The organism is Clostridioides sp. LIBA-7602, assembly GCF_056688945.1.
This window is the reverse complement of sequence record NZ_CP196991.1, coordinates 288,357-346,027: the sequence shown is the minus strand read 5'-3', so window position 1 is coordinate 346,027 and position 57,671 is coordinate 288,357. Positions and strand designations below refer to the sequence as shown.

The 57,671-nt window shown below is 29.1% G+C and carries 64 protein-coding genes and 1 riboswitch (2 of these 65 cut by a window edge); all 64 genes read right to left on the bottom strand.

Annotation, left to right across the window (positions count from 1 at the left end; all coding sequences use genetic code 11):
* Positions 1-735, bottom strand: the beginning of a protein-coding gene (htpG, locus tag ACTG45_RS01990; RefSeq protein ID WP_479919696.1) for a molecular chaperone HtpG. 1,206 nt of this gene lie to the left of the window's left edge; only the first 735 of its 1,941 coding nucleotides appear in the window; the start codon lies at positions 733-735; its stop codon lies off the left edge, out of view.
* A 114-nt stretch (positions 736-849) separates the two neighbouring features.
* Positions 850-2,253, bottom strand: coding sequence for a tetratricopeptide repeat protein (locus ACTG45_RS01985; RefSeq protein WP_479919695.1), 1,404 nt, complete (start codon positions 2,251-2,253; stop codon positions 850-852).
* A 31-nt stretch (positions 2,254-2,284) separates the two neighbouring features.
* Positions 2,285-2,659 carry a FliM/FliN family flagellar motor switch protein gene (locus ACTG45_RS01980; RefSeq protein WP_021382745.1) on the bottom strand — a complete coding sequence of 125 codons (375 nt, stop codon included), beginning with the start codon at positions 2,657-2,659 and terminating at the stop codon, positions 2,285-2,287.
* Positions 2,660-2,661: 2 nt separating this feature from the next.
* Complete coding sequence (locus ACTG45_RS01975) at positions 2,662-3,543, bottom strand: FliM/FliN family flagellar motor switch protein (RefSeq protein ID WP_479919694.1); 882 nt, start codon at positions 3,541-3,543, stop codon at positions 2,662-2,664.
* Positions 3,544-3,565: 22 nt separating this feature from the next.
* Entirely contained in the window at positions 3,566-4,327 is a 762-nt protein-coding gene (locus ACTG45_RS01970) for a flagellar hook-basal body complex protein (protein ID WP_021382724.1), read from the bottom strand.
* Positions 4,328-4,347: 20 nt separating this feature from the next.
* Positions 4,348-5,121, bottom strand: a complete 774-nt coding sequence (locus tag ACTG45_RS01965) for a flagellar hook-basal body complex protein (protein ID WP_021382672.1) — start codon at positions 5,119-5,121, stop codon at positions 4,348-4,350.
* A gap of 40 nt (positions 5,122-5,161) precedes the next feature.
* The gene (locus ACTG45_RS01960; protein WP_234781078.1) at positions 5,162-5,323 is read right to left on the bottom strand and encodes a flagellar protein; all 162 of its coding nucleotides are present in this window, start codon (positions 5,321-5,323) and stop codon (positions 5,162-5,164) included.
* A gap of 8 nt (positions 5,324-5,331) precedes the next feature.
* Complete coding sequence (locus tag ACTG45_RS01955; RefSeq protein ID WP_479917963.1) at positions 5,332-5,754, bottom strand: flagellar protein; 423 nt, start codon at positions 5,752-5,754, stop codon at positions 5,332-5,334.
* Between the two features lie 15 nt (positions 5,755-5,769).
* Positions 5,770-6,471: a sigma-70 family RNA polymerase sigma factor gene (locus ACTG45_RS01950; RefSeq protein WP_479917962.1), complete on the bottom strand. Its 702-nt coding sequence runs from the start codon at positions 6,469-6,471 to the stop codon at positions 5,770-5,772.
* Positions 6,472-6,485: 14 nt separating this feature from the next.
* Entirely contained in the window at positions 6,486-7,376 is an 891-nt protein-coding gene (locus ACTG45_RS01945) for a MinD/ParA family protein (RefSeq protein WP_479919693.1), read from the bottom strand.
* A complete protein-coding gene (gene flhF, locus ACTG45_RS01940; protein WP_479919692.1) occupies positions 7,373-8,389 on the bottom strand; it encodes a flagellar biosynthesis GTPase FlhF in 1,017 nt (338 codons plus the stop codon). Before flhF ends, ACTG45_RS01945 begins: the two co-directional genes overlap by 4 nt.
* The gene (gene flhA / locus ACTG45_RS01935; RefSeq protein ID WP_479919691.1) at positions 8,364-10,439 is read right to left on the bottom strand and encodes a flagellar biosynthesis protein FlhA; all 2,076 of its coding nucleotides are present in this window, start codon (positions 10,437-10,439) and stop codon (positions 8,364-8,366) included. The genes flhF and flhA overlap by 26 nt, the downstream gene beginning before the upstream one ends.
* Positions 10,440-10,447: 8 nt before the next feature.
* Positions 10,448-12,262, bottom strand: coding sequence for a fused FliR family export protein/FlhB family type III secretion system protein (locus tag ACTG45_RS01930; RefSeq protein ID WP_479919690.1), 1,815 nt, complete (start codon positions 12,260-12,262; stop codon positions 10,448-10,450).
* Between the two features lie 11 nt (positions 12,263-12,273).
* Positions 12,274-12,543 carry a flagellar biosynthesis protein FliQ gene (fliQ, locus tag ACTG45_RS01925; protein ID WP_003435976.1) on the bottom strand — a complete coding sequence of 90 codons (270 nt, stop codon included), beginning with the start codon at positions 12,541-12,543 and terminating at the stop codon, positions 12,274-12,276.
* A 12-nt stretch (positions 12,544-12,555) separates the two neighbouring features.
* Positions 12,556-13,221: a flagellar type III secretion system pore protein FliP gene (gene fliP / locus ACTG45_RS01920; protein ID WP_021382683.1), complete on the bottom strand. Its 666-nt coding sequence runs from the start codon at positions 13,219-13,221 to the stop codon at positions 12,556-12,558.
* Positions 13,222-13,596 carry a flagellar biosynthetic protein FliO gene (locus ACTG45_RS01915; protein WP_479919689.1) on the bottom strand — a complete coding sequence of 125 codons (375 nt, stop codon included), beginning with the start codon at positions 13,594-13,596 and terminating at the stop codon, positions 13,222-13,224. It abuts the gene before it with no gap.
* A gap of 13 nt (positions 13,597-13,609) precedes the next feature.
* Positions 13,610-14,053 carry a flagellar basal body-associated FliL family protein gene (locus ACTG45_RS01910; RefSeq protein WP_479919688.1) on the bottom strand — a complete coding sequence of 148 codons (444 nt, stop codon included), beginning with the start codon at positions 14,051-14,053 and terminating at the stop codon, positions 13,610-13,612.
* An 11-nt stretch (positions 14,054-14,064) separates the two neighbouring features.
* Entirely contained in the window at positions 14,065-14,760 is a 696-nt protein-coding gene (locus ACTG45_RS01905; RefSeq protein WP_169467411.1) for an OmpA family protein, read from the bottom strand.
* The gene (locus ACTG45_RS01900) at positions 14,750-15,568 is read right to left on the bottom strand and encodes a motility protein A (RefSeq protein ID WP_479919687.1); all 819 of its coding nucleotides are present in this window, start codon (positions 15,566-15,568) and stop codon (positions 14,750-14,752) included. Before ACTG45_RS01900 ends, ACTG45_RS01905 begins: the two co-directional genes overlap by 11 nt.
* Positions 15,568-15,771, bottom strand: coding sequence for a flagellar FlbD family protein (locus ACTG45_RS01895; protein ID WP_021382674.1), 204 nt, complete (start codon positions 15,769-15,771; stop codon positions 15,568-15,570). Before ACTG45_RS01895 ends, ACTG45_RS01900 begins: the two co-directional genes overlap by 1 nt.
* A gap of 12 nt (positions 15,772-15,783) precedes the next feature.
* Entirely contained in the window at positions 15,784-16,767 is a 984-nt protein-coding gene (locus ACTG45_RS01890) for a flagellar hook-basal body protein (RefSeq protein ID WP_479919686.1), read from the bottom strand.
* Positions 16,768-16,793: 26 nt separating this feature from the next.
* On the bottom strand, positions 16,794-17,414 hold the full coding sequence (locus ACTG45_RS01885) for a flagellar hook assembly protein FlgD (protein WP_479919685.1): 621 nt from the start codon (positions 17,412-17,414) through the stop codon (positions 16,794-16,796).
* A gap of 17 nt (positions 17,415-17,431) precedes the next feature.
* On the bottom strand, positions 17,432-18,637 hold the full coding sequence (locus ACTG45_RS01880; protein WP_479919684.1) for a flagellar hook-length control protein FliK: 1,206 nt from the start codon (positions 18,635-18,637) through the stop codon (positions 17,432-17,434).
* A 28-nt stretch (positions 18,638-18,665) separates the two neighbouring features.
* A complete protein-coding gene (gene fliJ / locus ACTG45_RS01875; protein WP_021382736.1) occupies positions 18,666-19,112 on the bottom strand; it encodes a flagellar export protein FliJ in 447 nt (148 codons plus the stop codon).
* Between the two features lie 31 nt (positions 19,113-19,143).
* Positions 19,144-20,463 carry a flagellar protein export ATPase FliI gene (gene fliI / locus ACTG45_RS01870; protein ID WP_021382704.1) on the bottom strand — a complete coding sequence of 440 codons (1,320 nt, stop codon included), beginning with the start codon at positions 20,461-20,463 and terminating at the stop codon, positions 19,144-19,146.
* A gap of 3 nt (positions 20,464-20,466) precedes the next feature.
* On the bottom strand, positions 20,467-21,207 hold the full coding sequence (locus ACTG45_RS01865) for a FliH/SctL family protein (protein ID WP_202594848.1): 741 nt from the start codon (positions 21,205-21,207) through the stop codon (positions 20,467-20,469).
* Positions 21,191-22,267 (bottom strand): flagellar motor switch protein FliG, encoded by a 1,077-nt coding sequence (fliG, locus tag ACTG45_RS01860; RefSeq protein WP_479919683.1) that lies wholly within the window; start codon positions 22,265-22,267, stop codon positions 21,191-21,193. The genes ACTG45_RS01865 and fliG overlap by 17 nt, the downstream gene beginning before the upstream one ends.
* Positions 22,268-22,279: 12 nt before the next feature.
* The gene (gene fliF / locus ACTG45_RS01855; RefSeq protein ID WP_479919682.1) at positions 22,280-23,830 is read right to left on the bottom strand and encodes a flagellar basal-body MS-ring/collar protein FliF; all 1,551 of its coding nucleotides are present in this window, start codon (positions 23,828-23,830) and stop codon (positions 22,280-22,282) included.
* 24 nt (positions 23,831-23,854) lie between these two features.
* On the bottom strand, positions 23,855-24,172 hold the full coding sequence (fliE, locus tag ACTG45_RS01850) for a flagellar hook-basal body complex protein FliE (protein ID WP_021382697.1): 318 nt from the start codon (positions 24,170-24,172) through the stop codon (positions 23,855-23,857).
* A gap of 9 nt (positions 24,173-24,181) precedes the next feature.
* Positions 24,182-24,586, bottom strand: coding sequence for a flagellar basal body rod protein FlgC (flgC, locus tag ACTG45_RS01845; RefSeq protein WP_479919681.1), 405 nt, complete (start codon positions 24,584-24,586; stop codon positions 24,182-24,184).
* Positions 24,587-24,593: 7 nt separating this feature from the next.
* Entirely contained in the window at positions 24,594-24,911 is a 318-nt protein-coding gene (gene flgB / locus ACTG45_RS01840) for a flagellar basal body rod protein FlgB (protein ID WP_479919680.1), read from the bottom strand.
* Between the two features lie 406 nt (positions 24,912-25,317).
* Positions 25,318-25,408: riboswitch (cyclic di-GMP riboswitch) on the bottom strand.
* Positions 25,409-25,541: 133 nt separating this feature from the next.
* On the bottom strand, positions 25,542-26,039 hold the full coding sequence (locus ACTG45_RS01835; RefSeq protein ID WP_479917948.1) for a GNAT family N-acetyltransferase: 498 nt from the start codon (positions 26,037-26,039) through the stop codon (positions 25,542-25,544).
* Between the two features lie 36 nt (positions 26,040-26,075).
* Positions 26,076-27,167, bottom strand: coding sequence for a DegT/DnrJ/EryC1/StrS family aminotransferase (locus tag ACTG45_RS01830; protein ID WP_479917947.1), 1,092 nt, complete (start codon positions 27,165-27,167; stop codon positions 26,076-26,078).
* On the bottom strand, positions 27,167-27,577 hold the full coding sequence (locus ACTG45_RS01825) for a sugar 3,4-ketoisomerase (protein WP_479917946.1): 411 nt from the start codon (positions 27,575-27,577) through the stop codon (positions 27,167-27,169). The genes ACTG45_RS01830 and ACTG45_RS01825 overlap by 1 nt, the downstream gene beginning before the upstream one ends.
* 79 nt (positions 27,578-27,656) lie before the next feature.
* Entirely contained in the window at positions 27,657-29,261 is a 1,605-nt protein-coding gene (locus ACTG45_RS01820; protein ID WP_479919679.1) for a glycosyltransferase, read from the bottom strand.
* A 34-nt stretch (positions 29,262-29,295) separates the two neighbouring features.
* Entirely contained in the window at positions 29,296-30,435 is a 1,140-nt protein-coding gene (locus ACTG45_RS01815) for a DegT/DnrJ/EryC1/StrS family aminotransferase (protein WP_479917944.1), read from the bottom strand.
* 6 nt (positions 30,436-30,441) lie between these two features.
* The gene (locus tag ACTG45_RS01810) at positions 30,442-30,975 is read right to left on the bottom strand and encodes a GNAT family N-acetyltransferase (RefSeq protein ID WP_479917943.1); all 534 of its coding nucleotides are present in this window, start codon (positions 30,973-30,975) and stop codon (positions 30,442-30,444) included.
* 35 nt (positions 30,976-31,010) lie between these two features.
* Positions 31,011-32,597 (bottom strand): glycosyltransferase, encoded by a 1,587-nt coding sequence (locus ACTG45_RS01805; RefSeq protein WP_479917942.1) that lies wholly within the window; start codon positions 32,595-32,597, stop codon positions 31,011-31,013.
* On the bottom strand, positions 32,590-34,467 hold the full coding sequence (locus ACTG45_RS01800) for a glycosyltransferase (RefSeq protein ID WP_479917941.1): 1,878 nt from the start codon (positions 34,465-34,467) through the stop codon (positions 32,590-32,592). Before ACTG45_RS01800 ends, ACTG45_RS01805 begins: the two co-directional genes overlap by 8 nt.
* Positions 34,468-34,491: 24 nt before the next feature.
* Positions 34,492-36,633 carry a glycosyltransferase gene (locus ACTG45_RS01795; protein WP_479919678.1) on the bottom strand — a complete coding sequence of 714 codons (2,142 nt, stop codon included), beginning with the start codon at positions 36,631-36,633 and terminating at the stop codon, positions 34,492-34,494.
* A gap of 92 nt (positions 36,634-36,725) precedes the next feature.
* Complete coding sequence (locus ACTG45_RS01790) at positions 36,726-37,598, bottom strand: flagellin N-terminal helical domain-containing protein (protein WP_479917939.1); 873 nt, start codon at positions 37,596-37,598, stop codon at positions 36,726-36,728.
* Between the two features lie 101 nt (positions 37,599-37,699).
* On the bottom strand, positions 37,700-38,035 hold the full coding sequence (locus ACTG45_RS01785) for a flagellar protein FliT (RefSeq protein ID WP_479917938.1): 336 nt from the start codon (positions 38,033-38,035) through the stop codon (positions 37,700-37,702).
* Positions 38,036-38,037: 2 nt separating this feature from the next.
* Positions 38,038-39,561, bottom strand: a complete 1,524-nt coding sequence (fliD, locus tag ACTG45_RS01780) for a flagellar filament capping protein FliD (RefSeq protein ID WP_479917937.1) — start codon at positions 39,559-39,561, stop codon at positions 38,038-38,040.
* A 22-nt stretch (positions 39,562-39,583) separates the two neighbouring features.
* Entirely contained in the window at positions 39,584-39,940 is a 357-nt protein-coding gene (gene fliS, locus ACTG45_RS01775) for a flagellar export chaperone FliS (RefSeq protein ID WP_479917936.1), read from the bottom strand.
* Positions 39,940-40,335 (bottom strand): flagellar export chaperone FliS, encoded by a 396-nt coding sequence (gene fliS, locus ACTG45_RS01770; RefSeq protein ID WP_479917935.1) that lies wholly within the window; start codon positions 40,333-40,335, stop codon positions 39,940-39,942. Before fliS (ACTG45_RS01770) ends, fliS (ACTG45_RS01775) begins: the two co-directional genes overlap by 1 nt.
* 22 nt (positions 40,336-40,357) lie before the next feature.
* Complete coding sequence (gene csrA, locus ACTG45_RS01765) at positions 40,358-40,570, bottom strand: carbon storage regulator CsrA (protein WP_021382614.1); 213 nt, start codon at positions 40,568-40,570, stop codon at positions 40,358-40,360.
* Complete coding sequence (locus ACTG45_RS01760; protein ID WP_479917934.1) at positions 40,564-40,956, bottom strand: flagellar assembly protein FliW; 393 nt, start codon at positions 40,954-40,956, stop codon at positions 40,564-40,566. The genes csrA and ACTG45_RS01760 overlap by 7 nt, the downstream gene beginning before the upstream one ends.
* 15 nt (positions 40,957-40,971) lie before the next feature.
* Entirely contained in the window at positions 40,972-41,904 is a 933-nt protein-coding gene (locus ACTG45_RS01755) for a flagellin N-terminal helical domain-containing protein (protein WP_021382616.1), read from the bottom strand.
* An 18-nt stretch (positions 41,905-41,922) separates the two neighbouring features.
* Complete coding sequence (gene flgK, locus ACTG45_RS01750; protein ID WP_479917933.1) at positions 41,923-43,233, bottom strand: flagellar hook-associated protein FlgK; 1,311 nt, start codon at positions 43,231-43,233, stop codon at positions 41,923-41,925.
* 17 nt (positions 43,234-43,250) lie between these two features.
* Positions 43,251-43,667 carry a flagellar protein FlgN gene (locus ACTG45_RS01745; RefSeq protein WP_479917932.1) on the bottom strand — a complete coding sequence of 139 codons (417 nt, stop codon included), beginning with the start codon at positions 43,665-43,667 and terminating at the stop codon, positions 43,251-43,253.
* Between the two features lie 4 nt (positions 43,668-43,671).
* The gene (flgM, locus tag ACTG45_RS01740) at positions 43,672-43,947 is read right to left on the bottom strand and encodes a flagellar biosynthesis anti-sigma factor FlgM (RefSeq protein ID WP_054268788.1); all 276 of its coding nucleotides are present in this window, start codon (positions 43,945-43,947) and stop codon (positions 43,672-43,674) included.
* A gap of 151 nt (positions 43,948-44,098) precedes the next feature.
* Positions 44,099-44,413 (bottom strand): FliM/FliN family flagellar motor switch protein, encoded by a 315-nt coding sequence (locus ACTG45_RS01735; protein WP_479917931.1) that lies wholly within the window; start codon positions 44,411-44,413, stop codon positions 44,099-44,101.
* Positions 44,414-44,436: 23 nt separating this feature from the next.
* Positions 44,437-44,865 carry a YaaR family protein gene (locus ACTG45_RS01730; RefSeq protein ID WP_479917930.1) on the bottom strand — a complete coding sequence of 143 codons (429 nt, stop codon included), beginning with the start codon at positions 44,863-44,865 and terminating at the stop codon, positions 44,437-44,439.
* A gap of 8 nt (positions 44,866-44,873) precedes the next feature.
* Positions 44,874-45,542, bottom strand: a complete 669-nt coding sequence (locus tag ACTG45_RS01725) for a lytic transglycosylase domain-containing protein (protein WP_479919677.1) — start codon at positions 45,540-45,542, stop codon at positions 44,874-44,876.
* Between the two features lie 38 nt (positions 45,543-45,580).
* The gene (gene rfbB / locus ACTG45_RS01720; RefSeq protein ID WP_479917928.1) at positions 45,581-46,564 is read right to left on the bottom strand and encodes a dTDP-glucose 4,6-dehydratase; all 984 of its coding nucleotides are present in this window, start codon (positions 46,562-46,564) and stop codon (positions 45,581-45,583) included.
* A gap of 37 nt (positions 46,565-46,601) precedes the next feature.
* Positions 46,602-47,159: a dTDP-4-dehydrorhamnose 3,5-epimerase gene (rfbC, locus tag ACTG45_RS01715; RefSeq protein ID WP_479919676.1), complete on the bottom strand. Its 558-nt coding sequence runs from the start codon at positions 47,157-47,159 to the stop codon at positions 46,602-46,604.
* A gap of 51 nt (positions 47,160-47,210) precedes the next feature.
* A complete protein-coding gene (gene rfbA, locus ACTG45_RS01710) occupies positions 47,211-48,080 on the bottom strand; it encodes a glucose-1-phosphate thymidylyltransferase RfbA (protein WP_479917926.1) in 870 nt (289 codons plus the stop codon).
* Between the two features lie 124 nt (positions 48,081-48,204).
* Positions 48,205-49,062 (bottom strand): dTDP-4-dehydrorhamnose reductase, encoded by an 858-nt coding sequence (gene rfbD, locus ACTG45_RS01705; RefSeq protein ID WP_479917925.1) that lies wholly within the window; start codon positions 49,060-49,062, stop codon positions 48,205-48,207.
* 208 nt (positions 49,063-49,270) lie between these two features.
* On the bottom strand, positions 49,271-53,077 hold the full coding sequence (locus tag ACTG45_RS01700) for a phosphoribosylformylglycinamidine synthase (protein ID WP_479919675.1): 3,807 nt from the start codon (positions 53,075-53,077) through the stop codon (positions 49,271-49,273).
* Positions 53,078-53,101: 24 nt separating this feature from the next.
* Positions 53,102-54,352 carry a phosphoribosylamine--glycine ligase gene (gene purD, locus ACTG45_RS01695; protein ID WP_479917923.1) on the bottom strand — a complete coding sequence of 417 codons (1,251 nt, stop codon included), beginning with the start codon at positions 54,350-54,352 and terminating at the stop codon, positions 53,102-53,104.
* A gap of 10 nt (positions 54,353-54,362) precedes the next feature.
* The gene (gene purH, locus ACTG45_RS01690; protein WP_223195802.1) at positions 54,363-55,895 is read right to left on the bottom strand and encodes a bifunctional phosphoribosylaminoimidazolecarboxamide formyltransferase/IMP cyclohydrolase; all 1,533 of its coding nucleotides are present in this window, start codon (positions 55,893-55,895) and stop codon (positions 54,363-54,365) included.
* Complete coding sequence (purN, locus tag ACTG45_RS01685) at positions 55,888-56,481, bottom strand: phosphoribosylglycinamide formyltransferase (RefSeq protein WP_479919674.1); 594 nt, start codon at positions 56,479-56,481, stop codon at positions 55,888-55,890. Before purN ends, purH begins: the two co-directional genes overlap by 8 nt.
* Complete coding sequence (gene purM / locus ACTG45_RS01680; RefSeq protein ID WP_479917921.1) at positions 56,475-57,551, bottom strand: phosphoribosylformylglycinamidine cyclo-ligase; 1,077 nt, start codon at positions 57,549-57,551, stop codon at positions 56,475-56,477. Before purM ends, purN begins: the two co-directional genes overlap by 7 nt.
* On the bottom strand, positions 57,545-57,671 hold the end of the coding sequence (gene purF / locus ACTG45_RS01675) for an amidophosphoribosyltransferase (protein ID WP_021382604.1). The gene runs 1,241 nt beyond the window's last position; only the last 127 of its 1,368 coding nucleotides appear in the window; its start codon lies off the right edge, out of view — the gene reads right to left on this strand; it ends in the stop codon at positions 57,545-57,547. Before purF ends, purM begins: the two co-directional genes overlap by 7 nt.

Genomic DNA, 57,671 nt, shown 5'->3' with positions numbered 1-57,671 from the left:
CTCAATTACCTTTACATCCACAACTTCTTCTTCTTTTCCATCTTCTTTTTGTTTTTTAGCTTTTTCTTCTGCTTCCTTAGCTTCTCTTTCTAATCTTTCAACATCTTCTAGATATATTTCTACTGGTAAGAAAGAACAATACTTATCTATTATCCCTCTTACAGTAAATTCATCTAAGAATTCCTTACTATCATCATCAATAAATAATGTTATAGTAGTTCCTCTCTCATGTCTAGCATCTGATTCAGATATTTCATATTCTGTACCACCTTCAGATATCCATCTTACTGGAATTGCTCCTTCTGTATATGAAAGTGTGTCTATTTGAACTTTTTTAGACACCATGAATGCAGAATAAAATCCTAATCCAAAGTGACCTATTATGTCATTTGATTCTTCCATCTTATCCTTATATTTATTAAAGAAATCCTCAGCACCTGAAAAAGCAACTTGATTTATGTATTTTTTTATCTCTTCTTCAGTCATACCAATTCCATTGTCAATAAATTTAAGTGTGCCTTTCCCTTTATTTACAGATACTGTAATTTTATAATCTGATGGTTCGTTTTCTGATATTTCTCCTAATGATACAAGTCTTTTGTGTTTATTTACTGCATCACATCCATTACTTATAAGCTCTCTTATAAATATGTCTTTATCAGAATATAACCATTTTTTAATTATAGGAAAAATATTTTCTGTATGAATTGAAATACTCCCTTTTTCAAACTCCATTTTTATCCCTCCTCATTTTATAGTTAATATTTTAAATTTTTTAAAATAGTATGTCAATATATTATAAGGAAATTGTTTTAAAATAAAATAATTTCTCTTTCTTATCTAATTTAATTATTCTTCTTTCAAAATTTCTTTCACTTTTGAATTATTATACATGCTATTAGGTACCTTATTAACTAATTTTTTTAATGTTAATTTAGAATTTTGTAAATCTCCTTTATTATAATACATCATACCTAAGTTATAATAGGATTCATCAAAATATGAATCTTTTTCTGAATAATTTTCTACATACATTTTGTAATATTCTTCAGCAGTATCATAGTCTTTTAACTTTTCACTAAGAACAGCAACTTGGTAAGTTGCCTCTGATGTATTTCCCTTATTTTTACCTACATCTACAACTTTTTTATATAATTGTATAGAAGATTTGGTTTGCTTTTCTGACTTTAAGGTATTTGCCTTAGACATCAATTCATCTTCTGTAAATAAATTAGACTCTTTATCACTTTCATTCTCATCTTCTACAGTGTTTTTTTTGGATTTTACATCCTCTTTATTAATATTTTTAGTGTTATTGGTATTAAGAGTTTTATCAACACTCTCGTTTTCTTCTTTATTATTTTCTTTCTTACTCAAACTAGAATCTATTGACTCTTTGTCTTTAGTTTCATTATTTTTAGATATTTTATTAGTTAAATTATTCGTCCTATAAGAACTATATATATTTTGTCCTATTAATAATATGCATAATATTATTGCTATATATAAATACTTATTTTTTCTAATACTTTTTTTCTTATTAGAATCTAAATTTTTCTGTTTCTTATCTTTACTTACTTCCTTAGATATATTAATAGTTTCATCAATTTTATGACTATTAATATTTTTATGTACAAGTTCATTCTCATAATCATCTGATTTCACATTACTTTTAACTTGTCTGTTAACATTATTATATATATCTAATGTATCATTTTCTTGATTTAATAAATGATTTTCTTTATCGATGTTCTTCAATACTTCTACACATTCATCAAACTTTATATACTCTTCTTCCTTATCATAAAGTAAGGCAAGCAACTCATAAGGTTCTATTAAATCGCTGTATTGCTCTGTTATAAGTTTAAAGCCTTGTATGGCTTGTTTATACATACCTTTGTTGATTAATCTTATAAGTTGATTGTACCTTTCAAAGAAAATTAAAAACTCCTCAGATGTAAGCATGTTTATATACTTTTCACACAGAGCAGTTTTTTCACAAAGTAAACTCTTATAGAAACTTTCTACAGCCTCATCAAAATTGCATTTTAATAAATTTACAAGACCTATGAGATTTAATACATCCACATCACCTGGATTTAAATCTCTTGCTTCTTTTAAAAACTTTAATCCACTTGATATGTAATTATTGTTTATATTATTAATAGATTCATTATAGAGAGCACATGAGTCTTTTTTATTGAGTTTTAATATATCTTTTTTTATATCATTTAAGTTTAAAATAAATACCACCTCATGCCTTAAGTATTAATTAATGTTATTTTTAAACAAGAGATTTCACCATATCCTCTTCACTTACTATACTTGTTACTTTTACACCAAAATTCAAATCTACTACCACTACTTTTCCATAAGCCAATACTTTATTGTCTATTAGTATTTCTACATCTTGGTCTGCTAAAGTGTCAAGTTCAATAAGAGAGCCTTTATTTAGATTCAAAATATCTCTTAGACTCATCTTCGTTCTTCCTATAACTACAGACAACTCCAACTTAAGGTCAAGTATTCTTTGTATATTATTTTTATTAGCTTCAGAGACATCTAAAGCTAGTTCATCATCTCCATCAATTTCACTTTCAACTTTATCATTTAATAACATCTTTGCTTCTTCATCTGAAATAAGATTACTATTATCCATAACTATACCTCTTTTCTGACAGCATCATTTATTTTCACACCTTTTTTACTTGATATAAATCCTGGCGTTGCTGTGTATGATTTTGAATTTTCTACAAATACATCTATATAATCATTTATTTTTTTATTTGTTACTATTACATCTCCAACCTCTAACTTAAGTAAATCTTCAACATTAATGGATACTTTTCCTATCTCTGCAATAATTGCTAATTCTATATTAGATACACTATTGTATATTTTATTAGTAAATTCTTCTGAGTTATCACCTGCATCCATGTCTAAAAATTCTACAACAGAAATACTCTCCAACATAGCCTCTAAGGCATTATATGGAAAACAAAGAGAAACACTACCAACATATTTATTATCATTTACCACCTTTAAATCTACAACGCATACAGGTGCAGTTGGAGAACACAATTGCGGTAAATTAATATGTGTATGTGTATCTAATACTTGTATTTTTTCAAATCCTTCAAATAAATGCATATTTCTTACTAAATCCTCCATAAGATGTAAAAGCACTTTCTTATCAAGTTCTGTAAGTTCTCTATTGTTATCTTTTACAACTCCATTACCGCCAGCTGTCACGTCAATCCACATATCAGCTACACTTCTATCTATTCTAAAAGAAAAATTTTTCATGATAGGTTCCATCGAATTTTGTACTATTATACATGAAGATGTTATTCTATCTAAAAAAGTTTGATAATTTACTTGGTCTATACTCTCAACTATCATACTAGAATTACACTTAAGTTCATAAATTATATAATTTTTATACTTTTTACAGAATTCAGCTAATAAAAAATTTAAACATGTTAAATTTTCTCTTGAATAACTCTGAGGTTTGCCGAAATCATAATCTTTCATATCATACATGAATATTCCTCACCTTACATAATTATTTAGCTCTTAAATTATTAGCTATTTGCCACATTTCATCTGCTGTCTTTATTCCTTTTGAATTCATTTGAAATGCTCTTTGAGTGGCTATTAAGTCAACAAATTCGTCTTGTAAAGAAACATTTGACCTCTCTCTATATCCTTGAACTATATCCACCTTATCAACTTGTTTAATCTGTGCTGCATCAGTTGAAACAAATAAACTATCACCTTCAGAGATGAAATTTTGAGTTCCTATAGGTTGATATAAATTGATTTTGCCTATTTTCTTATTATCTACAGATAAATCTCCATTTCTTGCAACTGTTAAGTTTGTGTTATCTATATTTGTATTATTATAGTTATATCCTGCATCAAATTGAACATCTAATATATTTCCATTAGCATCTACAATCTTACCTAAAGCATCTACATTAAAGCCACCATCTCTTGTATATGCATATGTACCATCTTTTCTTATTACTCTAAAGAATCCTTCTCCATCTATTGCTAAATCACTCTTACTACCTGTGGGTGCCAATGCACCTTGTTCATAATTTCTCATAGGGGCTGATGCCTTAGCTCCAGTTCCAGTTGATATATCTTTACCATTTGTAGGGTATGATGGTCTATTTAGTACTTCATCTACTAAGTCAGAGTATTCCATATTTATTTTTTTATATCCATTGGAATCATTATTTGCTATATTATTAGATATTACATCTAATTTACTTTGATTTGCTGATAAAGCTGTTTTACTAGTATAAAACATTGTGTACATAAAAATTCACCTCCTATTATCTATCTTACTGAGCCAATCTCACTCGCTATCTTTGCCAATTTAGAATCCATAGCTTGAATTATTTTTTGATTTGCCTCGTATTCTCTTGATATTGTCATCATATTATTAATTTCAGACACAATATCTACATTCGAAGACTCTACTGCACTCTGTATTGTAAGTGCATTATTTGCCTTTACAGCTCCTCCTCCAGAATACAAGTTATCTCCTTCTTTTTTTAATTTATTATAATCATTAAAATCTACCATATTAAATTTGTACATAGCATTTCCGTCCAGTGATATTGTATTATCTTTTGCTACTTCAAATTTTTTATTGCCAACATTTATATGTCCTACAGCACCGGTTGCAGTATTTGTTCCAAGTACATAATATCCTTCACTAGTTATGAGGTCACCCTGATTATCTGTTCTAAAGTTACCATTTCTGGTATAAAATTGATTCCCAGCTGCATCACTAACTAGAAAAAATCCCTTACCTTGGATAGCTACATCCATTTTATTATCAGTTGTTTTTATAGGACCTTGGTTAAAATTTGTGATAGTTTCATCCATAGAAACACCTGGACTTAACTTGCCTATTTCTTGCTTTTGTTTAGTTCCATTCACATAATTATTGTAACTATCTAACTGTAATTCATCAAAACTTTTAGTTAGAAGTAGTTTATTCTTATATCCATTAGTATCCATATTTGCTAAGTTATTGACAACAACATTTTGCTTTTGTTGATTAGTTATCATTGCAGAAACTGCTGTATATAATCCTCTTATCACGTTATGACCTCCTTTTTTGTAAATTATCCAACAATATTATCTATTCTAAAACCTTCATCTCACTTGCATATTTCATACCTAGCTCTCTTGCCTTTTTTTCTATTTCTGCTTTACTCATATCATTATTACTAAAAAGCATTATACATAGAGTTGATATTAATATACCAATCCCTATTCCTAAAAGGACTTTTTTATCAAACAATAATGTTCTTATATCTTGTAACAACTCCTTATTAATGACAGTTCACCCTTTCCAATACCTAACATCTTGCATATTTCCACATCCTCATAACCTGAATTTATAAGATGTTTCACTTTAAGAGATAGCTCATTTTCTTTTTTTATTTCCTGTTTTGATTCTATAAAAATATCTTCTTTCTTTACTGAACTAGTCTTTATTAAGTTATAATTTTCATAAACTTTCATATAATTATTACTTTTTATTTCAGCAATCACTTTATCTAAAAAAAATCTTCTTTTTTCTGCAACTACCAATCTATCATTTGCCTCATATTCCTGTTCAAATATTTTATCAAAGTACCTGTTATCTTTGTTTTTTGATTCCTTATGTAAATTTGCAATTATAGTTACTATTATCAAAATAGACACTACTATTAATATAATTTGTATCATCACATCAATCACCATCTATATAGAATATTTAAGTTCTTTTATTTTACTTCTTAGGTTTCTTATTGATTTTCTATGGAGTTGTGAAACTCTTGATTCTGAAACACCTAGCACTTTCCCTATCTCCTTTAGATTTAAATCTTCATAATAGTACAGTGAAAGTATTAATTTTTCCTTTTCTCTTAAGTTATTAATTGCTTTAGATAGAATATCTAACTTTTCTTCTTCTTCTATTATGTTTGCTGGAGTATATTCCTCTTTATAACTTATTACATCTTGTATAGTTTCATTTGTATCTTCAAAGATTACATGATTTAATGACACAATATTTAACATATCTATATTACTTTCAATATCATTGAGTTCCTTTTTTGAAATATTTAATTCGCTTGCAATTTCATGTGAAGTCGGTTCTCTTAATAATTCAGCTTGCAATTTTTCTATTACTTTATTATATTTATTTACTTTCGTTAAGTTATGTTTAGAAATTGGACTTTGATTTCTGATTTCATCTAATATAGCAGATTTTATCTTTATATAGGAATAACTAGAGAACTTTGCTCCTTTTTCAACATCAAATTTATTTATTGCATCAATCAACCCTATGACTCCACTATTTACTAAATCTTGATATTCAAAGCCTTTCCCTGGTATAAAAAATTTTCTTGCTATACTCTTTACAAGAGGCATATTCTCTTTTATTAATTCTTCTCTATTCATTAAATTACGCCTCCTTAGCTTTTAAATATACTAAACATTTTTCTTAGTAAACCTTTATTATCAATAAGCTCTTCTTTTTGCTGTTCTTTTGGCTGACTTACCATTCTCTTTGCTATAGATATAATGCATTTTGATGCAATACTTGTAGGGTATTCTAGAATAAATGGTATCTGTTTCTTTACACATACACTCACTTTTTTATCCTCTATTATATATCCATACAATTCTAAATTAAGATTTAAAAATTTATCTACAACCATATTTATTCTGTTATATGTAGTTTTTGCCTCTTCTAAATTAATCACTCTATTGATTATTATGTTTGCACTTCTCTTTATACCAAAATTACTTATGGCTTTTAATAGGCTGTATGCATCAGTCAATGATGTAGGTTCTGGTGTTGTTATTAAGAAAAATTCAGTACTACAGTATATAAATGACAATAGACTTTTACTCATACCAGCTCCTGTATCAATTATTATAAAATCCACATCATGAATCTGTTCTATGCTATGTATAAACTTATTTCTTTGAGCTTCTGTAAAGTCTTCTATATGATTAAGAGCAGAACCTCCAGAGATTATGTTTACACCATATTTAGTCTGTGAAATTATATCTTCTATATTTTTTTCACCATTAATTACATCAATTATGGTTCCTTTTACATTTACGCCCATTATTATATCTATATTAGACATTCCTATATCTGCATCTAATATAAGAACTTTTTTATTAAGTTTAGTCAAGCATATAGACAAATTTGTAGCTAGATTACTCTTTCCAACTCCACCTTTGCCAGAAGCTATTGTAATTATCTTAGGTATATTTCTATTCTCTGTAATAGATTCATCAAGTCCTTTTTTTTCTATTGCCATTTTTCTCAAGATTTGAGCTTGGTCCATCATATACTTTCAACTCCTAATAGTAGTCTTATAATCTTATCTTCATTAGGTTTTATAATATCATCAGGAACATTTTGTCCTGTTGTAATATATGATATTGGTTTTTGTGCATAATTCATTATGTTAAATATTGAGCCATATGTAATTGTTTCATCTAGTTTTGTAATTATTAAGCTTTTAAAGTTCACATTTCTATACGAATCTATAATAGCTTTTGTATCAGTTTCTTTCGTTGTACAATTCAAAACCAAATGTATATTATCAGTTTCAGCTTTATCTATAAGGTTTTTGATTTCTAGTATTTGCATAGAACTTTTATAACCTCTACCTGTAGTATCTATCAATACAACATCACAATCTTTCATCTCATCAAGTGCCAACTCCATCTCATCAGGGCTTATTACCCCTTTAAAAGGAATATTCATTATATCAGTATATATCCTTAACTGCTCTACAGCACCAATCCTATAGGTATCTATAGTTATTACACCTACTTTTTTATTTTCCTCAAAGACTAATTTAGCGGCTAACTTTGCTATTGTAGTTGTTTTACCTACTCCTGGTGGTCCAACTAGAGCAATTTTTCCAGTTATTGTTTGATTTTCTATTTTAATCTTTTTCTTTAGGCTTTCTACTAAATTTTTACTTGTATCAACTCCATTGAACTTCATTTCTTGTAAATCAGCTCTTATAAAGTCTACAATTTCTTCATTTAACTCTAAATTTAGTAGGTTCTTACATATTTTGTCTATATCATTATCATTTTTATTATCAAACCCCATGTTACTTATAATTGACTTTAATTGTTCTATCTCTCGTTTTAAATCTTTTTGTTCTATATTATCTCTCTTTTCCCATCCAACAGTTAATTCAATATCTTTCTTTGAAAAAATACCTCGTATGCCAGATTTTCTTACTTCTTTTTTATCTATTAATGTAATATTGTCACCTAATTCCATTTTGGCTAGATTCATAGCATCCTGAATTGTATCAGCTGTATACTTTTTCGTCATCATATATGCTCACCACACCTTCTGCTTTGATTTTAACATCGTTAGGTATTTCGTTTAATGATAATACAGTCAAATTAGGATATACAATCTCAACTAATTTTCTAAATGGTGCTCTTATCTTTGGTGATACTACTATTACTGGTATATTATGATTGAAATATACATTACTCATTACATCTTGTATACTCTCAAATATTTTGTTTGTGTTTTCTGGGTCAACGGCTGGATAAGTTCCATTTACAGACCTCTGTAAATTATTAGATACTAATTCCTCCGTTTCTGGAGACAATGTAGCCACTGTAATTGACTTGTCTTCATCTACCAAATTTGTACAAATACTTCTAGCCAAAGCTATTCTCACATATTCAGTAAGAAGCTCTATATCTTTGGTGTTTCTAGACTGGTCTGCAAGTGTTTCAAGTATTGTAACCCTATCCTTTATATTCACTTTTTCTCTTAACAGATTTTTAAGTACTTTTTGAACTTCACCAAGTGTCATTAAGTCTGGTATTAACTCATCAACTACAGCACTATAATTTTCTCTTGCTGCATCTATAATAGTCTTAACCTCTTGTCTTCCCAATAACTCATGTGCATTGGATTTTATTATATCTAGTAAGTGAGTTATAAGTATTGTAGATGAATCTACCACTGTATAACCTTTTAACTCTGCATCTTCTACCTTGTCACTTTCTATCCAAAGTGCTTCTATTCCAAAAGTAGGCTCAATTGTCTTTATTCCAAATATATTAAAACCTTGATTCATAGGGTCCATACATAAAATCATATTAGGCATTATCTCGTACCCACCAACTACATTGCCTTTTATCTTTATATTGTATTGGTTTGGATTTAATTGTAAATTATCTCTTATTCTTATAGGTTGTACAACTATACCCATGTCTATAGCACACTGTCTTCTTATTGATGCTATTCTCTGAAGCAAGTCTCCTCCTGCTGATTCATCAGCCAAAGATATTAACCCATATCCAATTTCTACTTCTATAGATTCTACATTTATTAAGTTTGTTACATCTTCTACTTCGTTTTTATCCGGATTTACCATATCAGGTTTTTCAAACTCTAAATCTTCTAAAGTATCTTTCTTTTCTCTTCCTAAAAAATAACCTGCTGCTATTGCACCTATACCCAGTGAAAAAAATGCTGGTTTAGGTAGTCCTGGCATCATACCAAGTACAATTAAAACACATCCAGTCATCATGATTGCCTTTGGTATTGCTGTTAATTGTTTACCTACTAAGTCACCAAAGTTTTCATCAGTAGAGGCTCTTGTTACAATTATCCCTGCTGATGTGGATATTAATAGAGCTGGTATCTGACTTACAAGACCATCCCCTATGGTAAGTCTTACATAGGTCTGTGCTGCACCCATAAGAGTCATATTCAGCATCACAGCGCCTATTACAATTCCTCCTATAATATTTATTGCAGTTACTATAAGACCTGCTATAGCATCTCCTTTTACAAACTTATTTGCACCATCCATAGAACCATAAAAGTCAGCTTCTTGTTGAAGTTCTTTTCTTCTTTTTCTAGCAGTTTTATCATCTATAACTCCTGCATTTAAATCTGCATCTATACTCATCTGCTTACCTGGCATGGCATCTAACGTAAATCTAGCTGTTACTTCAGATACTCTTCCAGAACCATTAGTTATAACAACAAATTGAACAATTAATATAATTAGGAATATAATTATTCCTACTACGTAATTTCCACCTACAACAAAACTTCCAAATGCCTCTATAACTTCACCTGCATATCCTTGGGTTAGAATCAATCTAGTTGATGAAAGATTCAATCCCAGTCTAAATAGTGTTGTCACAAGTAACACTGTTGGAAATATAGATAAATCAAGTACATTCGTTGTAAATAATGTCATTAATAAAATTAGCACAGATAAACTTATGTTAATTGCCAGTAAAATATCTAATATAAATGTAGGTAATGGCACTATCATCATAAGAACAATTCCTACAACACCAAAAGCCACTATTACATCCATATTTTCCTTTAGATTAAACTTATTCATTACTTATCCTACCTTTTTGGGACTTTGTATCTATTTTTGATTTTATATACTGCTACTAATATTTCTGCAAAAGCTTGATACATGTCCTCTGGAATTTCTTGGTCTATTTCTACTTGTTTATATAACAACCTAGCTATAGGTTTATTCTCTATTATAGGGATGTCATTTCCCTTTGCTATTTCTCTTATTTTAAAGGCTAAGTAGTCTGCACCTTTTGCCACTACTACTGGAGCTTGGTCCTTCCCTTTTTCATACCTTACTGCTATAGATAAGTGAGTCGGATTAGTTACTATTACAGTGGCACTTGGGACTGCTTGCATAGTCCTTTGGGATGAAATTTGCCTTTGCTTTTGTTTTATCTTAGCTTTTATTTCTGGGTCTCCCTCTGCGTTTTTATATTCATCTTTAACTTCTTGTTTTGTCATTCTCAGTTGTTTTTTATGGCTATATCTTTGATAAAAGTAGTCTGCGACTGCTATAACTATCATAGCTATACAAATTTTACTTAATATGGAATATACTAAATCTTTAACTGTATACATTAAACTAGGTAGATATATGTTACCTAGCTTTAATATATCTAAGTAATTATCTTGAAAAAATGTATATCCTATATAAGCTAATACAGATATTATTGCTGTATCTTTTATTAAAGTTGATAAGCTCCTCATAGAAAACATATTTTTGAATCCACTAATAGGATTTAATTTTGATAAATTTGGTTTCAAAGTTTCACCAGTAAACAAGATTCCTACTTGAAATAGGTTAGCTACTACACCTAAAACCAAGAATGGAATAGCTATTGGCAAAAATATTTTGAAAAAATCCATTAATCCTACAATAACTAATTTTTCTAAGTTTGAATAATTTATATTCATATAGAAATTCACGTTTAAAAAGTAATTAAGTGAAGATTTAAGTGTATCCACTACATATGAAAATAACGTAGGAACTAATAAAGTGAATGCAAATAGAGTCATTGCAACGGGTAATTCTCTACTTTTTGCTATATTACCCTTTTTTCTTTGTTCACCCTTTTTCTTTGGGGTAGCTTCTTCTGTCTTATCAGTTGAGCCCATAAAAAACATAGGAGCCAGAGCAAAGGTTCCCTCATACATCTTTGGTATTTGACTCAGTAGATGACTTATCTGGCTAACGATTAAAGGTATTGATATGATAAACAAGGCTATACCAACCAATATTTTTAATGGCATACCAACTATCATTACATTTAGTTGGGGAACACTTCTTGATATAAGTCCTAAGATAAAATCTGCCATAAGCAGACAAAGCACGATAGGTATTGCTATTTTGAATCCAGTTATAAAGCACTGTACAAATATATTTATTATATAGTCTATATTATTATCTACAAATGATTTTCCTATTGGAATTAACTCAAAACTATACCTTATACCTCGAATTAAAATATGATGTCCATCCATGCTAAAAAATATCATTAGAGCTGTCCAGTTCATAAGATTATCAATTAAAGTTGTCTGAGTCATTGAGTTTGGGTCAAACATATTAATCATTGACAATCCCATCTGTTGGTCCATCATAGAACCCGCCATTCTGATACTATAAAAACACAGATTCGTTATATATCCAAGTATAATACCTGTTATAGTTTCATTTATTCCATATAACGTAAACATTATAATATTATCTATATTTGCAACATATTCAATTTGCATAGTACTTGAAATCAGTATTGATATAATGATTGCAAAAATTGACTTGAATAAAGCAGGTGTACCAGCTGGAAATAGTATTCTCAACGTTCCAAAAAAGGCTACTATTCTAATAAATACAAAAATCATATGTACCCTACCTACTTAGTTATAAGAGATATCATATTAAATATCTCAGAAGTAAAACTAATAAGAGTATGCAACATCCAGCTCCCACCAATAGCTACTACTAAAAGAATTGCTATCAGTTTTGGTACAAAAGTCAATGTTTGCTCCTGGATTTGAGTTGTAGCTTGAAACACACTTATTAAAAGTCCAACTACAAGAGAAACAATTAGTACTGGAGCTGCAATCATAGCCCCTGTAAACATTCCATTTTTAAGAACACTCATTATCATAAATTCACTCATACTATTTTTCTCCTATCCAAATCCCAATATCAATGTTTTTACTATCAAATTCCAGCCATCCACCATTACAAATAATAGCAACTTAAATGGTAATGATATCATAACTGGAGGCAACATAAACATCCCCATAGACATTAGAACACTTGCAACAACAAGGTCTATTATCAAAAATGGTATGTATATTAAAAAACCTATTTGAAAAGCAGTTTTTAATTCGCTTATAGCAAATGCTGGAACTACAACAGATAATGGTATGTTTTCACGAGTTAATTTTTTTTCTTTTAAACCAGCTTGTTCCACAAATAAATCTAAGTCTGTTTGTCTAGTTTGCTTCAACAAAAACTCTTTAATAGGCCCTTCCGCTTCCTTCATAGCTTTTTCCATAGTAATTTCTTCTTTAATATATGGTTGTAATGCCTTTTCGTTTATTTCATTTAATACTGGTCTCATTATAAATATTGTCAATACTATTGCAAGCCCTACCAAAACTTGACTCGGAATTGCCTGCTGTGCTCCTAATGCTGATTTTAAAAATGATAAACTTATAACTATTCTGACAAAGCTTGTCATCATAAACATTACAAATGGTAAAAACATTAATGCAGTTAGAAATAAAAACAATTGCATTGAACTTGTATATGGTACATCAGCCAAAGGTAATTTTGATAATAGTTCCATTTACTTATCTTCCTTTTTTGTAAATTTTCCAATATATCTACTGAAATCATATTTTGTTTTAATTCTTTCTATTTTAAAATCTTGGATTTTAAAATTTCTTTCTTTAATATCATCTTCTATTTTTGATATTTCTTCCTTGGTCAAATCTTTTATCTTATCCATACTAGACGAAGAAGATGCAACTATGCATCCCTCTTCACCTATCTTCAAAATTATTATGCTATTATTTTTATTTATACTTACAATATCTAATATTTTTACATATTTATCATTGTATTTTTTTAATAAACTTCCTTGGCTAATTTTTAAAGATAAGACTATCAATATTAAAATTATTGGAATACATATTAATATCTTTAATAAATAAAGTATCATGTCTTACCATCCTTTATTGCACTACTATATTTGTAAAATATATATTTTGAATTACATTTCCACCTAGGTTTGTATTTAGTGTATTTTTTATCTCTTCTTTTATGTTATTTAAATTCTCAGCAGCAAAATCATCTGCTCTTTTTGCCATAAGGCAATTTATGATATTATCTCTAATTAAAGGTGTATTTTTTTCTATATCTTTATATGAAGAATCATAAGATACAGTTATTGATACTTTTAGATATCTTACACCTTCATCAGCTAGTTTCAATACCATTTCTTCTAAATCAAGATTTTCTGTTTTTATTTCTCCTTTATCTTTTCCTGTTGGAATAAATGAGCTTATAATTTTAGTAATTTGCTTATTTCCACCTTCGCCTAATAAAAAAAATCCTGCTCCTGCTGAGAAAATAATTAGTATCAAAATAATTAGAATAACTTTTTTATTTTTGAACAAATCTATTCCTCCTAGTCGATAGTTATAAGTATATTAACTCTTCTATTCTCAGCTCTCCCTTTTGCTGTTTCATTTGAAACCAAAGGCTGATACTCTCCACATCCTGTTGCTGAAAACAGTTTAGGGTCCATGCCCTTTTCTTCTACAAAGTATCTTACAACGCTTACTGCTCTACTAGAAGATAAATCCCAATTGGATTCATGTGTACTTGATTTTACAGGTACATTATCAGTATGACCTTCTATAACTATCTTATTTTTCATCATTTTTATCATGTCATATACTTTATTGAGAGTAGCTTTACTATTGACTTTTAACTCCGAAATCCCAGAGTCAAATAGTATTGAATCATCAAGTTCTAGTAAAATCCCTCTGCTATCATCCTTAACTGTTACACTATTTTGTAAATTAGAATTATTAACCTTATCTTTTAAATCTTGCTCTAAATTTGACTTATCACTTTTATCCACTAAAGTACTATCTATTGGTGATTTATCACTTGTACTTGAGCCTGTATTAAACATACTTACTCCAGAAAACTGCCCTTTTAATGCATTTGATATGTTTTTGAATTTTTCCATATCTACAACTGATGTAGCATACAGTAATACGAAAAATGTAAGAATCAGTGTTATTGTATCAGCATAGGTAGCTAGCCATGCATCTGGATTTATATCGTCCTTTTTCTTATTTTTTTTACGCCCCATTACTCATTGCTCTTTCTGTATTTTTATTGGATTTTGTAAACTGTAATCTCTCGCTTCTTGAAAGGTATGTTGCTAAGCGCTCTTCAACCACTATACTGCTTTCACCAGACTGTATGCTTATTATTCCTTCAAGCATCATTTCCTTCACATAAACTTCTTTTTCTGTTTTTTCATCTATATTATATGCAATTGGATTCAAAGCGATATTAGCAAGTAAAGAACCATAGAATGTTGTAATTAATGCCTTTCCCATCCCAGATGCTATTAAGTCTGGAGATGTAAGGTCTGATAGCATTTGTATAAGACCTATTAGAGTCCCCAACATCCCAAACGCAGGCGCAAAAGTACCCCAAGTTTTAAATAGCTTAGAATACCTATTATTTGTATCTTCGATAGAATCTATCTCCAGTTCTAATATAGACCTTATCTCATTTACTTCCAGACCATCAATACATAACTCTAATCCTTTTCTCATGAATGGGTCTTGTATTTTCATTACATCACTTTCTATTGATAGAAGACCTTCTTTTCTAGCTTTTTTAGAAAGTGTTTTAAATTGATTTAATAAATCTAATTTTGATACACTCATTGTCTTAAACGAGTATTGTAGTGCATTCTTTATAAGTTTTATATCATCAAAAGTAAATGTAATCATTAAAGCTCCAAACGACCCAAATACTGTGATTAGTATTGATGCAAAATCAAAGAAACTTTTTAGCCCTGAACTACTACCTTTTACTGCTCCAAATAAAACTAATACTGTAGATAATATTAGTCCAATAAATGTCAGTGAATCTGTTTTTTTCATTACTTCTCGCTCCTAATATAACCTACATTTATTTTCCTTTTGTACTTTACTACTTTATCTACTATCTCGTCTACTGACTCTTTTACAAGGTTTTTTTCTCCTGTTGTAAGGAGTATTCTGCTTTCTGGCACTGAGTCAATTCTTACTATAAGGTCTGAATTTAATATGTAGCTTCTTCCGTTTAAATCGGTTACTCTTATCATAATATGTACCTACTATCTCTTAAGACTTATTATCTCTTGAAGTATTTCATCTGATGTTGATATTATTTTGCTGTTTGCTTGGAAAGACCTACTTGCTATTATCATTTCTGTGAATTCTTCTGCTATGTCTACATTGGAAGCTTCTATTGCTCCTTGTATTATTGTTCCTGTAGCTCCTGCTATTTGTGGGTCTCCTGAGTTTGCTGATGGCTTAAATAAGTTTCCACCTTCTGCATCTAGTCCTGCTGGATTTTGGAATGCATATGTTTGTACTTTTTGAATAGTTCCCTCTAACTTATTTATTCCAGCAGGTTTATCTCCTACCTTAGCAGTATCAGGAATATCATACACAAACTGAGTTCTTTGACCATCACTCAATAAAAATTCTATTGTTCCATCCTTTGATATGTTATACTCTAATACATTTTGGACTGTTCCATCTTTAGGACTTATACTTTGAAGAGGTATTACAATAGGTTCTTTTCCTTTGGCATCACCTTTTTTAACAAATTCTCCTGTATCTGCCTTATATTCTCCCTCATAAATCATACCTTGTAACATATATCCATCACCATTTACAAGTCTTCCACCTTTGATATTTTGTAAAGCTCCAGCTGCTGCTTTAAATCCTGTATCTAAGTTAAAAGAACCATCTCTTGTATACATAACTGTTCCTTGCCTTACTACTGGAAGATACCCCTCTCCATCTATCATTAAATCTGATGGTCTATTAGTTGGCTGTACATTTCCTTGTATCATATCCTTATTTATACTTGATATCTTGCTCCCTACACCTACTTGTCCTAAGTTTGTTCCCCCTAATGCAGCCGTTGGAGCACTTGCATATAATACAGTTTGATAAAATGAATCTGTTATTCTAGCAGAACTTTTCTTAAAAGCAGTAGTCCCTGCATTTGCTACATTGTTACCTATTACATCTAGCTTTGTTTGATTTGCTTTCATTCCACTTACACCTGAATACATTGCTTTTATCATGAATATACCTCTTTTCTAGTTTAATATTATACTTCTTCTGGAGAACTTTCTTCTTCACCTGATTCTGGAGAATTTTCTTCTTCATCTGAATTTGTGTTTACTTCTCCTATTTTAAGTAATTTTTCATATTTAACATCTACAGTTTTATCACTGCCTTCTACTTTCAGTTCTAAGTGTACCTCTCCATCTTTTATGTATGTGGACTTCACTACACCTACAATATTTTCATCTTCTTTCTCTTCTCCAGATACCTCTACTTCTTTACCAATTAATGATGTTGCCATGCTTAATGCAGAATTTATTAGAGTAGAGTTGCTTAAAGCTAAAAGTACATCTAACTTATCATTCATAGCAGACATCTTTTCTAAAGTCGCAAACTGAGCTAATTGTGATACATACTCTGTTGGGTCTTGTGGATTCATTGGGTCTTGATTACCCATTTGTGCTACAAGTATTTTCATAAATAAATCTTTATCAGCATCATCACCTTGTCCTATAATTGGAGTTCCATTATCTGTCACTGTTTGATTTCCTTTACTTCTAACTTGTTTATTCGCAATATCATTAATATTTCTTTCAAACTGGCTTAAGTTATTTGACCTATAGTTTCCTTGAGTACCTGCTAAGGCTGTTGCTACTCCGTACATACAATACTTCCCCCTTATTAAGCTAATAAATCTACTCTATCATCATCAATAATATTTTCTTTAATCTCATCTTCTATAGCGATATTGTTACGCTTATTATTTGTACCCTGCTTGTCCATATTTTCTTGGTTATTTTGTCTATTCTGCTGTTCAAATGCTTTATCAAAAGTATCTGATGTATTTCTATTGTCACTATGCATTTGCACAGATACATCTTTTATGTTTACATTTGTAAGTTCAAGATGTTGCTTTAAATCTGTAATATTTTTATTTATAGAGTCAAATACATCTTTATTAAAAACAGTCACAACAGCTTTCATACTCTCACTATCTTTCAGTAATTGTATATTCATATCTCCCAATTCTTTTGGTCTTAATTTAATGGTTAGCTCTTGTATATCATTTGTTTTCATATGTTTGATAGCTTTAATAGAATCGTCCATAACGTTTGATTCTATATGTTTTAAATTAACATTGTCATTTTTAGTTTTGTTTATATCCATACTTTTATTTATTACTTGGCTAAAGTTTCCGCTCTTATTTCCATTAGCCCCTGCTAGTTTTTCCAAAATATCAGAACTATCATCTCTTTGTTTATTTAAGTTAAGATTATCCATTCTATTACTATTAAAATTGTATAAGTCTATGCTTTTAGTATCCTCTTCTGTAGTTTTACTAATCACTTCAAAGTTCCCATTAGCATTATTGTCTAAAAGCTCTCTTAACTTCATCATATCTAAATTTTGCACATCATCAGATTTATTCATATTATCCTTATTTAACTCTGGGTTTTGGTTTGCAATCTTATTCAACAGATTTTTATTAATCTTAAGCTCTTGTTTCAATTCATCTGATATACTTAGCTTTTCTATATTACTTAACATAGAGCTTATATCTTTTTCTTTTTTATCATCATTATTTAAAATATTTAACAATTGTTGTAAAATTTCATTAATCTTACTTCCATCTTTTTCATATGTACTTTCATCTTCTAAGTGATTACTCTTATCTTCATCTAAATGACACTCATTATCACTATTTTCCGATTTATCTGAACTAACATTTTGATTATTTGTTTCTTTTCTATCTTTAACTGGTTTATTGTCTGTTGCTTTGTATAAATTGTCTTCAAATTTATTTTTTTTCACATCTTTATTCTTAGATGAGCTTTTTTTATCCCCAATATCTTTAATAACATTATAAGAATCTGCTTGTATCTTCATACAATAATATCCTCACTTCCTACTATTCTTATAGAACTTGTCTATTTCTTAAATAACTCATACTTGCAAACTCATCATTAGTTTTTTGTTCCTTTAGATTTTCTTCTCTATAATACTGACCATACTTTTTCTCTTTTAGTTTTTCTAACGATTTTCTTTCTATCTGTTTATCTATAAGCTGTTTTCTAGCTTTTTCAAGTTCGTTTGTAGACTTATCTAGTTCCTCTGATAAATCCATTATAGAGTTATTTAAAGCTAACAAATAATTAATAGTTATCTTTTGTTTCTGAATACTATCGTTGTCTTTACTTATAGAATACTTATTATAATTATTTTCTAAGTTTTCCAAGTTATTCTCTATATCTATTTTTTTTTGTTGAATTTTAGCAAATTCCATTTTTATCTTTTCTTCGTCTTTCATTTTTAAGTCTAAAACTTTCTGTAATCTAAACTTAAAATTTTTATCCAATTTCATCACAACCTATTCAAATATTTTTTTAAATTATTTATTCAAATATTCTTTTCAAACTACTTATAGTTTCGTTAAAAGAACTTTTTTCATTTATCCCTTGTTTTAAAAAGTTGATAATATGCTCATGGTAGTAGATTGCTTCATCTATTTTTTTATTGGTACCTGAAGCATATGCACCTATATTTATCAAGTCTTCTGCTTCTCTATATTCAGATAACATATCTCTTGCAAATGATGCTATTTTTATATCTTCTTTTGAAGCAATCTCATTCATAAGTCTGCTTAAACTGTTCAAGACATCTATGGAAGGATAATGGTTCTTATTTGCCAAATCTCTAGATAAAACTATATGACCATCAAGTATTCCTCTTGTCGTATCTGCTATTGGCTCATTAAAATCATCTCCATCAACTAATACTGTATAAAATGCAGTAATAGAGCCTTTATCTGATGTGCCTGTTCTCTCCATGAGTTTTGGTAAAATTGCAAATACAGATGGTGTGTATCCTTTTTGAGCTGGTGGCTCTCCTATCGCTATTCCTACTTCTCTTTGTGCCATAGCAAATCTAGTTACTGAGTCCATCATAAGTATTACTTTTTTGCCCTGGTCTCTAAAATACTCAGCTATTGCAGTAGCAGTAAGAGCTCCTTTAAGCCTAACCAGAGGAGCTTTATCTGATGTAGCACATACAACAACAGATTTTTTCATTCCCTCTTCTCCTAAATCTTTATCAATAAAATCTAGGACTTCTCTTCCTCTTTCGCCAACAAGAGCAATTACATTTACATCTGCTTTTGCATTTCTAGCAATCATACCTAGAGTTGTACTCTTACCTACTCCACTTCCTGCGAATATTCCTATTCTCTGTCCTTCACCACAAGTAGTAAATGCATCTATTGCTCTTACACCTGTTTCCATTATATTTCGTATTTTTTTTCTCTTCATTGGGTCAGGAGGTTCATTATTCAAGTTGTATCTATCCCCTAAAACAAGTTCTGAGTTGTCTATAGGATTTCCAAGACCATCAAGCACTTTACCTAGTAAATTATCACTACACATAACACTTAAAGGTATCCCCTTAGAAATAACTTTACAACCAGGTGCTATTAATGTTAGCTCTCCTAATGCCATTAATATTACTTCTTTATCTTTAAAACCTACTACTTCACAATTAACTGGTTTGTTGACTTGATTGTATATAACACATAGCTCTCCAACAAAAGCTTTTATTCCTTCAACTTCTACAGTAAGCCCTATTATCTTCTTAACTCTACCCTCTGATATAGTAAGCTCTAAATTTTCTATTTTCTTATTTATTTTGTCAAAATCTATAGATATATCAGTTTTATACATACTTTATTCACCAAGCAATTCTTCTTTTAGTTTTTCTATAGCACAATCAATACCAACTATTATTCTTCCATTTTCCTTTTGTATAATAGCATTTCCTTTATCTATACTATCATCTGCAATAACAAATACACTTGACTTTAATGATGTTTCTTCTTTGAATATTTCAAACTCTTTCTCTATATTATCTTTATATAAAGAATTACATCTTACTATGAATGAACTGCTTCCTTCATAATCTTGAATAATTTGCTTTAATAAATCACTCATAGATTCTTCATCTTCAAAATGCTTTTTTAGGGCAGAACTAGCCATGTTAATAGCAAGTCTTATAATTTCTTTGTTTTTTTCCTTTATGTACTCAGTCATTTTCTCATTAGCTTGTAATAAAATTAAATTTGCCTGATTTCTTATAAAATCTGCTTCATCTTTAGCTTTTTGGGTATATTCATCATATGATTCTTTATATCCATCCTCATATCCATTTTTTTGACCTTGGCTATATCCTTTTTCATAGGCTTGTTTTTCTATATTTTGTGCACTTGTTTTTGCTTCTTCTAATATCTCATTCTTTTTTAGCTCGGCAGATTCTATAGCTTCTTTTATTACTTCATCTCTAAATCTACAGTCATTCTCTTCATTTATGTTTGGTTCTCCTACTCTAGCTTTATCTATTATAGATAAATCTAGAATTCCTTTATATGATGCTTTTTTACTTTTAATAATTTTATTATTCAACAAAGTCATCACCAAAATTCCTTACAATAGTTATGGCACCTTCTCTTTCAAGTTTTCTTACACTGTTTACTATTTTTTGCTGAGCACCTTCAACTTGTGCAACCTTTATGACACCAACCATTTCCATTTCTTCTTTAAGCGCTTCTGCTGCTCTAGAAGATTGATTTCTATATACAGCATCTGAAATTTCATCATCCACACCTTTTAAAGCATAGACTAAATCCTTCATAGTTACTTCTTTTAGTACTTTTTGTATGCTCATATCATCTAATTTGACAATATCTTCAAATACAAATATATGAGATTTAATTTGGGCAGCTAAAGCTGGGTCTTTTTCTTCAACAGTACTCAAAATATTCTTTTCTGTTTTTCTATCAGAATTAAGCAATATTTGAACTAAGGTAGCTATTCCGCCATAATCTTTAAAATCATCACCACTTATTGAATGTAATTTATCTTCTAATGAATTTTCAATTACTTTTATAACTTCTGGAGATATTGTGCCCATTGAACTTATTCTCATAGCTACCTCATTTTGTAAATTAAGATCTAAATGCGCTAAAACTTCTGCACCATTTTGTGGTTCCATATGTGCAAGTAAAATAGCTATGGTCTGTGCACTTTCATTCCTAAGTATTTCTAATATCTTCTTTGCATCTAGATTTATAATATGTTTAAAAGGCTTTGTACTTGTATCCATTGATATGCCTTCAAGTAATTTATTTGCTTTAACATTTCCCAAAGCATTACTTAGTAATTCTCTTGCATATTCTAGTCCACCTTCTATAACATAATCTTTTGCTTTATTTATTTCTACAAACTCTTTTAATATTTCTCTTCTTTCTTTTGAAGCTATCGAAGAAATATTTGCAATTTCCAAACCTATTTTTTGAACTTGTTTATCTGGAAGGCTTTTTATTATATCACTAGACACAGTTGGTCCTAATGTCATTAAAAGTACAGCAGCTTTTTTTAAACCTTCGCCTTCTATTTTTTCATTTTGCTCTTTTTCATTTTCACTTATATCACTTAAGTCAAATGCACTAACATTTGTAATTTCTGTGGACACATTCTATCCCCCTTACTCATTTAACCAAGTCTTTATTATTTCTGTTACTTGGTCTGGTTTTTCTTCTGCATACATTTTAACAGCTTCCTCTAATGTCAATTCTGGATCATCCCCTAATAGAGGATTATCTTTTTTATCAACAGTACCAGAATTAGCACTATAAACTTCATCCTCATAATCCATATCTTCTTGTTCACTTCTCTTCTTATATATTAAATATCCAATGGCACCTACTGCAACAACTGCCACTACTCCAATAACTGCCTTCATTATATTAGCTTTGAAGCCTTCTTTTTTAATCTCTTCCAGTTCTTGTTTAGCCTCGGCTTTTCCTTTAGGGTCAAAGACCATTGAAACAACACTAAGAGTATCTCCCCTCGCTCCATCCATACCTATAGCATTATTAACAATATCTTCTACATCAGCTTGAACACCTTTAGCTATTTTTCCATCTATAGCAACAGAAGCTGTCAATCTTTTAAGTTCTCCTGGTGCAACTATCGTATGAGTTTCAATCTTACCTGTCTCATATTCAAAGCTCTCATCCAAACTATCTTCTGTGTTAGTGCCATTTTTATTTCCTTGATTATTCATATTAGCATCTACACCTTGGACATTATTTGTCGCAGATTTAGATGAATTTTTTGACCTTGTTTCTTTTATTGCAACTTTATCAGGGTCAATCTTTATTTCAGTTTTTTCAGCTGTATCAAAACTTAAATCAGCATTTACTGTAGCTTTTACTTTGCCTGTCCCAAATATTGGTTCTAACATTTCCAAAATAGACTTTTCTAATTGTTTATTCAATGCTTGTTCAGATGCCTTATTTTTATCAACACTAATACCACCATTTATTGGTTGATTATTTTCATCAACTTCTTCATCATCTAAGATACCTTCTGATAATAAATTCATCTTATTATCAATAACTTGAACATTTTTTTCAGGTATATTTGTAACACTTCCTGATACAAGTGCCATAACAGATTTTATTTGATTTTTTTCTAAGGTTGTTCCTGGTTTTAACATTAAGTAAACTGCTGCACTTCCTGGAACTGCTTCTTTCTCAAACACTGATGACTCTCCAAATGTTATATGTACTCTAGTATCTTCCACTTGCGGAAAACTCTTGATTGTTTTTTCTATTTCACCTTGTATGATTCGTTGCTTCTTAATTTGAAACTCTTCATCAGTAAGCCCTATAGATGAACTATCATCCATTAGTGCAAATCCTTTAGAACCACCTGTAAGACTTGGAGCTAACTCCAGCCTCAACTTATCAACTTCTGTTCTAGGCACATAAATTGTGCTTCCTTTTACCTTAGTATCTATCTTTCTAGACTCTAATTCTGCTGATATATCTGCAGCATCTTGAACATCTAGTTCTGAAAATAAGACTGCATACTTATTTTTACTTGCAGATATTGCTGTAAATACTAGCGCTAAACATATAGCAACAATCCCTATACCTAATGCTATCTTGGTCCCTTTTTTTAAAGAACCTATTTTTGTCCTAGCTTTAGCAACTTGCTCCTTAATCTTATTTTTAAAACTGGTTATCATTGATTATTACTCCTGTTCAAAAGACTAAATTTGTACCTTATTCATTTCTTGATATGCGTCATGAATCTTATTTCTAACTTCTATTAAATATTGCATAGATAGCTGTGCTTCTTGACCTTTTAACATAACTTCATGCATAGAAACATCTTCGCCTTTTATAAATTTTTCTTTCATGTCATCTGCTGTCACTTGTTGAAAATTGACTTTGTCTATAGTATCTATTATTACATCTTCAAAATTCTTTTTTTCTTCTTTATTATTAATATTTAATTGTTTTGTTTCTCCAATCAAATTATCTAACTTTGCACCTTGCATTAAATTGTTAATTTGTGTAATTGGCATAATTTATCCCTACTTTCCTATTTCCAAAGCTTTAGATATCATAGACTTCTGAGCATTCAGTGTATCTATGTTGGAATCATATGCTCGTGAAGCTGTTATTAAATCTGTCATTTCAACCAATATATTTACGTTTGGATATTCCACATATCCATTTGGCTTTGCATCTGGGTGAGATGGGTCATATACTTCTTTAAGAGGTGATTTGTCATCTTCAACAGATGTGACTTTTACTCCTAGCATACCTAATTTATTATCATAGTTTTCTTCAAATGAAACAACTTTTCTCCTATATGCTTCTCCATTTGGACCTCTTGTAGCATTTATATTAGCTACATTTGATGATATGATATCCATTTTCAAACTTTCTGCTGTTAATCCACTAGCAGAGATTTCCATTCCACTGAACACACTCATCTTCTAGTTACCTCCCACTTATTATTGATTTAGTCATTGCTATTTTGCCATTTGCAAAACCTATTAGAGCATTATATTGCAATGTTGCCATTGCTTGCTTTACTTTTTCTTCTTCTATATCTACATTATTGCCATCTACCCTTAGACCTTTGGAATTGTCTATTTTTTCTTCTATTTTTGGCATGGCATCATTTAATGTTTCTTCAAAAGTTACATAATGTTTTTTGTAGCCTTCAGTATTTATATTTGCTATATTATTTGCTATTGTTTGACTTCTTAGATTGGTCGCATCTAGTCCCATTTTTATAATGTCATATGTATTCATACTCACCCCTCCTCAAAATATATTTATTTGCTATATTTAATGATTAAAAAATGAAGTTGCTATATTACAAAAAATGACTTCTTTGTCCATTTAAATCTATTGCAATTCTATTACATTAATATAATAATGTATCATTTTAGTGAGAAATCTAATTTAAATTTAATTAACTTCAATAAAAATAAAAAAAAATTTTAATATGTATTTAATTTTTTCTTTGTAAAGTTGCCTTTTTTTGTAAAATAGCAACTTTTTCAGATAGTTTTTCTTTATTTCTTGTTATAATTGGTAAAATATGTTATTATATGTATTTTCTACTGTAATAAAGTAATTTTTCCATAATAAAATGACCGCCAAAAAAGCAGTCACTTCGACTAATCCTACGTATACAATTATACTTAGGACTCTTTTTGGCAACTGGCTAGCATAGTTCGCATATACAAACTTTAGCCCCTATAGCTTTGCGTCACTAGATTTCTCTAGTTTTGCCTATTTAGTTTTAATTTAAGTATACAATAAATGATAAAATTTTTAAACATTTTTATCATATTTTATATTATTATTTTATAACTATTATCAAAAAATCTAATCTAGTAAAAAATAACCCTATACTTTTTATATCATATACTCTTTCTATGTGCTTAAATAATTAAAAATTGAATACCATTTTATATTCATGAACATATTGTTTAAAAATATATGCTCTCTAAACTCTCCTTCATATATAAATCCCATTTTCTCATAAAATCTTATAGCTCTCTCATTGTGTGAGTAAACATTCAAATAAACTTTTTTCAGATTAAGATTTTCAAAAGCAATTTTTAATATTTCTTCTGTACCCATCTTAGCTACACTCTTTCCAATAGCTTTTTTTCTTAATACTATAGCATATTCTGCGTTTCTATTAATATAGTCTATATTCTTTAAACTAACAGTTCCAAGATATTCATCTGAATCATCAACAATTGCCATATGAATACTTCTATTAGTATAACTATTTAAAACAAATTCCTCTATTTTATTTTTATCCATATCATTAAAATTTATTTTAAAATTTTTATTTATGTCATCATCCTTCATCCATTCGAGCATTAAACCTATGTCTCTTATATCAAGCCTTCTAATTTTCATATTATTACACCTACTTTAATTTTATACTTTAAAAACCTAGTACTTATTTATAGCATCTATTATGACATCTATATCCTGTTTATTTAAGTATGGATATATTGGCAAACTTAAAACTTCTTCTGATATAAGTTCTGATACCTTGAGTATCCCTGTTAGATTACTAAATTCTGAATATGCCTTCTGTTTATGTATAGGTATTGGATAGTGTATCATAGTCTCTATATTTTTTTGATAGAGATAATCTCTTAATTTATCTCTATGCTTTGTCCTTATTACAAATTGATGCCATGACGGCTTTGTATCATCTAAAACCTTTGGTAATATTATTTTTGAGTTATCTATTCCCTCTAAATAATATCTAGCTACATCGCTTCTATAGCCGTTAAACTTATCTAAATACTTTAATTTTATATTTAAAACTGAAGCTTGTACCTCATCAAGTCTTGAATTCTTCCCTTTATATTTATTATAATATTTCTTTTCTGAACCATAGTTTCGTAAAACTCTTATCTTTTCAGATACATCCCTATCATTAGTGGTAATTGCTCCTGCATCTCCAAGTGAACCTATATTTTTACCAGGATAAAAACTTATACCTGCAGCATCGCCTAAGTTCCCAGTTCTCTTATTTTTATACAATGCTCCTTGAGCTTGTGCATTGTCTTCTATTAATTTCAAATTATATTTTCTAGTTATTTCCTTTATTGAATCCATATCAGCTGGTTGTCCATATAAATGAACTGCTATTATGGCCTTAGTTTTATTTGTTATTTTATCTTCTATCAAATTGGCATCTATATTATAAGTGTTGCAATCTGGTTCTACTAATATAGGAGTAGCTCCGACATTGCTTACAGCCAGAGCAGTTGCTATATATGTGTTGGCTGGTATTATAACTTCATCTCCAACTCCAATATCATATGCTTTTAAAATCAATTCCAATGAATCTAATCCATTACCTACACCAATACAAAATTCAGTTTCACAATATCTTGAAAAGTTTTTTTCAAATTCATGTACCATTTCTCCTAATATAAAATAATTTGAATCATACACCTTTTCAATATTAGATAATATCTCTGTTTTTAAATTTTTATGCATTGGCTTCATATCTAAAAATTTTATCATTATATATTGCTCCTTACATATCTTAGAAATTCATCGTAATCTCTTATATAATCACTCTCATCATAAAAATCGGATGCTAGAACAATTAATAGAGTATCTTCCTTGTAACCAGACATCTCATGCCATATATTTTTACCTATAAATAAACCTTCATTAGGATTATCTAATAAAAAGGTTTCTTCTTTTACACCATCACTGCACTTAACTTTTAATTTTCCTTTTAGACAAATTAGTACTTGTTTGAGGGTTTTATGAGCATGTAAACCTCTTTTGATTGTATTAGGAACATTATATGTATAATATGTCCTTTTGATATCAAATGGTATATTTTTATATGATTCTAATGAAACTAAATATCCTATATCATGACTTCCAATAGGATTCCATTCTATTAAGTAGCATTTATCCATAATTTCACCTTATTTCTTTCTTAACACTATATTTAATATAATATATACAAACTTTTATTTTTTATTTTTATTAATGAATTTAGCTTTTATTTTCTACTACTATATTACATTCTTCCAACAATTTATCCATATCATATTTTAATATATTATATTCATTAAAATTGTTTTCACTTGACATATGTTTATAAAATAATTCTATTAAGTAAAAGTTTTTTTGATACCAAGATGCTTTTAATTCATCAAGTTGTTTCTGATATTTAATAAATAGTTTATTTTTATAACAATACTCTATTATGTTATACCAATCTGGAGCAGACCCACTAATTATAAATAAGTTATTACTATTTTGCTGGTCACTAGTTCTAAATGAACTTAAAACTTCGTGTAGGTATATCATATTTCCTCTTTGCAATAGTTTTATCCATGCAACCACATCACCCAATGCATGTATATACTTACCTTCTAAAGTAAGTATTTCTTTATCTTGTAAAATATTTTTAAAAACAACCATTGATGGTGCACCAATAAAATTTTCAAGTTTTGTTAAAGTTTCTTTTATTACATCTTCTCCTAACATTTTAATATCTTTTTCTGGGGAGATTGAGTGTGTTCTTACTACATCACCATTCCCATTTATATAATTCAAGCTAGAAGTAGCCAACACTAATGATTCGTCATTAATTAAATAAGACATCATTTTTTCAATTCTAGTTTCACTATATAAATCATCATGAAATAAAAAACTTATATAACTTCCATTTGCTAAATTCACTAAATTTTCTGAGTTTCTTATTCCGCTTCCTCCTAATGGCTTAGGATTTTTAATATACTTTATATTATCATGATATTTCATATAGGATTTCACTAGATTTTCTACATCATTAGTGGTACTATCATCACCTATAATTATTTCAATTTTTTTATAGGTCTGATTTAGAGCAGATTTCAGTGCTTGTTCAAAAAATATAGTTTGATTATATGCTGGCATTAAGATACTTACTAGAGGTAAATTTGAATATAATTCTTTTTCATATTCCTTTATAAATTTTTTTCTATAATTTTCATAAGGTTCAGTTCTTTCGATTTTCTCTCCATTATATATACACCAAGCTTTTTTCATATTTGGAATGGCCACCTCATATTTTTTTCTTTTAAACTCCATACTCTGAGATGTATCATAAAAGTAAACTCCATCAAAAATATCATCTCTCCATTTAACATCATATTGAGTAGCCATCATCATTCCATCTATCGCTTCTACTATCTCATAATCACCTTCAATAGGGTTTTCATTTAAAACAGCCATACTTCCAAACAAAGTAGAATAAATATTTACCACTCTGCTTTCCTCTAATTCCCACCATTCACCACTTGTAGGTAGTTTTTTTATACCAGCAATACCTATCATTCCAATGCTTTTATTTTTATTAAATAGCTCTAAAATATCAAATATAAAATTCTTATTTATTATAAGTGTATCTTCATCAATATACACCTTATATTTTGCATTTGTTTTTTCTAAAGCCATGTTGTATCCAACTGATTGACATAAGACATCTCTTAAGCCAAGTATTTCTATACTAAAACCACTTGGTATATTCAAATGATTTATATAAAAAACACATTCTTCATAATTTCTTTCATTACTTACACATGTTATAAAACATAATTTTGTAGAATCCATATTCAGCTCCCTTTTTAGATTAATATAAATAACTTTAACCCTTCTTTGTAAATTTATTTATTTCTTCTACTATGTACTTTATATCTTCTTTTGTTAAATACATATGAAGTGGTAAAGAAATTATTCTTTTGGACACTTTGTTGGCATTTGGACACTTACCATAATCATATGAGTACATTTTATACTCCGTATTGTCTCTATAATGTACCCCTGGATAAATTTCTGCTTTATTTAAAGCTAACATAAGATTATCTCTATCATCCACTTCTATTGCATAAATGTGATAAGAACACTCATCACTATAGGAAGCTGGTACTGGTTTTACATCGGGATTACTTGCAAAAAGTTCATCATAATATTTACATAATTCTCTTCTATACTCATTGTCTGAATCCAAATATTTTAGTTGTACCAAAGCAATTGCTGCCATTATTGAGTTTCCATGGTTCTTGAATCCTAAATATTCGACATCGTATTCCCATTTATATATACCTTCACTACTACTTCTTGTATAAGTATCCTTATTTATTCCAAGCCAAGTAAATTTCCTGCACATACAATCTAAATCTTCATTGTTAAAACAAATCATTCCACTATCAGCTGTTGGTAAATTTTTTACTGCTTGATAAGAATACACTGCTACATCTACCCCATCTAATGTTCCTGGAAATACACCTTCTATTCTAGTACCTGACATATGAGCAGCATCTAAAATTAACTTCAAATTATATTCCTTACATATTTTTATTATTTCTTTAAGTCTACCTACTCTTCCACCATACCCTACAAAAACAATCGCCCTAGTTTTTCTATTTATCTTCTTTTTAACATCAACAGGGTCAATACACAAATATTCATCTATATCTGCAAAACGTGGTATTAATTTTTCATGCATTATGGCATGATTTGTGGATACAAATGTAAGTGGAGTTGAAATAACTTCATCTCCATCATCCCAATTATTCTCAAGTTTCAAGATTTTAATTGCGAGTTGAAGACCTGCTGTAGCTGAATTTAAATAATGGGAGTTTTTATGTCCTGTATATTCATTCCATTTCTTTTCAAACTCAACAGTTTTAAATCCCAACCCTGTCCAGCCTTTTTCTAAACATTCTCGAATTTCTTCTAAACATTCATCAATCTTAAACGATGGTTTAAAAAGTTGTATTCCCATCACCAACTACCTCTCTTTTCTTTTGATAATAAAACTTTCTTTATTTAATTCCATGTGCATAATATCAGTATCTTTCTCATATTCAATTTCTATAAATCCAATTTTTTTATATATTTTTATTGCTTTTAAATTTGCTTTATACACCTCTAAATTAATTTTTTCTAAACCCAATTCTTCAAATCCAATTATACAAGCTCCCATCGTCGCATCATATCCTAATCCTCTTTGTGCAGTATTACCATCAATAATAAGACGTCCAAATTCTCCACTTCGTATCTCCTCATTAATATTATATAAAGCTACACTTCCTATGATAATCCCTTCATTTATTGTCTCTTCTACAATAAACATAAAGTCATTCTTTTTATTTTTATAACTCTCAAACCATTTTTTTTGATCACTACTTGAAACTTTATTTGAATCTATAAACCATACTCTGTTGTGTTTCTTATTTCTCAAGTCTCTCAAAGATTCAATATCATTTCCTTCTAAAGGTCTAATTTTTACCCTTTCTAACTCTATGTTGTACTTATGTCTCATCTAACTATTTTCCCCTGCAATATAAAAATTTAGATTTAATTCAACATATAATTTTTCAAAAGATTATCTATATCCCCTTTTACTCTTTCATATTCATCTATTTCATTACTTAATGGCTTATACTCATATATAGCATTCATTAAATCTATATATTTATCAAACCATAGACTTATAATATTGTCAAAGTATTTCCTTTCCTTATCAAGTATTTTATTTTCATAACAGTATTTGATTACATAATACCAGTCTACTGCACTACCACTTTGTATAATTTGATTATATGTATTTTGTTTTTCATGATATCTGAATGCACTTAGAGGTTCTTTTATGTAAACCATGCTTCCTTTTGATAATATTTTAATCCATATTCCGACATCAGCTAGACATGTAAGTTGATTACCATCCAAATCGATTAATTCTTCATCTATTATATTTTTTTTAAATATAGCAGTAGTTGGTTCACCTATAAAATTTTTCAAATTCAATAGTATAAGTTCTATTGCCTCTCTATCCTCAAATTTCATATTTGTATCCACAGCTATCGATAAAGTATCTAGTATATTATTTTCTTCATCAATTAGATATCTACTTGATGTAACTAAAGTTAAAGATTTATCATTTTGGAAATAATTCATCATTTTCTCAATCTTATTCTCAATATATAAATCATCATGCATTAAATAATTTACATAATCTCCTTTAGCTTCTTTAAATAAATTTTCCATATTTCTTTTTCCTTTTTCACCTAAGGGACCATTATTATCAATATATCTTATATTTTTATACTTAGACATATATTTTTCAACTAAAATTTTGACATCTCTATTGGTACTATCATCACCTATAACTATTTCTATCTTCTTATAAGTCTGATTTAAAGCTGATTCTAATGCTTGAGAAAAAAAATTAATTTCATTATATGTAGGTATAAGTATACTTACAAGTGGTAAATTTGAGTATATCTCCTCATCATATTCCTCTATATACTTCAATCTGTATTTTTCAAATCCATTATTTGTATTGGCTACACCTGAATCATGCATACACCAAGGTTTATCTTGCTTTGGTACAACAACTTTGTAGTTATTTTTCTTGAATTCTATACTCTGTGACAAATCATAAAAATGCCATCCATCGAATTTATCTTCTCTCCAGAATAAATCATACTGAGTAATCATAATTAATCCATCTACAACCATTACTTCATTAATCAGTTCTTCAACATTACTAAATTCATAAAGATCCATTTTACTTGTATGACTATCATAAACTTTTCCAACTTTGTTATGAGAATCCCACCAAATCCCACTTATAGGTATATCTTTAGCTCCAGCTACACCAATCATTCCTATATCTATATTATTTTTAAATATATGTAAAATATCATATATAAAGTTCTTATTAATTATAAAAGTATCTTGATGTAAATATACTTTATATTTAGAATCTATTTCTCTAATAGCTTTGTTATACGCAGATGTAATAGAACTCTCTCCTCTTAAAGCAATCGTCTCTATACTAAAATTTGGAGGTACATCTAAGTTATTTATATATAAAAGACATTCCTCATAAAGCCTTTCATTATTTACACAAGTTATAAAACATATCTTTTCATTATTCATATTTTTTACCCTCAATAAAATAAAGTATCTCTTGTATATCATTTTCACTCTGTACTTTGCCACTACTATTTATAATTAAGTTATAAGCAGCTTCAAATTCTCCTAACTCACAAAATACATTAGTTATATTATATATCGTATCAATATCATCTTTATCCATATTTAATGCCATCATAAACATTTGAACACTAAAATCTCCTATGCCTCTATTGAATGCTTCCACGCCTAACCTATTTAACACATTTTTCTTGTTTATTATAAACATATCAATTAGATATTCAATATCATCAATAAAGCACTCATAAGTTATGTTATAATTATCAAATACATAACTCAAATTATTATCTATATCTAACTCATTATCGATTCTCATTAAGGCGTATTTTAAATTAACCATACTAATGCTATCATACTTCTTAGTATCTAAACATTTAGTGGCTTTTACTATATATTGATAAGATTCATACTGCACTCTAAAACCTTCATTACTTTCTTTACACATTGTATCAACAAATTTATTGTCATCTTCTGAAAGTGGAATTCTAGTAGAACTGACATTGTCTATTATGTAATTACTACTATTAAACATTTTTATTATCTCGCTTAGGGTAAAAAATCTTAAATGAGTCCTGTCCAAAATTCCTGAATCAGCATATGTGAAGCTCCCTTGTACAAGATTTCTCAAAACAGATACATGCATAATATTTGGTATACTTGACAGTAAGTAACCATCTTTCTTTAAATATTTTTTCAACTCATTAACTAACTTCCATGGGTCTATTAAATGTTCTATAACATCTCCTAATATTATATAATCAAAGAATTCTTTTTCATAATCTAATTGCATTTCCTCTATATTTCCTATTAGCACATTTGCACTATTTCTTGCTAATTTACCTGAAGATTCACTTATTTCTATTCCATATACTGATGAATTTTTATATATATTTTTTATTTCTAAAAGCGTTGCTCCCATACCACATCCTATTTCCAAAACATTAATATTTTCCTCTAAATCATTATCTATCTTAGAAATTAAATCATTTCTTATTATTCCACTATATTCTGAATTGAATCCCCACTTAATTTCAAATTTTCTTCTATTAATATTCATTATATCTGTATATTTATTGCTATTTTCTTTAAAAGATACACTTCCAAAATGGTGTATAAAAGTGTCCTGGCATAATAATAGCTTGTAGCCTGCTTCCAACATCCTAAAAGACAAATCATCATCTTCAAAATTTCCAGGTGTAAATAGCTCATCTAAAACACCCACATTATCTACTACGGATTTCTTTATTAACATACAGAAACCAACTAGTTTAATTCTATATTTCCATGAGTTAATGTCAGATTTATTTATTTTTTGTGCAAATATAAACATATCCTCAATTGATTTATAGTCAACATCAATCTGTTGATAGTATGAACATGCATTTGTTATTGGTCCTACAGCTCCTATATTATCTTGTGACCATAAAGCTTTGTCCAAATTATAAAGCCAATTAGGAGTAACTATTACATCATTATTTAATAATAATATGTTTTCACCCTTAGCCAACTCTATACCTTGGTTACACCCTTTTGGAAATCCTAAATTTTTGTTGTTATATACAGATTTTATATCAGATTGTTCCTTTAGCCAATCAACTGTCCCATCAGAAGAGTTATTGTCAATTATTATTATTTCATATTTATTTTTGGGCGTGAATTTTCTAATACTTTCAATACATAATTTAGTATATTCTATTTGATTGTATGTCAATATAATTATACTTGTAAATTTTATATCTTCATTTTCACATGTACATTGCCAATCTTTTATTATATCCTTAGATTTTTCATTAACCATTATTGGTGTATTCATTCTCCAATTCTCCTATTTTTGAGTTTATCTTAAACTTTTTAAGTATTCTATATTATATATAGTATCTTCATTTTCTACATCTAATGATAATGCCTTTTTTAATATAAAATCAGCTTCATCAAGCTTATCTTCAAACAGATATAAAATTCCCTTTATATTTAAAATTTGTACATCATCCATAAATGTTTTTGAGTAGTCTTCTACTAATAATTTTGCATCATTTATTTTCCCATTTTCAATCATATTTTCTATACTAATAATAAAGCTATTTTTTAATTCTTTAAATTCTTGACTTTCTTTTACAGTTTCTTCAAATTCATTTATAAGTATTTTTATTATTTTATTATAAAAAGGATATTCATTTAGTAATTTCTTCAGATTACGTATATATTCTAATTTTTCATTATCATCATTTACCTTATTTTTAATATCAAGTATATGTTTAAATTCTATAGTAAATTTATCTAAATCATTACAAACAAACTTTATTAATTCAAAATCATTTAGATTACTGTATATGTATTTTATGTATTTATAAGAGTACATTATATAAAGATAAAAAATATCCTTATACTTTTCGTCACTTAAACTAATGTTTTCTAAAACTACTTTAGATATAACTTTATATACTCTTATCTTTTCTATTTCTGATGTATTTGGACGATTAATTATGTATTTATATAGTTTTAGATTAAAACTTCTTTCAAAAGCTAAAAGATATTTTAGATATTTCTCTATCCATACATATTCCATTTCATAAAAAATATCTAACAAATCAATACGTTCTTCAAAAACTGTTTTTATAATATACGCATAAATTACTTCTTTTTCTTCATTGAGTATTTCTTTGCGTCTATCTATAGATACATATTTATTTATTCTTATCTGATTTAAAAGACCATAATTACCTTCAATATCACAAAGAGTTTTATATACATACTCTTTTTCATCGTCTTTGAGATTATTGATAACTTCTTCTATATTTCTATAAAAACTATTTTTTTCAACCTTAGAATTTGGAACTTCTTTATAATATTTTTTTATATCTTCAAATCTATTTAATTTATATAAGGACATAAATACACTAAAATACACATTTTTCCTTTTTTCAATATCTTCAATATTGTTGTATTCCAAAATTACTGAATCATATTTTTCAAGCTTATAATAAACTTTTATTAGCGTAATAATGGCTTCATCTCTAAGCCCTACAGTATCAGTATCTGAAAATAAACTATTTGCTTGTGTACTTATTTCATAATTATCTAACAAATAAAGATATCTTCTATACGAATCTATACTATTCTCATATTTACCTAAATCTACTTGCGCTCGCGCCATATAATAATATATATCAATATTATTCATATCTTTCTTAATGTATTTTAGACATAATTTTTCACACTTCTTATGCTTTCCTAAATATAAATATGTTTTTACAAGGCTTGTTATCAAGTAACCAGGTGCAGATTCTAGTTCAGAGTATAATTCATAAGATTTTTCAAGATAATCTAAAGCTTCTTGATATTTTCCTAATATAATAAAATTTTTACCTAACTGATAATTTATATATGGAGAACTTTCATTCTCTTTTAACTCTTCAAATAATAATGCTTCATTTCTTTTTACTTTGTTTATCCTTATTTCTTCATCTTCAAATAAATATCCATAATGTTCAAAATTAGCAACATTATTAAATATAGGATTTTTGTACATTGGTTGTTCATGTACTTTACCACGATATTTAAAGTCAATGTTTTTGAAAAGTCTTAGTACTGAACAATATCCATATGATTTTTTATCATATGAGTAAAGGTTTTTTAATTGTATAGAAGCAGAATTGAATTTTTTATCAAGCCCATCTTTAAAAAAGCTTAAAATAGTTGAAGAATCAATTAGTATTTCATCTGCATCTAATATAAGTAACCATTCACCCTTGGCATAGGATATTGATATATTTCTCATACTAGAAAAATCATTATTCCAATTATGAAAATATACATTTTCTGTATATTTTCTAGATATTTTTATACTATCATCTGTAGAACCTGTATCGACTATTATAAGCTCACTATCTACAGAACTTCTTAATGTGGTTAATGATTTTAAAGTTTTTTCAAGTATCTTATCTTCGTTTTTGACAACCATAACTATACTAAGTAACATATGTATTTTCCTTTCAAAGATATATTTTCTAAAAAAGAAAAGAGTAAAGCAAAGCCCTACTCTTTCTTCTCTATCTAATATACAAAATTATTTTATCCTAATAATTGTAAAACTCCTTGTGGCTGTTGATTAGCTTGAGCAAGCATTGATTGTGATGCTTGAACTAATATATTCATTTTAGATAAGTTAACCATTTCTGAAGCTACATCTGTATCTCTTATTCTTGATTCAGCAGCTGTAACATTTTCTAAAGTATTACTTAAGTTAGTTTGAGTTGATTCTAGTCTGTTTTGTTGTGCCCCTAATTTAGCTCTTGATGTATTTAATTCTTTAAGAGCTGCATCTAAGCTAGATACCATTTGTTTAGCTGCCTCAGTTCCTGAAGTTCCATCTACATTCATACTTGCTATTGTAGAACTTGTTATTCCAGCTGAACTCATTATACTTGCAGTGTTTACTAGTGCAACTTTTATTTCATTGTTATTATAACTTGTACCTGCAACATTTGTTCCATAGTTAGCTCCAACTTGTAATCTTACCTCTGTAGAACTTCCATCAAGTAGTTTCTTACCATTAAACTCTATTGAACTTGATATTCTTTCAACTTCATCTTTTAGTTGTGATAACTCATTAGCTATTTTTTCTCTTTCTTCGGCATTATTAGTTTCATTTGAAGATTGTACTGATAAAGTTCTCATTCTTTGTAGTATATTTCCAGTCTCTTCCAATGCACCCTCTGCTGTTTGTACAACAGATATACCATCTTGAACGTTTCTTCCTGCTTGGTCTAAACCTTTTATTTGAGCTCTCATTTTCTCAGATATTGCAAGTCCAGCAGCATCATCAGCAGCTCTCTTTATTCTAACCCCAGAAGATAACTTCTCCATAGACTTACTTTGAGCATTTACGTTTCTTCCCATTTGATTGTTTGCTATCAAAGCACTTACATTTGTATTAACTCTCATTATTTTACCCTCCTTAGTATAGTTGACATCCTTGTCATTTCTACTTTTCACTTTTTATATTAATTCTTCATTTATATAATCGGACAAGCTCACATATAACTTTATACTTTTTTATTAAAAATATTTACTTTTTCTCTATTTAAGCTATAGTACATCGTGTTTACTTGTTTAGTAAGCTTGTACTCATGTAACTCTTTTTTTACCTCTGACAACTGCTCTTGTAAAGAGTTTCTTATTCTATCATCAATTTCAATTAATTCCATATCATTATAAAGCTGTATAAAATCATTTTTATCCACTTCACTTATACTATTTATAATATCTTGCCTCTCATTTATCCTATTACTTATATTTTTATACTCCTCTTTTTTAATCAGGGCTATAATTTGTAAAGATATATCTTTATATAAATTTATTTTTTCTTCTAATTTATCCATGACTAATTACCTTGTGCTTGTGAGAAATAGTTCATCTGAGAAGAATATTGATTTAATAAAGACTCCAAAGCTGAATATTTAGCATAAAGACTTTTTTCCTTATCATTCATTTTTTCAACTAGTCTGTTTATATTTTTCTCTTGCTCTGCAATTTGTTTTGAATATACATTTTCACTGGCAGAAGAAGTCTTTTCTATCCCAGATTTTTTAACAAGTTTAGAAAATGAGCTTCCTGAATAATCATATACAATATCTTTTAGTTTTTCAAACATTCCTTTATCATCATAATTTGAAGAATACCCAGCTAAAGTTTTGTACACTTTGTCACTATCATCTATAAGAGCTTTTGAAAAATCATCTGCATTAAATGATATTTGACCTTTCTTATTATAGTTCTCATGTTCATTTATCCCTAGTTTACTTAATATAGAAATATTTTTTCCATCTCCAAAAAATGCAGATTGAATATCTTCAACAAAAGCTCTTAGTTCATCATCATTTCTAAGTATACCTTCTTTAGCCTTTTTTTCCCATTTTTCTATTTCCTCAGTTGTCATGTCTTCTTTTTGATCATCTGTAAGAGGAGGATAATCTTTTGGTTTTTTAGTAGTAACAAGTCCATAAACCTTATCCATCAACTTATTATAATCATCTACAAATGCCTTCATGTTTTTAGTAGCTTCTTCAGTATCAGTAATAGAAACTAGTTTGGAAGTACCTTTTGAATTTACATTGTAATCAATATTATCTATTTTAAATGAGTTCTGTTCCTTACTTATATGCGTTACTCTTCCTTGCTCATCAGTTACATCAGCTTCCATATTCTTCCCATTTACTACTGCAAACTTACTTCCACTAGTATCAGTTCCAAATGTAATACCATTATCATCAGCAATTTGTTGAGCTAAATTATCATTCCCATTTACTTTTAAATCAAGTTCTGATGACGAACCAGTCTGTTTTCTCGAAATAATCAATTCACCTGTCATCTCACTATAAGAAGCCTTTATATCGCTATCTGCACAAAGTGAATTTATTTTGCTTACAATAGTACTTGTAGTATCTTGTTCAGATATAGGTACATTTACACCTCCTATAGTTAAAGAACTAGCTCCACTAGCATTTGGTGGAAATTGTTGAACAATAGGATCACTTGAGTTTAATTTAATAGTCACTTTTGCTGGTTCAGCCATTTGAGAAACTGCAAACTGATAATTTATTTTTTCTGCACCAGCTGACCCTTTTGCTACTATAATACTTTCATCAGAACTAGTTATTCTTGTAGCAGAGTATGCATTTTTACTTACTATACTGTTAGGAGAGTCTATACTTAGATATTTATCATAAAGATCCTTTGATTCCTGTATAATATTTCTATATATTTCTTGCTTCCATTTAACTATTTGTTGATCCTGTTTTGCTTTATCAACTTTTTCCTTATCTCTTGTCATACTAGCTTCTATTATACCTTCCATATCAAAATTTCCTGAAAGGCCTGTAACTCTTATAGGACTTATACTCGACATATATTTATCCCCCCATCTATAATTATATTTCTAATTTATTATAAACTTCATGCCATGTATCTCTGATTTGTTTTACTATTGGTAATATATCATCAACTATTTTAATATCTTTATTTTCATCAGCTCTTATTAATTCAGATTTTGTAAATTCATAAACCTTATACATATCCTTTGCCCATTGCCCTGCATTTTGGTCTAATGTAGTCATTAGTTCTGTAAATATATTTTGAACTCTTACAAGTTCATTATGTGCTTTTAAATAATCCTTATCTAAAAGTGCATCCCTTGATATATTAGTATATTTTACTGTCCCATCTACAAGCAGTAGTAATAACTCTTCTTGTGATAACTCATTTAGTTTATCTAAATTTAAATCCATTATTTATACCTACTTCTTTCTTCTTTACTTTTTTTATCAGCTTCATGCCATGTATCTTTAATTTGTTCTATTACAGGTAACACATTATCTATTATTTTAATATCTTTTCTAATATTGGCTCTTGAAAGTTCATATCTTACAAAATCATAAACTTTGTACATATCTTTTGCCCATTGCCCTGCGCTTTGGTCCAATGTAACCATCAATTCTGTAAATATATCCTGAACTCTTATAAGCTCTCTATGTGCTCTCTGTGTATTTTTATCTATAATAGCTGCTCTGGCTATTTTTGTATATTTTACTGTGCCATCAACAAGCATAAGCAACAGTTGCTCCTTTGATGCCATAAAAACTGCATTTTGCTTGTACGAATTATAAGGATTTTCTCCATACATAATACTACTTCCTCCAAACATTTTATTTTAATGATTTTAGAATTTTTATATTTTTATTTGTGGCCTTTATATTTTCACTTTTTACTTTCTCATATATTTCTTTTCTCAATATAGTTATGTTATTAGGAGCAGATATAGCTAGTTTTATATTATTTCCATCTACTCCTACAACTTTGACTTCTATGTTATCTCCTATAAGTACTGCTTCATCTTTTTTTCTTGAAATTACTAGCACCCACCATCACCTCGCAATAGTGGATGCTTGATTGAATATTCCTCATCCGGTAATATTATTTGCATTGCAAAATTATTTCTTATATTTATTACTATAGGAGCTTTCATGTTCACAGTTGATTCTTCAAGTGTCCTTCCAACAGTGATTATGTTAAATAACATAATCTCATTTGGAGACTTTATATCTAGTTTTTCAATTGTCTCTTGACTTAAAAATACTTCATATTCATTCATAATTTCAAATGGTGATACAACAATGAATCCTATACAATCTTCTTCAGTAGAATTAAATTCTTTTAAAACATCATTATTTTCTATATCTAAAAGTTCATATTCTCTTAAATCTTCAAATCCTAGTATTCCTTTTTTTAATGTAACCTTCATCATATCTGCGTTATTTTACTATATGTAATCTAATATAGATACATTAAATAACTTTCCTCCTGTTTGTAGTGAAGCTTGATAAGTTAACTCTGCTGCCTTTAATTGAACAAGCTTTTCTCCATAATCTATTTCCTCATTTTGTGAAAGAATATCCTTTAACTGTATCAAGCTATCATCATTTTTCTCCTTCATAGCCTCTACTGTATTTGCTTTTGTTCCATATATAGACCTAACATTTACTGTATTTTCTATTAGTTTCTCCATATCACCTAGACAAGTTGTTGTCAGCTCTTTTATAGCATCAGCATCTGGATTTGCCAATTTTTTTGATATGTTATTTAACTCTTTAAATGGGTCAGCCTGTGTTGGGTCAAATCCAAGACTACTCAATTTAACATTGTAATCTACACTTATTCCTTGAGCTATGTCCATACTCAAAGAATCATTTAATTTATTAAGATTTATACTAGAATTAAACTTTAAACTCACTGAGCCATCAGCATTATCTATACATTCAACAGGTGGTATACCTGTATTTGAACCTGAAAATATATATTTCCCTTCATGTGTCGCATTTAAAGCATTTGCAATTTCTTTCATTTTTTCATTAGTTTCTTTACTAAGGGTTGTTAGCTCTCCCTCTGAATATGCACCATCACCACTTGCTACCAAAGTTTTCTTTATATCTGATAGTAATTTACCAAGTTGGTCTAATGCAGTATCAGTAGTTTCTAACCAATCGCCCGTATCTTTGCAATTCTCAACATAAGTCTCCATAGTTTTTATTTCACTCTTTGAGTTCAATATTTTTATTGCTTTATACGGATTATCTGATAATTTGTTTATTTCTTTTGTTGTATTAACTTGTCTATTAACCTTATCTAATCTTTGTAGATTATCTTGTAGCGAGTTTAGATAACTACTAGACATCATACCTGTACTAACTCTCATTATAAATTCCCCCTTCTATTAAATTATTCCATTTATTACAACATCCAGTAGTTGAACAGCTGTTGACATAACTTTTGCACTAGCTTGATAGGAACGTTGTACTTTTATAAGCTCTGTCATTTCTTCATCTAGGGATACACCTGAAACACTCATTCGTGAGCTATCAATATTATTTATAATTTTTCGTTGATTCACTTCATCTTGATTTACTTTTTTAGAATCTAAACCTACTGATTCTGCAAAAGCTTTATAGTGGTCACTTATTGTACTTACTTTTCCACCACCTACCCCAATATCTATTTTTTCATCCTTTAACTTAGCAATTTTTGAAGCCTCATCAGCAGTAAGCTTTAATTCATTTGGGTTATTCTTTATAGCTGGATTTACCTTTATGATATCTTCACCAGCTACATTTGAAGTTATAAAAAAATCTGTTACGGTTATTCCAGCGGAGGTATTATAAACATCATTTATCTGTTTAGCTAATCCATCAGACACATCTTTTAAATCACTTTTATATGTATCAACCTTACCATGCATTTCAAACAAACCTTGTAATGTTCCTGATACACCTGTTTTCCAAGTTCCATCTACATTTTTTAATTCATTAAGTTCTAATTTACCATCTGCAAGCATATTTTTAACATCACTATTTTCAAGGTCTAATTTAAAACTTAAGTCATCTAATATTCTATCTCTTTCATCAAGTAAATCATTTGGAGTAGAACCAGAGCCAGATATAACATCAATAGATTTATTCAAATCTTCAAGACTTTTTAACATATCATTTATTTGTTTTATTTCAGAGTTTATATTATCATCTATATCTCCTTTTAACTTATCAAGCTTCTTATAACTTTCACTTATTAAAGTTGCTAAATTTGATGCATTTTCTACCACGAGGCTTTTTTTACTGTCACTATTTATATCCTTTGCTAATGATTCCCATCCTTTAAAAAAATCATCTATACCTACAGATATTCCATAATCTGATGGTTCATTTATTATAGTTTCTATAGTATTATAATAGTCATACTTTGAAACTGTCTTACCATATTTATGAGCTTCTGCTCTAAATTGATAATCATAAAAACTATTTCTAGCCCTTGTTACATCTGTTACATGTACACCTGTACCCAGCTGACCTCGTCCAATTGCATTATTCAAGCTGGGCATATACATTGGACTATTTGTAGCAAATTCAGTCCTTTGCCTAGAGTAACCTTCTGTATCTAGATTACTTATATTATGAGAAATTGTCTGTATTGCTTTTTGATGCGCATTCATACCTGAATTAGCTGTATTTAAAATGGAAAATAATCCTGCCATATTTCTCCTCCCAATATCTATTTTCTAATATTTCCATAAGAATTATAAGTTGTAGTTTGTTTATCAACTGGCTTTATAAAATTAATCATCTTTTTCGTAAATATAAGTTCTTTTTTTATTAGAGAATCATTTGACTCTTGTTGATTTTTAGCTAAAGCAATAATATGCTTTAAATCTGTATATATTTCTTTTAAATATTCATCATTACTATTTTCAACAACTTCACTCATTGGAACATCATCATTAAGAAGTTGTCTTCTCTTTATCTCTGTAGATGCAAGTTCTCTACTGATATCTTCTAGTTTAGGATTTAACCTATTTAAATTTTCTATATCTTTTACAACTATATAATCAAATTGTTCTTTTAATAATTCCATCATATTACTAAGTATCTTTTTTTCTTCATATATTATAACTTTTAAGTCTGTAATCATGACTTTATCCTCGCATATCTTCTATCATTTTTTTAGCAATTTCTTCTGGTTTTATTTTGTAAGTTCCACTTTCCAATGCATTTTTTATTTCATCTATTTTTTTATTTCTAATAGTCTCATCATTCATATTTGATACGCTCGCCATTTCCTTTGCAAATTTAGATAGTTCTATCTTGTCTGTTTTATTAGTTTTTTGAACTTCTTGTACTTTTTTTACATCAGATGTGTTCTTTAAATAATTATTTATTACAATATTTGAACTCACATTTTTAATATCCATAGTTTCACCTCCAAAATTACATTCTTATATTTTAGTTATCGCTCAGAAAATAAAAACATTTATATAATTCACATACATTTTAAAATTTTTATAAAAATATCCCCTTAGCTAAACTCATACAGAATAACCTAAAGGGATACTATTTAAAATGTTAATTTATATCTGAATCTTCTATTTTAGACAATCTTACAGACAATTTCTCATTTGTAATAATGCTTTCTCCATAAGCAAACAATCTATCATTTGCATATATATCTAATTTCTCATCTACATTCTTATTTAGTTTTATTATAGAGCCTTCTTTTAAACCTAATATATTTCTTATTGTTTCTGTTGTTTTTCCTATAGAAACAGATACATTTACTTTTGCATTAAAAACATTTTGATTTTCTTCTATAACTCCAGTCTTTTCTTCTATTAGTTGTCCAAAATTCAATTCATATATATCCTCTTTTTTACTATTCATAAAACGTTTCTCCTTGTGTAATCTTATCTATACATGTCTATCAACAAGCCTTGTATCATATCAACAGTAGAAACAATATCTATATTTTCTTTTTCTTCACTAAGTAACTCACTAGTCATCTCTTCAAGTTTATTATCAACAATCTTTACATTCTTATAATACTGATGCTCCCAAAAACTACTATTTTTATCAAGTGAATACATGTTATCTACGACAGATTTTAGATATTCTTTTACAGCATTTTTATAACTATTAATATCTCCATAATTTTGAGTAAGTACAAGCCTTTCACCAGCCTTTTTTACACTTTCTAAATTTCTTTTTATATCATCTAATGAAGAAGATTGTTTTACAAAGTTTAGGCTGTCAGAAAACTTATTTTTTTCCTTTGTTTTCTTAACCTCTATATTTCTACTTGGACTTATATTTAGCTTATCTATATTTATACCCATGATAAATCCTACCCTCTATAATATTTCATAACTTTAGGAATATAATTTTGTGTTTCTTTTGGCATTTTATACAAATCTGAAATAGATTCTACCCCTCTACTTTTCATCCTTCCAGGACCACCATTATATGCCATCAGTCCCATTTCTATGCTACCTCCAAACATATCTATATATTCTTTAATATGTCTAGTTCCTGCATCTATATTTTGTTCTATATTAAAAGGGTCTGTAACACCCAAGTCTCTGCAATTTTCTGGCATAAGTTGCATAAGACCCTTAGCTCCAGCAGAAGAAACTGTATTGGGATTAAAATCTGATTCAACTTTAATTATTGCTTTTATAAGATTCGAATCTACATTGTATTTTTTTGATGCTTGCTCTACAGCATTTTCAATTCTTGTCTTTACACTTTTATCTTTTGTATCAACATCTATAAATCTACTAGTTGTATTATTTACTACATTATCAAGCTCATTAAATAACTTTTCAGAACTAGATGATAAATTGTATACATTAGAAGTCTGTTGATTATTTTGTGATATTGCTTTTAATAAGGTCATCATAATCATGTCAAACCCAGATGAATTATTATATGTACAGTTACACTGATTTGCAGTGTTGCTACCAGATAATTGACTCAATGCCAATAGATTAATTAGTGAACTTATATCATTCAATATAAAACTCCCCTTTCTAAATTTTATAAACTTCAAAATTAAACTGATAAAATAGCTTTCCACCAATATTCATGTTCTACATACCATTTAACCGTTTCTTTTATACCTAAATCAAAATCATATTTTGCCTTCCAACCTAGCTCATTCTCTATTTTAGATGGGTCAATAGCATATCTTAAATCATGACCAGGTCTATCATTTACATAGGATATTAAATCCTCAGATTTACCTAAAAGATTTAATATACTCTTTACTACCTCTATATTACTTCTTTCATTATGACCACCTATATTATAAACCTCACCAATTTTTCCTTTATGTATTATTAAATCTATAGCAGTACAATGGTCGTATACATGCAACCAGTCTCTTATATTTTCCCCATTACCGTATACTGGCAATTGTTTGTCTTCAAGAGCATTTAAAATCATAAGTGGAATCAATTTTTCAGGAAAATGATATGGTCCATAATTATTAGAGCACCTAGATATAGTTGTTGGAAGTCCATATGTCCTGTAGTAAGAACTTACCAATAAGTCTGCAGCTGCCTTAGATGCTGAGTAAGGTGAGCTTGGGTTAATAGCTGATTTTTCTGTAAAAAATAAATCCTTTCTATTAATTGGCAAATCACCATAAACTTCATCTGTAGAAATTTGATGATACCTTTTTATTCCATACTTTCTGGATGCATCTAAAAGTACTTGTGTTCCCATAACATTTGTTTGGATAAATAGCTGTGGATTTTCAACTGATCTATCCACATGAGATTCAGCAGCAAAGTTAACAACTATATCAAATTTTTCTTCTTCAAATAGTTTATAAACCTGCTCCTTGTTTGAGATGTCTCCCTTGACAAATTTATAATTTGGCTTATCTTGTATTTCTCTTAGTGTTTCCAAATTACCAGCATATGTTAATAAATCTAAATTAACAATAAAATAATCTACATACTTATTGAGTATATAATGTGCAAAGTTACTCCCAATAAAGCCTGCTCCTCCAGTTATTAATATTTTTTTCATATTTTCTCTCCCAAATGTCAATTCTCATAAACTTTTATTAAAGTTCCATACAAATATCTTTAAAATCCTTATGGTTTTTATCCTTTGATGACAAAAATATCTCTTCAATCCCTTTTAAAGGCCAGTCAATAGATACATACTTATCATTCCACATAAAACCCATTTCAAATTCTGGATAATAATAATTTGTACACTTATAACTAAATATAGCTTTGTCTGATAAAACTAAAAAACCATGAGCGAAACCTTCTGGAATATAAAATTGCTTTTTGTTTTTATCTGACAATATTACTCCTTGCCACTTTCCAAATGTCTGTGAATGTTTTCTTAAATCAACTGCAACGTCAAAAACTTCGCCCTCTGTAACTCTAACTAATTTTCCTTGAGGATACTTATTTTGAAAATGCATGCCTCTTAAAACACCTTTTCTAGAGCTGGATTCATTATCTTGAACAAAACACATATCAAGTCCAAACTCCAAAAACTCCTTCTTATTATAACTTTCCATAAAATATCCTCTGTCATCATAAAATGCATTTGGCTCAACTATATATAAGCCTTCTATTTCTGTCTTTATAAAATTGAATTTTCCCATTATAATAAACTCCCTTAGTAAAATAAAATTAGTAATAAATTTTATGTAATACTACATATCTTCTCTAGCTAAGTTTAATAGATACTGGCCATACTCAGTTTTTATCAGTGGCTTGGATAGTTCTATTAATTCCTCTCTACTTATATACCCTTTTGTATATGCAATTTCCTCTAGACATGCTATATATAATCCTTGTCTTGTTTGAACTACTTCAACATAATTAGAAGCATCCAATAAACCCTTATGTGTGCCTGTATCCAACCAAGCCATACCTCTTCCTAAAAGTTCTACTTTTAGTTTTCCTCGTTTTAAATACTCATTGTTAATAGAAGTTATTTCTAATTCACCCCTATATGATGGCTTGGTAAGCTTTGCTATTTCCACAACATCATTGTCATAAAAATACAATCCTGGTATGGCATAATTGGATTTAGGTATCTTAGGTTTCTCTTCTATTGATAATACATTGAAATCTTTATCAAATTCTACAACACCAAACGAATTCGGATTGCTAACATGATAACCAAATATAGTTGCTCCATCCCTTTTGACTGCATTTTCTAATCTTTCACTAAATCCATATCCATAAAATATATTATCGCCTAGTACAAGGCAAACACTATCATTTCCTATAAATTCTTCTCCTATTATAAATGCTTCAGCAATTCCATTTGGTTTTTCCTGAATTTCATATGTTATTTTAAGCCCTAATGAACTTCCATCTTCAAACAAATCCTGAAACGCTGTTATATCTCTTGGTGTAGATATTATGAGTATTTCTTGTATCCCTGCCAACATAAGAACTGACATAGGATAATATATCATTGGTTTGTCGTATATAGGAAGTGTTTGTTTTGATATACATTTTGTTATTGGGTATAGTCTTGTCCCAGATCCTCCTGCTAAAATAATTCCTTTCATATTTATTCCATCCTTAAATTTGTTTTTGTTATATTATGATTATCGGATAAATAAAAGAAATATTTATATTTTATGTAATATCTTATTTTATTTTCTAAAAATAGTATGTTTACCTTATATTGATTTAATGTTTCTTTAAATACTCTTCAATAGACTCCTCCCACTTCCTAAACGAATTCAATCCAATTAATTTCAACATAAAATTATCTAGTACAGAATATGCTGGCCTTTGAGCTTTGCTTTTAAAATCTTCACTTTTAATTGGATTTACTTTTATATCTATATTTTTTAATTCAAATATCTTTTTAGCAAAATCATACCAACTACACTCACCTTCACATGTAGCATGATAAACTCCATAATTATCTGTTTCCATAAGATTTATTATAGCCTTTGATAAGTCCACAGTGCTTGTTGGACTTCCAAATTGGTCATCAACCACACTAATTTCTTTATTTTCTACAGATAGCCTTATCATAGTCTTCACAAAATTATTTCCATCACCATATAACCATGCTGTTCTCAATATAAAGTATTTATGTGAGAATCTTTGCACAAAGTTTTCTCCCATTAGTTTACTACTTCCATACACAGAATTGGGCTCAGTTTTATTGTCTTCTCTATATGGGTACTTAGAAAGACCATCGAATACATAGTCAGTTGATATATGTACAAATTTGGCATTTACTTTTTCTGATGCTATTGCTAAATTTTTAACTCCTAAAGCATTCATTTTGTATGCAGTTTCTATATTGTCTTCACATTCATCAACTTTTGAGTATGCTGCACAGTTTATCACTATATCAGGCTTATTATCCGAAATAAAACTATCCACGTTAGTTTGATTAGATATATCCAAATCATCCCTTGTCGTGGCTAATGTGTCATACTTTGGTTGATCTATACTTTGATTGATTGATTTTAATTGATTGACCAATTCTCTTCCTAATTGACCATTAGACCCTGTTATTAATACTTTCATTGATTATGTTTGCCCTCCAATAAATATTTAACTTCTCTTAGTAATTAATTATAACATATCTTATTTTTTAACCTAGATATAATACATCTTATTTTTTATGTAAATAAAAAAGAGATGTATTATTAGATGATTATCATCATATTATTACATCTCCTTAATTTCAGATATCTAAAATATATATTGTAATTTTATATTAATTCTTAAAATCTTATCTAAAATACTTAACTCCAGATTCAAATATCATTTGGTCTTTTTCACCTATGATATTCTTATATACTGCCTCACCAATTCTCTCAGAATGTCCCATCTTACCAAACACTCTACCATCAACACTAGTTATACCTTCAACAGCATAGAATGAACCATTTGGATTAAATTCAATATCATAAGTAGCCTCATTATTAAAATCAACATATTGAGTTGCTACTTGTCCATTAGCAATTAATTCTCTCATAACTTCTTCACTAGCAACAAATTTACCTTCTCCATGAGAAACTGCTATATTGTGAATATCACCAACATTAGTTTGAGCCAGCCAAGGAGACTTATTAGAAGAAATTCTAGTTCTAGCAATCTTAGCTTGATGACGACCAATATTGTTGTAAGTAAGTGTTGGTGCATTTTCACTTTGAACTCTTATTTCCCCATATGGAACTAATCCTAATTTGATTAATACCTGGAATCCATTACAAATACCTAGCATTAGACCATCTTTTTTAGTTAAAAACTCATTTATAGCTTCTTGTACTCTAGGATTTCTAAATACAGTAGCTATAAATTTACCAGAACCATCTGGCTCATCACCTGCACTAAATCCACCTGGTAACATTATTATTTGAGAAGATTTTATCTCATTTACTATTGTATCTATAGAATCTTCTATATCTTTATAAGTTAAATTCTTGAATACTCTTATATTTGCATTAGCTCCTGCTCTTTCAAATGCTCTTGCAGAATCATATTCACAGTTTGTTCCAGGGAATGCTGGTATAAATACTCTTGGAGTAGCTATACTTAATGATGATTTTTTAGCCTCCCCTTGTGATATATAACTTATAGTCTCTATTTTTGATTTTACTTCTTCTGCTTTAGTTGGGAATATAGGCTCTAAAGTACTACAATGTGCTTTATATAATTCATCTAATGAAAGTTCTTCACCTTTGATGAATAAACTAGCTTCTTTAACTGTACTTCCAAGAACCATGTAATTATATCCATCTAAAATACTTAAATCATCATTTGCTAATTCAAGTACTATATTTCCATAACTAGCCTCAAATAATTTATCATCTGTAAGTGCCTTTTCAGCTTCTTCACTAAACTTAAATCCTACTTTATTACCAAAAGACATTTTACTTATTGCTTCACCAACACCTGCAAATCCTAATGCATATGTTGATAAAACTTTATTTCCATGTATAAGTTCTCTTACTTTATCCAAGTTTTTCTTTAATTCTTCAAAATCTATAACATCATTTTCTGATTTATTTACACATAACATTACTACTTTTGAGTCTGCTTTTTTAAATTCTGGAGATACTACTTTTCTAGCATCTACTGTATCAACAGCAAATGAAACTAATGTTGGCGGAACTTCAATATCTTTAAATGTACCAGACATACTGTCTTTTCCACCTATAGCAGGTATCTCAAATTTACTTTGTGCATAGAATGCTCCTAAAAGTGCTGAGAATGGTTTACCCCATTTTTCTGGATTGTTACCAAGTTTCTCAAAATACTCTTGGAATGTAAGTCTTGTTGTACTGTAATTTCCTCCAATAGCAACCAATTTACACACAGATTCTACTACTGCATATAAAGCACCATGGAATGGACTCCATTTTCCTACCTTTGGATTGTATCCATAAGTCATTATTGTAGAAGTATTAGTTTCTCCACCAAGTACTGGTATCTTAGCAACCATACCTTGAGTTGGAGTAGCTTGGTACTTTCCACCAAATGGCATAAGTACTGTATTGCCACCAATTGTATTATCAAACATCTCAACTAATCCTTTTTGAGAACAAACATTAAGGTCAGATAATACTTTTGTAAATTTATCTTTCATACTTGCACATTTAACGTCTTTTACTATTTCATTAGAGTTAAAGAATGTATTTTCTTCATCTACTTTAGTAACATGGACATCAGTAGTTTGTTTTACTCCATTTGTATCCAAAAACTCTCTATTTATATCTACAATTGCTTTTCCATTCCAGAACATTCTTAAATATCCTGTATCAGTTACTGTAGCTACATGTGTAGCTTCTAAGTTTTCTTCTACTGCTAATTGTATAAATTTATCTTTATTTTCTTTTTTTATAGCCACAGCCATACGCTCTTGTGATTCTGAAATTGAAAGTTCAGTTCCATCAAGTCCATCGTACTTTTTAGGCACTAAATCTAAGTTTATGTCCAAACTATCAGCAATCTCACCTATAGCCACACAAACTCCACCTGCTCCAAAGTCATTACATCTTTTTATCATTTGAGCAACTTCTTTATTTCTAAAGAATCTTTGTATTTTTCTTTCGTTAGGAGCATCTCCTTTTTGAACTTCTGCACTACAAGTTAATATTGATTCTTCACTATGCTCTTTAGATGAACCAGTTGCTCCTCCACAACCATCTCTTCCTGTTTTTCCTCCAAGAAGAACTATTACATCTCCTGCTTCTGGTCTTTCTCTTACTACATTTTCTTTTGGTGCTGCTGCTATAACTGCGCCTATTTCCATTCTCTTTGCAACGAAGTTTTCATCATATACTTCTGCAACTTGTCCAGTTGTAAGACCTATCTGGTTACCATATGAACTATAACCATGAGCAGCTTCTGTAGTAATTTTTCTCTGCATAAGTTTTCCAGGTAAAGTATCCTCTAAAGTTGTTCTTGGGTCAGCACTTCCTGTAACACGCATTGCTTGGTAAACATAACTTCTTCCTGATAATGGGTCTCTTATAGCTCCACCTAGACAAGTAGCTGCTCCACCAAATGGTTCTATTTCAGTTGGATGGTTATGAGTTTCATTTTTAAACATTACTAAATATTTTTCCATCTTACCATCAACTTCAACATCTACATTTATACTACATGCATTTATCTCTTCACTTTCATCTAGGTCATTTAATTTTCTATTTTTCTTTAATTCTTTTACTGCAACTGTAGCTATATCCATCAAACATATATCTTTATGTCTGTTCACATATACATTGTCTCTTGAGTTAAGATACATTTGATACGCTTCTTTTACTATATCATTAAACTTACCATCTTCTATCTTTACATTTTCTATTTCAGTCATAAAAGTAGTGTGTCTACAATGATCAGACCAGTAAGTATCTAGAACTTTTATTTCTGTTATAGTTGGATTTCTTTTTTCTGTATCTTTAAAATATTTTTGAACGTGTTGTAAGTCTCCTAAAGTCATTGCTAATCCTTTTTCACTTACAAATGTTTTTAGTCCATCTTCATCTAAATCTATAAACCCATCTAATACTTCAACTGTTGTTGGTATTTCAGTTTCCATTTTTAATGTTTCTGGTTTTTCTAAAGATGCTTCTCTACTATCTACTGGATTTATACAGTAATCTTTTATTTTAGAAAACTCTTCATCAGTTACTTGACCTGATAATATATAAACCTTTGCTGTATTAATAGCAGGTCTTACACCTTGATTTACGATTTGGATACATTGAGCTGCCCAATCACCTCTTTGGTCATATTGACCAGGAAGAAATTCTATCGCAAATACTCTTTCACCATTTAACTCTGGTATTTCTTCATAATATACTACATCTAGATTCGGTTCAGAAAATATTGTTTTTGCTGCATTTTCATAAACTTTTTCTGATATTCCCTCTACATCATATCTATTTAATATTCTTAAATTTTCTATATTGCTTATGTGTAAACTTTCTAACAAGTCTTTTTTTAAAGCTTTAGCCTCAAGGTCAAAACCTTCTCTTTTTTCAACTAGTACTCTTCTAACCATTGAGTCTTTATTTTCAGTATTCAACATACCTTATCCTCCATTTTAGAAAAATTATCTTCCTATGTCTGTTCTATAGTGCATTCCTTCAAAGTTTATTTTCTTTATATTCTCATAAACTTTTTCTGCTGCGTCCTTAACTGTAGTTGATTTTGCAGTTATACCAATTACTCTTCCTCCATTAGTAACTAAATTACCATCAAGCATCTTAGTACCACTGTGGAATACTACTATATCATCATCCAGGTTTTCAAGACCAGTTATAATTTTTCCTTTTTCATAACTGTCTGGATACCCTCCTGATGTAAGCATAACACATACTGCTTCATCATCACTATAATTTATTTCTATATCTTTTAATTTATTATCCAATATAGCTTCCATTATCTCATGTAAATCTGTTTCTAGTCTAAATAAAACAGATTGTGTCTCAGGGTCTCCAAATCTTACATTGTATTCAAGTACTTTCTCTCCATCTTCAGTTATCATAAGACCAACAAATAAAATACCTTTAAAGTTAAGACCATCTTTTTTGAATCCTTCTAAAGTTTTTTCTAATACTGTCTCTTTTACTTTATTTGCTAATTCTTCTGTATATATTTCACTAGGTGAAAAAGTTCCCATTCCACCAGTATTTGGCCCTTGTTCATAATTATTTACTTTCTTATGGTCTTTTGCACTTGCCATAGGAACTATTGTGTCATTGTCTACAAATGCCAAGATTGAAGTCTCTATTCCTTTTAAGAACTCTTCAATTACTATTTTATCTCCAGCAGCTCCAAACTTCTTATCTGACATCATTTCTTTTAAAGTTGCTATAGCATCTTCTCTATTTTCAGGTATTACAACACCTTTTCCAGCAGCTAATCCGTCCGCTTTTATTACTACTGGATATCCAAAGCTATCTATTTCTGATATAGCTTCTTCTAAGTTTGTATATTCTTTATATTTTGCAGTAGGTATGTTATGTTTTATCATAAAATCTTTTGAAAAAGCTTTACTTCCTTCAAGTTGAGCACATTTTTTATTAGGCCCAAAAACTCTTAGACCTTCCTTTTCAAACTCATCTACTATACCCATAACTAGTGGTACTTCTGGCCCTACTATTGTAAGACCTATTTCATTTTCTTTTGCAAATTTTAAAAGTTCTTCTATATTAGTATCACTTATATTTACACATTCTGCTACATTTGCAATTCCTGCATTACCTGGCGCGCAATAAACTTTATCTATATTCTTTTCTTTGCTTAGTTTCCAGCATATAGCATGCTCTCTTCCGCCACCGCCTACAACCAATATCTTCATAATATCCTCCTTAGTGTTTGAAGTGTCTTATTCCTGTAAATACCATAACCATATCATACTTATCACAAGCTTCTATTGAATCTTTATCCTTTATAGAACCACCTGGTTGAACTACTGCTGATATTCCATATTCATGAGCTAATGTTACACAATCATCAAATGGGAAAAATGCATCTGATGCTAAAACAGCTCCTGTAAAATCTTTATCTTTGTTGTTTTCAAGAGCATTTTTTAATGCCCAAATTCTTGATGTTTGCCCACAACCTAAAGCTAAAGTTTGACCATTTTTTACTATCGCAATTGCATTTGATTTCATATTTTTTACTACTCTCATACCAAATTCCATGTCCTTAAGTTGTTCATCTGTTGGTTTTGCTTTTGTTACATTTTCACTTTTTTCTGCTAAAGTGCTATTTCTATCTTGTATTAATAATTTTCCATCTAAATATTTCATTTCATATGGTTGTAAACTATCTTCTATCTTAGCTAATTTTAGTATTCTTAAATTTTTCTTTTGTTTAAGTACCTCTAAAGCTTCTGGCTCAAAATCATATGCTACTACTATCTCTAAGAATATTTCATTTAATTTCTCTGCTGTAGCTTTGTCTACAGTAGAAGTTATTCCTACTATTCCACCAAATATTGAAACTTTATCTGCTTCATAACATTTTGTATATGCTTCAAAAGCATCTTTACCTAATCCCACTCCACATGAATTAGCATGTTTTATAGCTACTGAAACTACTTCTTCGCTATCTTTAAATTCTCTCATTACTTCTAAACATCCATGTAAATCGTTTAAGTTGTTAAAAGAAAGTTCTTTACCGCCTAATTGCTCATAGTTTAAGATTGGATTTTTTGCATTTGATTGTGAATATAAGAAACCATTTTGATGTGGATTTTCTCCATATCTTAAAGTTTGTTCTTTTTGGAAAGTTAAATTTAATATGTCAGGATATGTATCTCCAACTTCTCCAGCAAAATAACTAGATATTAACGCATCATATCTTCCTGTAGTTGAGAAAGCTTTATATGATAATTTTTTTCTGTCTTCTAATGTCATTGTGTCTGTTTTTAATTTTTCTATTATAGAATCATAATCTTTTATATCTACTACTACTATTACATCTTTATAGTTTTTAGCAGCAGAACGTATCATAGATGGACCACCAATGTCTATGTTTTCTATCATTTCATCATGGCTTTTGCCAGCCTTTAAAGTTCCTTCAAAATCATATAGATTTACAGCTACTAAATCTATTGAATGTATTTTGTGTTCATTTACAGTTTCCACATGAGATTCTTTATCTCTTTTGTAAAGTATCCCACCATGTATATATGGATTTAATGTTTTTACTCTTCCATCTAATATTTCTGGGAAGTTTGTAACATCTTCAACTTGCATTACATTAACTCCATTTTCTTTTAATGTCTTGAAAGTATTTCCTGTAGATATAATTTCATAATCTAGCTTATTTAACTCTTTAGCAAATTCTACTACACCTGTCTTATCAGTTACACTTATTAAAGCTCTCTTACTCATTTATAAACACTCTCCTACCTTGAAGTTTTAATTTATTTTCACAAAAAAGACTCAAACTTTCTATTAAAATCCTATGTTCAACTTCTAACACTCTTTTTGCAAGTGTCTTTGCATCATCATCTTGATTAACCTTAACTACATCTTGCATTATAATTGGTCCAGTATCAGCACCCTCGTCAACAAAATGAACTGTAGCTCCAGTTACTTTGGCTCCATAATCTATAACACCTTGATGAACTCTTTCTCCGTAAAATCCAGCTCCACAGAATGAAGGAATTAATGATGGATGTATGTTTATCATTTTGTTTCTAAACTCATTAACCAGCTTTGGGCTGATTATTTTTAAATAACCAGCCAAAACTACTAAATCTATTTTATTTTCTTTAAGAATTTCTATTATCTTGTCTTCATTAGTTTCACAAATTTCCTTTATGTTATGATTTTTAGCTCTCTCTAAGCCATAAGCATCTTGCTTACTTGAGATAACTACTTTAACCTGACCTTTTATTTTTCCAGATTCAGTTCCATCTATAACTGCTTGTAAATTTGTTCCCCCACCAGATATTAAAACTCCTATATTTAACATAATTCTACACCTTCATGACTCTCTACTACTTCACCAATTATATATGCTTTATCTTCTAATAATTCACTGTATTTTTTATCTACATAAGCAGCATTGTCATTTTCTCTATTGTTTATAAAGTCTACAACATTGTTAGCATCTTCTTTATTTACTATTAAAACTAGTCCAATACCCATGTTGAAACTTTTGTGAAGTTCTCTCTCATCAACAGCATTAAAATCTTCTATCATTTTAAATATAGGAGGCTTCTGCCAAGATTTTTTATTGATGTCTAATCCTAATCCTTTAGGTATAACCCTTGTTATGTTTTCTATAAGCCCTCCACCAGTTATGTGAGCTATAGCTTTTATATCATGTTTAGCTAATACATCTAAAGCTAATTTAACATATATTTTAGTTGGTGTTAAAAGCGCTTCCCCAACTGTCATTCCTAGTTCTTCAACATATTGTTCCATCTTGTAGTTGTAAGTTTCTAAAAATATCTTTCTTATAAAAGAAAATCCATTACTGTGTACTCCACTTGAAGATATACCAACTAATACATCTCCTGATTTAACATCATTTCCAGAAACAATCTTTTCTTTGTCTGCTATACCTACAGAGAATCCTGCTAAATCATAATCATCATCTCCATACATACCAGGCATCTCAGCAGTTTCTCCACCAATTAGTGCACAACCAGACATTTTACAACCATCTGCAATTCCACCAACTATTTTTTCTATATGCTCAGGAACTAATTTCCCAAGAGCTATATAATCAAGGAAAAATAATGGCTTTGCTCCTTGGCAAATTAAATCATTTACACACATTGCAACTAAATCTATTCCAACAGTATCATGATTGTCCATCATTTGAGCTATTTTTAACTTAGTCCCAACACCATCTGTAGATGCAAGCAAAACTGGTTCTTTCATTCCCACAAAATCTTTTAAACTGTATAATCCACTAAAGTTACCTAAATCTCCAACTACATTTCCATCATAAGTTCCTTTTATTTTACCTTTTATAAGGTCTACTGCTCTATTTCCTTCATCTATATCTACACCTGATTCTTTATATGTTAACATGAAAGTAATTCCTCCTTATCAATTTTCTTAACTGGGTATTCTCCATCAAAACAAGCTTTACAGAAAGTAGACTTGTGCTCTGCTGCATCTAACATTCCTTCTATATCTAGGAATTTTAGA

Bases quoted from the DNA above. Each gene is read 5' to 3' on its own strand.
- ACTG45_RS01980 (WP_021382745.1), bottom strand. From the start codon at position 2,659: ATGGATAATAGTAATCTTATTTCAGATGAAGAAGCAAAGATGTTATTA.
- flhF (WP_479919692.1), bottom strand. From the start codon at position 8,389: ATGATGACGAAAAAGTATACAGCTGATACAATTCAGGATGCTATGAAT.
- ACTG45_RS01890 (WP_479919686.1), bottom strand. From the start codon at position 16,767: ATGATAAAAGCAATGTATTCAGGTGTAAGTGGAATGAAAGCAAATCAA.
- fliS (WP_479917936.1), bottom strand. From the start codon at position 39,940: ATGGATTTAAATTTAGATAAACTAAATGAGTTATCACAAGAAGAGTTA.
- purN (WP_479919674.1), bottom strand. From the start codon at position 56,481: ATGTTAAATATAGGAGTTTTAATATCTGGTGGGGGAACAAATTTACAA.
- ACTG45_RS01820 (WP_479919679.1), bottom strand. From the start codon at position 29,261: ATGGATTCTACAAAATTATGTTTTATAACATGTGTAAGTAATGAAAGA.
- ACTG45_RS01945 (WP_479919693.1), bottom strand. From the start codon at position 7,376: ATGATGGACCAAGCTCAAATCTTGAGAAAAATGGCAATAGAAAAAAAA.
- ACTG45_RS01805 (WP_479917942.1), bottom strand. From the start codon at position 32,597: ATGAATAATGAAAAGATATGTTTTATAACTTGTGTAAATAATGAAAGG.
- fliP (WP_021382683.1), bottom strand. From the start codon at position 13,221: ATGGAACTATTATCAAAATTACCTTTGGCTGATGTACCATATACAAGT.
- flhA (WP_479919691.1), bottom strand. From the start codon at position 10,439: ATGAATAAGTTTAATCTAAAGGAAAATATGGATGTAATAGTGGCTTTT.
- flgC (WP_479919681.1), bottom strand. From the start codon at position 24,586: ATGAGTGTGTTCAGTGGAATGGAAATCTCTGCTAGTGGATTAACAGCA.
- ACTG45_RS01700 (WP_479919675.1), bottom strand. From the start codon at position 53,077: ATGTTGAATACTGAAAATAAAGACTCAATGGTTAGAAGAGTACTAGTT.
- ACTG45_RS01810 (WP_479917943.1), bottom strand. From the start codon at position 30,975: ATGAGACATAAGTACAACATAGAGTTAGAAAGGGTAAAAATTAGACCT.
- ACTG45_RS01730 (WP_479917930.1), bottom strand. From the start codon at position 44,865: ATGGGTATAAATATAGATAAGCTAAATATAAGTCCAAGTAGAAATATA.
- fliQ (WP_003435976.1), bottom strand. From the start codon at position 12,543: ATGAGTGAATTTATGATAATGAGTGTTCTTAAAAATGGAATGTTTACA.
- ACTG45_RS01815 (WP_479917944.1), bottom strand. From the start codon at position 30,435: ATGGGAATACAACTTTTTAAACCATCGTTTAAGATTGATGAATGTTTA.
- ACTG45_RS01865 (WP_202594848.1), bottom strand. From the start codon at position 21,207: ATGACTTTGTTGAATAATAAAATTATTAAAAGTAAAAAAGCATCATAT.
- rfbA (WP_479917926.1), bottom strand. From the start codon at position 48,080: ATGAAAGGAATTATTTTAGCAGGAGGATCTGGGACAAGACTATACCCA.
- ACTG45_RS01950 (WP_479917962.1), bottom strand. From the start codon at position 6,471: ATGAATAGAGAAGAATTAATAAAAGAGAATATGCCTCTTGTAAAGAGT.
- ACTG45_RS01905 (WP_169467411.1), bottom strand. From the start codon at position 14,760: ATGGGGCGTAAAAAAAATAAGAAAAAGGACGATATAAATCCAGATGCA.
- ACTG45_RS01970 (WP_021382724.1), bottom strand. From the start codon at position 4,327: ATGTACACAATGTTTTATACTAGTAAAACAGCTTTATCAGCAAATCAA.
- ACTG45_RS01830 (WP_479917947.1), bottom strand. From the start codon at position 27,167: ATGATAAAATTTTTAGATATGAAGCCAATGCATAAAAATTTAAAAACA.
- purH (WP_223195802.1), bottom strand. From the start codon at position 55,895: ATGAGTAAGAGAGCTTTAATAAGTGTAACTGATAAGACAGGTGTAGTA.
- fliF (WP_479919682.1), bottom strand. From the start codon at position 23,830: ATGATAACCAGTTTTAAAAATAAGATTAAGGAGCAAGTTGCTAAAGCT.
- ACTG45_RS01955 (WP_479917963.1), bottom strand. From the start codon at position 5,754: ATGATACAAATTATATTAATAGTAGTGTCTATTTTGATAATAGTAACT.
- ACTG45_RS01790 (WP_479917939.1), bottom strand. From the start codon at position 37,598: ATGAGAGTTAATACAAATGTAAGTGCTTTGATAGCAAACAATCAAATG.
- ACTG45_RS01760 (WP_479917934.1), bottom strand. From the start codon at position 40,956: ATGATGAAGGTTACATTAAAAAAAGGAATACTAGGATTTGAAGATTTA.
- ACTG45_RS01745 (WP_479917932.1), bottom strand. From the start codon at position 43,667: ATGATTACAGACTTAAAAGTTATAATATATGAAGAAAAAAAGATACTT.
- fliS (WP_479917935.1), bottom strand. From the start codon at position 40,335: ATGTATGGAGAAAATCCTTATAATTCGTACAAGCAAAATGCAGTTTTT.
- ACTG45_RS01895 (WP_021382674.1), bottom strand. From the start codon at position 15,771: ATGATAAGAGTAACCGATTTAAACGGAAGAAGCTACATATTAAATTCA.
- fliI (WP_021382704.1), bottom strand. From the start codon at position 20,463: ATGTATAAAACTGATATATCTATAGATTTTGACAAAATAAATAAGAAA.
- ACTG45_RS01735 (WP_479917931.1), bottom strand. From the start codon at position 44,413: ATGAATAGTAAAAAAGAGGATATATATGAATTGAATTTTGGACAACTA.
- ACTG45_RS01835 (WP_479917948.1), bottom strand. From the start codon at position 26,039: ATGAAAATTAGAAGGCTTGATATAAGAGACATAGGTTTAATGCTCGAA.
- ACTG45_RS01785 (WP_479917938.1), bottom strand. From the start codon at position 38,035: ATGGATAAATTAGAAGAAAAAATAAATTTATATAAAGATATATCTTTA.
- rfbD (WP_479917925.1), bottom strand. From the start codon at position 49,062: ATGAAAGTATTAATAACAGGGTCTAATGGTCAATTAGGAAGAGAATTG.
- purD (WP_479917923.1), bottom strand. From the start codon at position 54,352: ATGAAGATATTGGTTGTAGGCGGTGGCGGAAGAGAGCATGCTATATGC.
- ACTG45_RS01795 (WP_479919678.1), bottom strand. From the start codon at position 36,633: ATGTTACTTAGTATAGTTATGGTTGTCAAAAACGAAGATAAGATACTT.
- purM (WP_479917921.1), bottom strand. From the start codon at position 57,551: ATGTTAACATATAAAGAATCAGGTGTAGATATAGATGAAGGAAATAGA.
- flgM (WP_054268788.1), bottom strand. From the start codon at position 43,947: ATGGATATTAAAAATGTGAGTTCAAATATTGTAATAAATAATTATTTA.
- flgK (WP_479917933.1), bottom strand. From the start codon at position 43,233: ATGGCAGGATTATTTTCCATTTTAAATACAGCTAATTCAGGTATGAAT.
- fliD (WP_479917937.1), bottom strand. From the start codon at position 39,561: ATGTCGAGTATAAGTCCTATAAGAGTTACAGGCCTTTCAGGAAATTTT.
- ACTG45_RS01900 (WP_479919687.1), bottom strand. From the start codon at position 15,568: ATGAAAAAAACAGATTCACTGACATTTATTGGACTAATATTATCTACA.
- flgB (WP_479919680.1), bottom strand. From the start codon at position 24,911: ATGAATACATATGACATTATAAAAATGGGACTAGATGCGACCAATCTA.
- rfbC (WP_479919676.1), bottom strand. From the start codon at position 47,159: ATGGGAAAATTCAATTTTATAAAGACAGAAATAGAAGGCTTATATATA.
- ACTG45_RS01975 (WP_479919694.1), bottom strand. From the start codon at position 3,543: ATGTATGATATGAAAGATTATGATTTCGGCAAACCTCAGAGTTATTCA.
- ACTG45_RS01930 (WP_479919690.1), bottom strand. From the start codon at position 12,262: ATGATTTTTGTATTTATTAGAATAGTAGCCTTTTTTGGAACGTTGAGA.
- ACTG45_RS01755 (WP_021382616.1), bottom strand. From the start codon at position 41,904: ATGAGAGTTAGTACAGGTATGATGTCTAGTAGTTATCTAAACTCGCTA.
- ACTG45_RS01885 (WP_479919685.1), bottom strand. From the start codon at position 17,414: ATGTACGGAGTAGCAACAGCCTTAGCAGGTACTCAAGGAAACTATAGG.
- ACTG45_RS01800 (WP_479917941.1), bottom strand. From the start codon at position 34,467: ATGAATACACCAATAATGGTTAATGAAAAATCTAAGGATATAATAAAA.
- ACTG45_RS01880 (WP_479919684.1), bottom strand. From the start codon at position 18,637: ATGAAGATACAAGCAGATTCTTATAATGTTATTAAAGATATTGGGGAT.
- fliE (WP_021382697.1), bottom strand. From the start codon at position 24,172: ATGCCAATTACACAAATTAACAATTTAATGCAAGGTGCAAAGTTAGAT.
- rfbB (WP_479917928.1), bottom strand. From the start codon at position 46,564: ATGAAAAAAATATTAATAACTGGAGGAGCAGGCTTTATTGGGAGTAAC.
- fliJ (WP_021382736.1), bottom strand. From the start codon at position 19,112: ATGAAATTGGATAAAAATTTTAAGTTTAGATTACAGAAAGTTTTAGAC.
- ACTG45_RS01825 (WP_479917946.1), bottom strand. From the start codon at position 27,577: ATGGATAAATGCTACTTAATAGAATGGAATCCTATTGGAAGTCATGAT.
- ACTG45_RS01915 (WP_479919689.1), bottom strand. From the start codon at position 13,596: ATGATACTTTATTTATTAAAGATATTAATATGTATTCCAATAATTTTA.